General features: G+C 56.5%; 53 protein-coding genes and 2 tRNA genes (2 of these 55 running past the window's edge). 25 read left to right on the top strand and 30 right to left on the bottom strand.

Annotated elements, in window-relative coordinates:
* Nucleotides 1-834, bottom strand: partial view of an alpha/beta hydrolase family protein gene (locus BQ8290_RS03460; RefSeq protein WP_337660964.1) — the beginning only. It extends 1134 nt beyond the left edge of the window; only the first 834 of its 1968 coding nucleotides appear in the window; the start codon lies at nt 832-834; its stop codon lies off the left edge, out of view.
* Between the two features lie 151 nt (nt 835-985).
* Between BQ8290_RS03460 and smpB the strand changes: the two genes are divergently transcribed.
* From smpB to alaS, 5 genes are all read left to right on the top strand, one after another.
* The gene (gene smpB / locus BQ8290_RS03455) at nt 986-1468 is read left to right on the top strand and encodes an SsrA-binding protein SmpB (protein ID WP_108787655.1); all 483 of its coding nucleotides are present in this window, start codon (nt 986-988) and stop codon (nt 1466-1468) included.
* Nucleotides 1469-1727: 259 nt separating this feature from the next.
* Nucleotides 1728-2261 (top strand): DUF2062 domain-containing protein, encoded by a 534-nt coding sequence (locus tag BQ8290_RS03450; protein ID WP_108787653.1) that lies wholly within the window; start codon nt 1728-1730, stop codon nt 2259-2261.
* Between the two features lie 164 nt (nt 2262-2425).
* The gene (locus BQ8290_RS03445; protein ID WP_108791837.1) at nt 2426-4894 is read left to right on the top strand and encodes a response regulator; all 2469 of its coding nucleotides are present in this window, start codon (nt 2426-2428) and stop codon (nt 4892-4894) included.
* Nucleotides 4895-5044: 150 nt separating this feature from the next.
* On the top strand, nt 5045-6109 hold the full coding sequence (gene recA / locus BQ8290_RS03440) for a recombinase RecA (RefSeq protein ID WP_108787651.1): 1065 nt from the start codon (nt 5045-5047) through the stop codon (nt 6107-6109).
* 251 nt (nt 6110-6360) lie between these two features.
* On the top strand, nt 6361-9021 hold the full coding sequence (alaS, locus tag BQ8290_RS03435) for an alanine--tRNA ligase (RefSeq protein ID WP_108787649.1): 2661 nt from the start codon (nt 6361-6363) through the stop codon (nt 9019-9021).
* Between the two features lie 8 nt (nt 9022-9029).
* Here the strand turns inward: alaS and BQ8290_RS03430 are convergent, their stop codons facing one another.
* The 4 genes from BQ8290_RS03430 to cpdR all read right to left on the bottom strand — a co-directional run bounded on the left by BQ8290_RS03430 (nt 9030) and on the right by cpdR (nt 13150).
* The gene (locus BQ8290_RS03430) at nt 9030-10802 is read right to left on the bottom strand and encodes a cation:proton antiporter domain-containing protein (RefSeq protein ID WP_108787647.1); all 1773 of its coding nucleotides are present in this window, start codon (nt 10800-10802) and stop codon (nt 9030-9032) included.
* A 194-nt stretch (nt 10803-10996) separates the two neighbouring features.
* Nucleotides 10997-12217: an NADP-dependent isocitrate dehydrogenase gene (locus BQ8290_RS03425; RefSeq protein ID WP_108787645.1), complete on the bottom strand. Its 1221-nt coding sequence runs from the start codon at nt 12215-12217 to the stop codon at nt 10997-10999.
* 304 nt (nt 12218-12521) lie between these two features.
* A tRNA-Val gene (locus BQ8290_RS03420) sits at nt 12522-12596 on the bottom strand.
* 155 nt (nt 12597-12751) lie between these two features.
* Nucleotides 12752-13150: a cell cycle two-component system response regulator CpdR gene (gene cpdR / locus BQ8290_RS03415; protein WP_108787643.1), complete on the bottom strand. Its 399-nt coding sequence runs from the start codon at nt 13148-13150 to the stop codon at nt 12752-12754.
* 291 nt (nt 13151-13441) lie between these two features.
* On the opposite strand from cpdR, the gene BQ8290_RS03410 reads away from it, so the two are divergent.
* On the top strand, nt 13442-14470 hold the full coding sequence (locus BQ8290_RS03410) for an N-formylglutamate amidohydrolase (protein ID WP_337660963.1): 1029 nt from the start codon (nt 13442-13444) through the stop codon (nt 14468-14470).
* A gap of 269 nt (nt 14471-14739) precedes the next feature.
* Here the strand turns inward: BQ8290_RS03410 and BQ8290_RS03405 are convergent, their stop codons facing one another.
* Both BQ8290_RS03405 and BQ8290_RS03400 read right to left on the bottom strand, forming a co-directional pair.
* A complete protein-coding gene (locus tag BQ8290_RS03405; RefSeq protein ID WP_108787639.1) occupies nt 14740-15519 on the bottom strand; it encodes a SapC family protein in 780 nt (259 codons plus the stop codon).
* Nucleotides 15520-15674: 155 nt separating this feature from the next.
* Nucleotides 15675-17123 carry an FAD-linked oxidase C-terminal domain-containing protein gene (locus BQ8290_RS03400; protein WP_108787637.1) on the bottom strand — a complete coding sequence of 483 codons (1449 nt, stop codon included), beginning with the start codon at nt 17121-17123 and terminating at the stop codon, nt 15675-15677.
* A 175-nt stretch (nt 17124-17298) separates the two neighbouring features.
* Between BQ8290_RS03400 and BQ8290_RS03395 the strand changes: the two genes are divergently transcribed.
* On the top strand, nt 17299-17904 hold the full coding sequence (locus BQ8290_RS03395) for a hypothetical protein (RefSeq protein WP_108787635.1): 606 nt from the start codon (nt 17299-17301) through the stop codon (nt 17902-17904).
* Nucleotides 17905-18087: 183 nt separating this feature from the next.
* Nucleotides 18088-19575 (top strand): DEAD/DEAH box helicase, encoded by a 1488-nt coding sequence (locus tag BQ8290_RS03390; RefSeq protein ID WP_108787633.1) that lies wholly within the window; start codon nt 18088-18090, stop codon nt 19573-19575.
* 16 nt (nt 19576-19591) lie between these two features.
* Here BQ8290_RS03390 and BQ8290_RS03385 read toward each other — a convergent pair whose 3' ends face one another.
* The 3 genes from BQ8290_RS03385 to BQ8290_RS03375 are packed head-to-tail and all read right to left on the bottom strand — an operon-like array spanning nt 19592 to nt 23461.
* Complete coding sequence (locus tag BQ8290_RS03385) at nt 19592-20134, bottom strand: DUF7282 domain-containing protein (protein WP_337660962.1); 543 nt, start codon at nt 20132-20134, stop codon at nt 19592-19594.
* 59 nt (nt 20135-20193) lie between these two features.
* Nucleotides 20194-21141 (bottom strand): hypothetical protein, encoded by a 948-nt coding sequence (locus BQ8290_RS03380; RefSeq protein WP_108787629.1) that lies wholly within the window; start codon nt 21139-21141, stop codon nt 20194-20196.
* Nucleotides 21142-21145: 4 nt separating this feature from the next.
* A complete protein-coding gene (locus BQ8290_RS03375) occupies nt 21146-23461 on the bottom strand; it encodes a UvrD-helicase domain-containing protein (protein ID WP_108787627.1) in 2316 nt (771 codons plus the stop codon).
* A gap of 36 nt (nt 23462-23497) precedes the next feature.
* Here BQ8290_RS03375 and BQ8290_RS03370 point away from each other — a divergent pair, with 36 nt between their 5' ends.
* A complete protein-coding gene (locus BQ8290_RS03370) occupies nt 23498-23728 on the top strand; it encodes a hypothetical protein (protein WP_108787625.1) in 231 nt (76 codons plus the stop codon).
* A 33-nt stretch (nt 23729-23761) separates the two neighbouring features.
* Nucleotides 23762-24148, top strand: coding sequence for a hypothetical protein (locus BQ8290_RS03365; RefSeq protein WP_108787623.1), 387 nt, complete (start codon nt 23762-23764; stop codon nt 24146-24148).
* 55 nt (nt 24149-24203) lie between these two features.
* Here BQ8290_RS03365 and rsmD read toward each other — a convergent pair whose 3' ends face one another.
* From rsmD to BQ8290_RS03350, 3 genes are all read right to left on the bottom strand, one after another.
* Nucleotides 24204-24821, bottom strand: a complete 618-nt coding sequence (gene rsmD, locus BQ8290_RS03360) for a 16S rRNA (guanine(966)-N(2))-methyltransferase RsmD (protein ID WP_108787621.1) — start codon at nt 24819-24821, stop codon at nt 24204-24206.
* A complete protein-coding gene (locus tag BQ8290_RS03355) occupies nt 24818-25594 on the bottom strand; it encodes a pseudouridine synthase (protein WP_108787619.1) in 777 nt (258 codons plus the stop codon). The genes rsmD and BQ8290_RS03355 overlap by 4 nt, the downstream gene beginning before the upstream one ends.
* 73 nt (nt 25595-25667) lie before the next feature.
* A complete protein-coding gene (locus tag BQ8290_RS03350; RefSeq protein WP_108787617.1) occupies nt 25668-26858 on the bottom strand; it encodes an SRPBCC family protein in 1191 nt (396 codons plus the stop codon).
* 85 nt (nt 26859-26943) lie between these two features.
* Between BQ8290_RS03350 and BQ8290_RS03345 the strand changes: the two genes are divergently transcribed.
* The gene (locus tag BQ8290_RS03345; RefSeq protein WP_337660961.1) at nt 26944-28656 is read left to right on the top strand and encodes an AmpG family muropeptide MFS transporter; all 1713 of its coding nucleotides are present in this window, start codon (nt 26944-26946) and stop codon (nt 28654-28656) included.
* Here the strand turns inward: BQ8290_RS03345 and BQ8290_RS03340 are convergent.
* From BQ8290_RS03340 to BQ8290_RS03310, 7 genes are all read right to left on the bottom strand, one after another.
* Complete coding sequence (locus tag BQ8290_RS03340; protein ID WP_108787615.1) at nt 28653-29942, bottom strand: folylpolyglutamate synthase/dihydrofolate synthase family protein; 1290 nt, start codon at nt 29940-29942, stop codon at nt 28653-28655. The two genes, BQ8290_RS03345 and BQ8290_RS03340, sit on opposite strands and share 4 nt — an antisense overlap.
* Nucleotides 29943-29948: 6 nt before the next feature.
* Entirely contained in the window at nt 29949-30812 is an 864-nt protein-coding gene (accD, locus tag BQ8290_RS03335; RefSeq protein WP_108787613.1) for an acetyl-CoA carboxylase, carboxyltransferase subunit beta, read from the bottom strand.
* A gap of 12 nt (nt 30813-30824) precedes the next feature.
* The gene (gene trpA, locus BQ8290_RS03330) at nt 30825-31607 is read right to left on the bottom strand and encodes a tryptophan synthase subunit alpha (protein ID WP_108787611.1); all 783 of its coding nucleotides are present in this window, start codon (nt 31605-31607) and stop codon (nt 30825-30827) included.
* Nucleotides 31604-31960, bottom strand: a complete 357-nt coding sequence (locus BQ8290_RS03325) for a hypothetical protein (protein WP_108787609.1) — start codon at nt 31958-31960, stop codon at nt 31604-31606. Before BQ8290_RS03325 ends, trpA begins: the two co-directional genes overlap by 4 nt.
* Before the next feature lie 235 nt (nt 31961-32195).
* On the bottom strand, nt 32196-33434 hold the full coding sequence (gene trpB, locus BQ8290_RS03320) for a tryptophan synthase subunit beta (RefSeq protein ID WP_108787607.1): 1239 nt from the start codon (nt 33432-33434) through the stop codon (nt 32196-32198).
* 9 nt (nt 33435-33443) lie between these two features.
* On the bottom strand, nt 33444-34082 hold the full coding sequence (locus BQ8290_RS03315) for a phosphoribosylanthranilate isomerase (protein ID WP_108787605.1): 639 nt from the start codon (nt 34080-34082) through the stop codon (nt 33444-33446).
* Nucleotides 34083-34091: 9 nt separating this feature from the next.
* Nucleotides 34092-34466, bottom strand: coding sequence for a bleomycin resistance protein (locus tag BQ8290_RS03310; RefSeq protein ID WP_108787603.1), 375 nt, complete (start codon nt 34464-34466; stop codon nt 34092-34094).
* A gap of 80 nt (nt 34467-34546) precedes the next feature.
* Between BQ8290_RS03310 and BQ8290_RS03305 the strand changes: the two genes are divergently transcribed.
* Nucleotides 34547-35002 (top strand): DUF3887 domain-containing protein, encoded by a 456-nt coding sequence (locus tag BQ8290_RS03305; RefSeq protein ID WP_108787601.1) that lies wholly within the window; start codon nt 34547-34549, stop codon nt 35000-35002.
* 186 nt (nt 35003-35188) lie between these two features.
* Here the strand turns inward: BQ8290_RS03305 and pyrF are convergent, their stop codons facing one another.
* From pyrF to purB, 3 genes are all read right to left on the bottom strand, one after another.
* Nucleotides 35189-35863, bottom strand: coding sequence for an orotidine-5'-phosphate decarboxylase (gene pyrF, locus BQ8290_RS03300; RefSeq protein ID WP_108787598.1), 675 nt, complete (start codon nt 35861-35863; stop codon nt 35189-35191).
* Nucleotides 35860-36249 carry a DUF1049 domain-containing protein gene (locus BQ8290_RS03295; protein WP_108787596.1) on the bottom strand — a complete coding sequence of 130 codons (390 nt, stop codon included), beginning with the start codon at nt 36247-36249 and terminating at the stop codon, nt 35860-35862. The genes pyrF and BQ8290_RS03295 overlap by 4 nt, the downstream gene beginning before the upstream one ends.
* 82 nt (nt 36250-36331) lie before the next feature.
* Nucleotides 36332-37657, bottom strand: coding sequence for an adenylosuccinate lyase (gene purB / locus BQ8290_RS03290; RefSeq protein WP_108787594.1), 1326 nt, complete (start codon nt 37655-37657; stop codon nt 36332-36334).
* Nucleotides 37658-37926: 269 nt separating this feature from the next.
* Between purB and BQ8290_RS03285 the strand changes: the two genes are divergently transcribed.
* Nucleotides 37927-40143, top strand: coding sequence for an FAD-dependent oxidoreductase (locus tag BQ8290_RS03285; protein WP_108787592.1), 2217 nt, complete (start codon nt 37927-37929; stop codon nt 40141-40143).
* Between the two features lie 54 nt (nt 40144-40197).
* On the opposite strand, the gene radC is transcribed toward BQ8290_RS03285, so the two are convergent.
* Nucleotides 40198-40974, bottom strand: a complete 777-nt coding sequence (gene radC, locus BQ8290_RS03280) for a RadC family protein (protein WP_108787590.1) — start codon at nt 40972-40974, stop codon at nt 40198-40200.
* A gap of 86 nt (nt 40975-41060) precedes the next feature.
* On the opposite strand from radC, the gene BQ8290_RS03275 reads away from it, so the two are divergent.
* The 8 genes from BQ8290_RS03275 (at nt 41061) to BQ8290_RS03240 (ending at nt 47796) form a co-directional block, all read left to right on the top strand.
* Nucleotides 41061-44444 (top strand): intermembrane phospholipid transport protein YdbH family protein, encoded by a 3384-nt coding sequence (locus BQ8290_RS03275; RefSeq protein ID WP_337660960.1) that lies wholly within the window; start codon nt 41061-41063, stop codon nt 44442-44444.
* Nucleotides 44441-44713 carry a YnbE family lipoprotein gene (locus BQ8290_RS15065; RefSeq protein ID WP_337660959.1) on the top strand — a complete coding sequence of 91 codons (273 nt, stop codon included), beginning with the start codon at nt 44441-44443 and terminating at the stop codon, nt 44711-44713. The genes BQ8290_RS03275 and BQ8290_RS15065 overlap by 4 nt, the downstream gene beginning before the upstream one ends.
* A 44-nt stretch (nt 44714-44757) precedes the next feature.
* Entirely contained in the window at nt 44758-45147 is a 390-nt protein-coding gene (locus BQ8290_RS03265; RefSeq protein WP_443112305.1) for a YdbL family protein, read from the top strand.
* 115 nt (nt 45148-45262) lie between these two features.
* A complete protein-coding gene (locus BQ8290_RS03260) occupies nt 45263-45589 on the top strand; it encodes an AtpZ/AtpI family protein (protein ID WP_108787584.1) in 327 nt (108 codons plus the stop codon).
* A 74-nt stretch (nt 45590-45663) separates the two neighbouring features.
* Nucleotides 45664-46425 carry a F0F1 ATP synthase subunit A gene (locus BQ8290_RS03255; RefSeq protein ID WP_108791831.1) on the top strand — a complete coding sequence of 254 codons (762 nt, stop codon included), beginning with the start codon at nt 45664-45666 and terminating at the stop codon, nt 46423-46425.
* 50 nt (nt 46426-46475) lie between these two features.
* A complete protein-coding gene (locus BQ8290_RS03250; protein ID WP_027442220.1) occupies nt 46476-46703 on the top strand; it encodes a F0F1 ATP synthase subunit C in 228 nt (75 codons plus the stop codon).
* Nucleotides 46704-46793: 90 nt separating this feature from the next.
* Nucleotides 46794-47288: a F0F1 ATP synthase subunit B family protein gene (locus BQ8290_RS03245; protein ID WP_108787582.1), complete on the top strand. Its 495-nt coding sequence runs from the start codon at nt 46794-46796 to the stop codon at nt 47286-47288.
* The gene (locus tag BQ8290_RS03240) at nt 47281-47796 is read left to right on the top strand and encodes a F0F1 ATP synthase subunit B family protein (protein WP_108787580.1); all 516 of its coding nucleotides are present in this window, start codon (nt 47281-47283) and stop codon (nt 47794-47796) included. The genes BQ8290_RS03245 and BQ8290_RS03240 overlap by 8 nt, the downstream gene beginning before the upstream one ends.
* A gap of 63 nt (nt 47797-47859) precedes the next feature.
* Here the strand turns inward: BQ8290_RS03240 and BQ8290_RS03235 are convergent, their stop codons facing one another.
* The 3 genes from BQ8290_RS03235 to rpsA form a co-directional block, all read right to left on the bottom strand.
* Nucleotides 47860-48840: a zinc-binding dehydrogenase gene (locus BQ8290_RS03235; RefSeq protein WP_108791829.1), complete on the bottom strand. Its 981-nt coding sequence runs from the start codon at nt 48838-48840 to the stop codon at nt 47860-47862.
* A gap of 18 nt (nt 48841-48858) precedes the next feature.
* Nucleotides 48859-49614 carry a hydroxyacylglutathione hydrolase gene (gene gloB / locus BQ8290_RS03230; RefSeq protein WP_108787578.1) on the bottom strand — a complete coding sequence of 252 codons (756 nt, stop codon included), beginning with the start codon at nt 49612-49614 and terminating at the stop codon, nt 48859-48861.
* Between the two features lie 90 nt (nt 49615-49704).
* Nucleotides 49705-51414, bottom strand: coding sequence for a 30S ribosomal protein S1 (gene rpsA, locus BQ8290_RS03225; RefSeq protein ID WP_108787576.1), 1710 nt, complete (start codon nt 51412-51414; stop codon nt 49705-49707).
* Between the two features lie 322 nt (nt 51415-51736).
* Here rpsA and BQ8290_RS03220 point away from each other — a divergent pair, with 322 nt between their 5' ends.
* Nucleotides 51737-52324: a hypothetical protein gene (locus BQ8290_RS03220; protein WP_337660958.1), complete on the top strand. Its 588-nt coding sequence runs from the start codon at nt 51737-51739 to the stop codon at nt 52322-52324.
* A gap of 68 nt (nt 52325-52392) precedes the next feature.
* On the opposite strand, the gene cmk is transcribed toward BQ8290_RS03220, so the two are convergent.
* Genes cmk through aroA form a run of 3 tightly spaced genes read right to left on the bottom strand, consistent with a single transcriptional unit; the run spans nt 52393 to nt 54634 of the window.
* Nucleotides 52393-53025, bottom strand: coding sequence for a (d)CMP kinase (cmk, locus tag BQ8290_RS03215; protein ID WP_108787572.1), 633 nt, complete (start codon nt 53023-53025; stop codon nt 52393-52395).
* Nucleotides 53022-53306 carry a CBU_0592 family membrane protein gene (locus BQ8290_RS03210; protein ID WP_108787570.1) on the bottom strand — a complete coding sequence of 95 codons (285 nt, stop codon included), beginning with the start codon at nt 53304-53306 and terminating at the stop codon, nt 53022-53024. Before BQ8290_RS03210 ends, cmk begins: the two co-directional genes overlap by 4 nt.
* Entirely contained in the window at nt 53303-54634 is a 1332-nt protein-coding gene (gene aroA / locus BQ8290_RS03205; protein ID WP_108787568.1) for a 3-phosphoshikimate 1-carboxyvinyltransferase, read from the bottom strand. Before aroA ends, BQ8290_RS03210 begins: the two co-directional genes overlap by 4 nt.
* A gap of 151 nt (nt 54635-54785) precedes the next feature.
* Here aroA and BQ8290_RS03200 point away from each other — a divergent pair, with 151 nt between their 5' ends.
* The 3 genes from BQ8290_RS03200 to ffh all read left to right on the top strand — a co-directional run.
* Nucleotides 54786-55130 (top strand): TIGR02300 family protein, encoded by a 345-nt coding sequence (locus BQ8290_RS03200; protein WP_108791827.1) that lies wholly within the window; start codon nt 54786-54788, stop codon nt 55128-55130.
* Between the two features lie 100 nt (nt 55131-55230).
* Nucleotides 55231-55306 (top strand) — tRNA-Ala (locus BQ8290_RS03195).
* Between the two features lie 131 nt (nt 55307-55437).
* On the top strand, nt 55438-56694 hold the 5' portion of the coding sequence (gene ffh / locus BQ8290_RS03190; RefSeq protein WP_108791825.1) for a signal recognition particle protein. Its footprint extends 231 nt past the window's final position; only the first 1257 of its 1488 coding nucleotides appear in the window; it begins with the start codon at nt 55438-55440; its stop codon lies beyond the right edge, outside the window.

Below are 56694 nucleotides of genomic sequence, written 5' to 3'. Positions count from 1 at the left end.
GCGCGAACGGTTGTTCTCATCAACGTTGTAATAAATCACAGACTGACCGCCATAACCCAAGCCGATCAAACCACTGCGACCGCTTACGGACTGACCTTCAGCGATGATTTGCCGGTTCCCATTGCGGATGTCCCATCGTCCGTTCTCACGATGGATGTCATAGGTTGCGGCAACGTCTCCATTGGCGTCGATCAACCAATCATTGTCGTGGTTGTCGCTGGCCGCGGTGGCGACGCGTTCGGTCGAATTGTCGACCATGTCGACGCGGTAAAGATACGGGCGGCCGTGGCGAAATTCATACTCGCCAGCGCGGATGCCTCTTGCCAATTCGATGGCACCAAAAAATCCGTACCAGCGGCCGCCGATCTGGCGAATGCCGTAATTGCCAAAGATTGAATTCACCAAGGTGCGCCGGTTGCTAAAAACGACGTTGCCTTGTTCTGCAACATTGATCGGAATGGTGACCGCGAACGAAAATTCGTGCTTGTCGGTGGTGAAATTTGCGCCCAGATCCTCGGTCGTGCTGTACGTCAACAACAACCGGTCCTCGCCAACCCAATCGAAACGGCGCACCTTATAGGCATCGACATTGGTGCGAGAGATAATGGCGTTGTTCTCATCAAAAGCAACAAGGACGCGCGTACCGCGAACGCTCAACAATGCGGCAAGACGCTTGCCCGACGGGGACAAGGCGGCGTCTTCGATCTCTGGCAATTCGCCATAGGCACTTAAAGCGGGAGCATCGTTTGCAGATGCGGCTATCGGTTGAACTGTTGAATAGAATGCCAAGCCGATTGTTGTTGCAACGACCATCGCTTTACGTAGAATTTTCATGACAACCTTGCCCCTTTAGGTGTTCGCCATTGAGTAATCGTCGCGAGTTTGACTGTTTGATTTTAAAAAAACAACTGTTTTACGATGGTTTATGGGACAAGGCAGAGGTGACTTTTCAATTCATGGCGGAGCGCGTAAAGGCCCACCCACTATGGCACGCCCCAAACCCGAAACCTTTGATAAATTGCACACGGTTGCGCAAAATCGGCGCGCGCGTTTCGATTACCACATCGAAGATAAGTTTGAGGCGGGTTTGGCGTTGCAAGGCACGGAAGTGAAAGCGCTGCGTGCAGGCGAGGCAACCATCGCGGAAAGCTACGCAGAATTGCGCGATGGGGAAGTGTGGTTGGTCAACGCCAACATCCCCGAATACAGCCACGGCAACCGGTTAAATCATGAACCACGTCGCCCACGCAAATTGTTGTTGAACACGAGAGAAATCAACAAGTTGTTCGGTGCAGTTGAAAAGAAGGGGATGACGCTTGTGCCCTTGTCCATCTATTTCAACAAGACCGGTCGCGCCAAGGTTGAACTGGCTTTGGCCAAGGGTAAACAAGCGCATGACAAACGCGCCAGCGTAAAAGACCGCGATTGGAAGCGTGACAAAGCGCGCTTGATGCGAGAGCGAGGATAGAATCGGAGCTTTCGATATAATGCGCGTGGGTCAGTTAACCCACTGGTCAGACGCGTTTCGGTACCCATATGCATAATCATGGTGGTCAGGCCTTCATATACCCGCATCGTGCGCGGCACGGTGTCATTGACCGCGCGTCGCGTGGCACGGAGCGTTGCTGTGCACAGCGCCCCACTGGATGAGGCGGCCTGACATGGGAACGCAAGGTTCATCGAAATCGGGTGGTAAGACTTGGGCTGCGGATATGTTTCGTAAATATATGCCCAAACGCGAAGAAATGGCCCGCAACAAATATCTGCGGCCGATCGCGCATCGTTTTCTAACGCCGGAATTGTGGCGGTTTACCCGCCGTTCGGTCCCGCGGGGCGTGGCGCTTGGTCTTTTCAGTGCGTTCATCATTCCAGTCGGTCAGATTTTTCTCGCGGCATTTTTGGCTTTGCCTGCGCGTGCGAACGTGCCGCTCGCGGCGCTTGTCACATTTGTCACCAACCCGTTCACGATCGCGTTTTGGGCGGTGATCGCGAACCGAGTCGGCCAATTTATCCTGCGCGTGGATGCCGCGACTTCGGGCGTTGCCAATGAGCAATTGCAAAGCGGCGATTGGCAATGGGTGATCGACGCGTTTGAATTTGCAGGTGTGACTGTCGTTGGCTTCTTTGTCCTTGCCATCATCTCGTCGGCGGTGGGTTATCTGCTTTCGAGCGCAATTTGGCGCGTTATGGTTGCACGCAGGCGGGCAAAACGTTTGAAACGTATGGAAGAGCGGCTCGACCAAAGGCTCAACGCCAATTAGAGTTGCCTATTGCGGCTATCAGTGTCGCGTTCCGTCGCAATTCCTCAGTGGTGAAAATCATGACAAACACCGCGGCTTCAGAATTGGCCAATCCCGGACCGGTCTTAGGGTTGGCAAATGAATCGGCAATAGCCGAACGCGGCGCGGTTTCGACCAACGTGCCAATGCTTTTGGGCATCACCTCCGCATTGGCGCTGAGCGCGGCTGTCATATTCTTCGTCACCTCCAATGTTGTTTTGACAGGCGCGTATGCGGCTGGATTGATCGTGCTCTTGATTGGCGTGGTTTTGGTTGAGCGAATGGGCGCAGAGACCGCGGGCACAGAATTGGCGGTGCCTGATTGGTCGGTCACTGTGGCGGCGATCGAAAAACAGGGTGAGGCAATTGCGATCACGGACAGGGCCAACCGTCTGGTTTGCGCGAACACCGGGTTCGTAAGCGCGTTCGGTGCGACAAGCTCTCCTCCTGCGATGCCATTTGAACGGCCTGCGCTTGAACAATTGAGCAAATTGACGCGAGAAGCATGGCGTGATGGCGCCGCGTCGTCGGGCGCAGTCTATGCTGGCAAAGGCGTGCAATGGGCGATTTCGGCAGAGCGAGCAGGGCGCGGCGACGATCATTTGATCTGGCGATTTGTGCGCGAAAACACTGATCACCGCGATTTATTGAGCGAATTGGATTTGACCGGACCGCTTGGCGAAGTGTTGAGCCGGGCCGGAATCGAGGCGGCGATCACCGCCGCCGATGGCGTCGTGCGCAGCGTCAGCGCCGGTTTTGCCGAACGGGCGTCAGGTGATCCAGCAGCGACCTTGGCTGGACAGAATTTCGCGAGCCTTTTGCGCGCGGATGATCGTGATCGAATATTCTTCGCGCGCGAAGGGCGGGGCGGTACGCCGCAAACTTTGATCGACGTGCCGCTTTCTGAACCATCGCAAGCAGGCACGACACCCGGCCCCGATGACGGCGCCTCTTTGATGTTGTTGGTCGATAGCGGCGTCGGCATTGGCAGCGTCTGGGGCAGCGGTCCCGATGGCGCTGGACAGGCGGGCGTCGCCCAGCTTGAGGCGTTGTTGGCGCAATTGCCGTTGGGGCTCGCCATGACCGACCGCGATGGTCGTTTTCTGTTCGGCAACGACGCGTTCCTAAGATCGGTCGAACGCGCCGATCACGGACTGCCCGCATTCCCAACCGATTTGGTAACCCGCGAAGACAAAGCGGCGCTTTCCGATGCTGTGCGCAGGCACGGGCGCGGACCCGCGACCAGCGGGGACATGGCTGTTCGCCTGACCGGAAGTCCCGACGAACCGGTTTCCCTTGGGCTTGCGGGCGTGCGCGGTTTGGGAGAGGCGGCGGTGTTGCTATCTCTGGCTGATTCCAGCGAGGAAACGCAGCTTAAACGTCAGGTTGCGCAGGCGACCAAGATGCAGGCTGTTGGTCAGCTTGCAGGGGGCGTCGCGCATGATTTCAACAACGTGCTCACCGCCGTTATTGGCACATGCGACTTGATGCTGCTGCGCCACACGCCGGGCGACAGCGATTATGATGACATTCAACAGATTCGCGCCAATTCAAACCGGGCCGCGTCGTTAACCCGGCAATTGCTGGCGTTCTCACGGCAACAGACCTTGCGGCCAGAAATTCTGCAACTCCCCGATGTGATCAGCGAAGTGGGACCCTTGATCAAACGATTGCTGGGCGAGAAAATTGGATATTATGTCCAACATGACCGCAATTTGGGCGCGGTGCGGGCCGATCCGCAACAACTTGAACAAGTGATCATGAACCTTGCCGTGAACGCGCGCGACGCCATCAATACCAAAGGTGCGCATGGCAAGATACAAGGTAAAGTCCCTGGAAAAGCGCCAGTTGAAGGCCGGATTTCATTGTTGACGCGCAGCCTTCAATCGAAAGAAACGATCAAACTGGGTACAGAGGTGTTGCCCGCTGCCGATTACACTGTGCTGATTGTTCAGGATAATGGCGGCGGCATCCCGGCTCAGGTTCTGCCCAAATTGTTCGAACCGTTCTTCACCACGAAAGAACAGGGGAAGGGCACCGGCCTTGGTCTGTCGACCGTGTACGGGATTATCAAACAGTCGGGCGGGTTTATCTTTGCCGACAACGTCACCACGCCCAGCGGCCGGGTTATCGGCGCGCGCTTCACGATCTATTTCCCGGTCCATCACGGCGAAGCGCCGCGCCGCGTTGAGGTGGTTGACCCGGTCGGATCGTCCGAATGGTCAAAAGGCGGGCGTATCTTGTTGGTCGAAGACGAAGATATGGTCCGCATCGTGGCCGAACGCGCCCTTTCGCGCGCGGGGTATCAGATCACGGCATGCCCGGGAGGCGAAGAAGGTTTGGCGGCGATCGCAACCGGTGACGACTTTGATCTGATTCTAAGCGATGTGGTCATGCCGGGAATGGACGGCCCAGCAATGGTTCGCGAAATTCGCGAACAACGCCCCGATGTTCCGGTCCTATTTATGTCGGGATACGCCGAAGAGGCACTGCGATCTGAAATCGATATCCCTGATATGCATTTCATCGCCAAACCATTCAGCGTGGCCGCCATCAGCGACAAAGTAGGCGCGGTCATGCGCGCTGCAAAGTCCGCCGAAAAGCTTGCCGATTAGCGCAATCCAAAATAATTTTTGTTCCACACTTGTTCTTTTGGAACAAACTGGGTACATGTGATTCCAACAGGGGGCGCCAAAGGGGCTTTCCCAACCCAAAGGTCGGTTAAAACTCAATAACCAACCTAGGAAAGTGAAGGAGCGCGTGCGATGCCTACTCAATTGAAATTAGTAGAGAAGGAAAAAGGCGTGGATCGTCAAAAAGCACTCGATGCTGCACTCGCTCAGATTGATCGGGCGTTCGGCAAAGGCTCCGCCATGAAGCTGGGTTCGAAAGAGGCGATGGAGGTTGAAGCTATTTCGACCGGCTCGCTGGGATTGGACATTGCTCTTGGTATTGGCGGCCTGCCCAAAGGACGCGTCATCGAAGTGTACGGCCCTGAAAGCTCGGGCAAGACTACATTGGCGTTGCATGTGATCGCAGAGGCGCAAAAGGCCGGCGGTACGGCTGCATTTGTCGATGCGGAACACGCGCTCGATCCCGTCTATGCAAAAAAGCTTGGTGTCGACATTGATGAATTGATTGTCTCGCAACCCGATACAGGGGAGCAAGCGTTGGAAATCACCGACACTTTGGTTCGCTCGAACGCGGTGGATGTGTTGGTCGTCGATTCGGTTGCGGCGCTTGTCCCACGGGCCGAAATCGAAGGCGAAATGGGCGACTCGCATGTCGGGCTTCAGGCGCGATTGATGTCACAATCTTTGCGTAAACTGACAGGTTCGATCAACCGTTCGAAATGTATGGTGATCTTCATCAACCAACTTCGCATGAAAATTGGCGTGATGTACGGTAACCCTGAAACGACGACGGGCGGCAACGCTTTGAAATTTTACGCCTCTGTTCGTCTCGACATTCGCCGCACCGGTCAAATCAAAGATCGCGACGAGGTGATTGGCAACTCGACCCGTGTGAAAGTGGTCAAGAACAAGGTCGCTCCGCCGTTTAAACAGGTCGAATTTGACATCATGTATGGTCAAGGGATCTCAAAACGTGGCGAGATTCTCGATCTTGGTGTGAAAGCAGGCATCGTGGAAAAATCAGGTAGCTGGTATTCCTATGACAGCGTGCGTATCGGGCAAGGCCGTGAAAATTCCAAGACTTACCTCATGGAAAACCCAGAAGTTTGCGACAAATTGGAAGCCGCCATTCGCGGTAAAACCGATGAGGTCGCCGAGGAAATGATGACAGGGCCGGACGCGGACCCCGAAGGCTGATCCTCAAGCGGGCAATTCGCGGTCACGCTTTGACCGCGCGCTCGAACAACCGGAATACCGGCGTGGACTGTCTCTCCCCCGAGAGGCGCGGTTCACGTCGGTTTTTCGTTTGTGTTCGGGAGTGTTTTGGGCGGCGACCCTCGCGGCAGCGTGCTTCTGCCGAAACGGTCCACAATTGCTTTGGCCAGAATGGTTCATTTGGCTCACGCTTTGGCTTGTCGAGACCTCATGCATTGCTTAACTGACATTGCATGACTTCGACTAATGACATTCGCCGCTCCTTTCTGGATTTCTTCTCAGGAAAGGATCACGCGCCGGTGCCAAGCGCACCGTTGGTTCCGTACAACGATCCCACATTGATGTTCGTCAATGCGGGTATGGTTCCGTTCAAGAATGTCTTCACCGGTCTGGAAACACCGCCCGCACCGCGTGCGACGTCTTCGCAAAAATGTGTTCGTGCCGGTGGTAAGCACAACGACTTGGACAATGTTGGCTACACCGCGCGTCATCACACCTTTTTTGAGATGCTTGGAAATTTCTCCTTTGGGGATTATTTCAAAGAACAGGCGATTGAAAATGCGTGGACGCTTCTCACACGCGAATGGGGCCTGCCTGCCGACAAATTGCTGGTAACGGTTTACCACACTGACGATGAAGCCTTCGATATGTGGCGCAAGATTGCAGGATTGCCCGATGATCGTATCATCCGCATCGCCACCAACGACAATTTTTGGTCGATGGGCGAAACCGGACCGTGCGGGCCAAGCTCAGAGATCTTCTTCGATCACGGCGAACACATCGCCGGCGGCCCTCCGGGCAGTCCAGACGAAGACGGCGATCGGTTCATCGAAATCTGGAACCTGGTCTTCATGCAATTCGACCAAGCGGCCGACGGCGTCCGCCGCGACTTGCCCAGCCCTTCAATCGATACCGGAATGGGTCTGGAACGGATCGCAGCCGTTATGCAGGGCGTGCATGACAACTACGATATCGACACGTTCAAGGCCTTGATCGCTGCATCGGAGAACCATACAAACGTCGCCGCCGCAGGGGCCAATGCTGGTTCTCACCGGATTATAGCCGACCACCTGCGTTCCACATCATTTCTGATGGCGGATGGTGTGCTGCCTTCCAATGAGGGGCGCGGATATGTTTTGCGGCGGATTATGCGCCGCGCCATGCGACACGCGCACCTTTTGGGAGCGGGTGAACCGTTGATGCATCGGCTTGTTCCTTCGCTCGTGACCGAAATGGGACAGGCTTACCCGGAGCTTGTGCGCGGTCAGGCGTTGATCGAAGAAGTGCTGTTGAGAGAGGAAACACAATTCCGCAAAACTCTCGATAAGGGACTCAAGCTGTTGGATGAGGCAACGGGCGATATGTCGTCTGGCGGAGAACTTAACGGCGAAACCGCGTTCAAACTCTACGACACGTACGGTTTTCCATACGACCTAACCGAAGATGCGCTTCGTGCGCGCGGGATCAGCGTTGATCGAACTGGATTTGATGGCGCAATGGAGCGTCAAAAGGCGTCGGCCCGTGCGGCTTGGAAAGGGTCAGGCGAGGCGGCTTCGGGAGAGGTCTGGTTTGACATCGCAGAGCGTGAAGGCGCCAGTGAATTCACAGGTTATTCGTCCACTTCGGGCGAGGGGACAGTCGTTGCCATTGTCAAAGATGGCGACGAAGTTGCATCGGCCAAAGCAGGCGAAGACGTTGTAATCCTGACCAATCAAACGCCGTTCTACGGTGAAAGCGGTGGGCAAACGGGCGACACCGGCACGATCAGCATGCCCGGCGGGTTGGCCGCAACTGTTACGGATACAAGCAAGCCGCTTGGCCGACTGCACGCGCATCATTGTGCCATATCGGCCGGCACGGTGTCGGTCGGCGACAACGTACAATTGGAAGTTGATAGTGAACGTCGATCACAGATTCGCGCAAACCACTCCGCCACCCATCTGGTGCATGCGGCATTGCGCAATCAATTGGGCAATCACGTAACGCAGAAAGGGTCGATGGTTGCACAGGATCGTCTGCGCTTCGATTTCTCCCATCCCAAAGCGCTCGACCTTGATGAAGTCACCGCGATCGAGGCGCAAGTGAACGCGGAAATCCTCGCCAATGAGCCGGTTGCGACGCGATTGATGAGCCCCGATGACGCCGTTGAGGCGGGCGCGCTTGCCCTATTTGGAGAGAAGTATGGCGATGAAGTCCGCGTCCTTTCCATGGGCCGCGCCAATGATGGTGGACTAAGTTATTCGGTTGAATTGTGCGGCGGAACTCATGTGAATGCGACGGGCGACATTGGGGTGTTTCGGATCATCTCTGAAAGCGCGGTTTCGTCTGGTGTCCGCCGAATTGAGGCTCTCACAGGTGATGCCGCGCGCAATTGGCTGGTTGGGCGCGAAGAGGCGTTGAAGTCTGCCGCAGGCGTAATTCGTGCCACGCCGGAAGAAGTCCCTGCTCGGATCACTGCTTTGCTTGAAGAGCGTAAGCGGCTTGAAAAGGAATTGGCCGAAGCGAAGAAGGCGCTTGCCCTTGGTGGTGGCGGAGCTGCGACCGGGGCTGAAGGCGGCGGTGACGAAGAGGTGGCCGGGATCGCATTCAGCGGGCAAGTGCTCGAGGGGTTGAGCCCTAAGGAGCTGCGCCCATTGCTGGACGAAACGAAGGCACGACTTGGATCTGGTGTTGCAACGATTGTCGCTGTGAATGACGGAAAGGCCAGCATTGCTGCGGCTGTTACCGATGACCTAACCGACCGTTTCAGCGCGGTTGATCTTGTGCGCAAAGGCGTTGAGGCTCTTGGAGGGAAGGGTGGCGGCGGTCGCCCTGACATGGCGCAAGGCGGTGGACCAGATGGCTCAAAAGGTGCCGATGCGATCGCAGCGGTAAAGCAAGTTTTGGCCGGGTAGCTGTTCGGCTACGCCGGGTCGGGATCGGCTGCTGACGTCCTTAACTTTGGTTTTTGATTGAGGCCCCCATCCACCTCCAACCGTTCGCGATATTCGTCCCGTTTCGCGTGGATTGATGCGATAACGGGTCCCATCGCCACGCCAATATCGACCAACACCGCTTCGGATAGCTGCAAGGAGCTTTCCAGGTTCTCTGGCACCGAATGGCTTGCGCCAGCCCGGTAGAGAGACGCAGCGTGATCGGTGTCGCGGGCGCGGGCCACGATAAGCAAATCGGGATATTCGCCGCGCAATTTGGCCACAAGACGCTGGGCCAAGACGGGTTCGTCCATCGACAGGACCAAAGCCGGTGCCTTTTCAATGCCAAGACGGGACAACGCATCGCCGCGCGCGGCATCACCAAAGGCTGCGCGATATCCGTCGCGCTTGGCGTTGTCGATCATATCGGGATCGGAATCGAGAATGACATAGGGTTGATCGTGCGTGACCAGCATATCGGCAATCAGTCGACCGACCCGGCCGCCGCCAATGATGATCGTGCGCGCCTCGCTTTCATCGCCATCGGGCAATTCGGGCACAGCTTCGACGCGCCGCGCAATGACCCGGCCCAGTTTGGCCAGAACCGGCGTAATCGTAAGCCCGATGGCGGTCACAATCTGCCAGAACTGGGCCGTTTCTACGTCGATGACCAAAGCGCTGGTCGCGGCGGCCAGCACGATCAATGATGTTTCGCTGGGGCTGGCCATTAAGACCCCAGTTTCAGTCGCTGTGCTGCGGCGGGCACCCATCAATTTGAGCAAACAGCCCGTGATGATTGCCTTGAACACCAAGACTCCGACCACGGCGGCGAAAATCTCACCCAGGTTGCGCCAGATCTCCATCACATCGATACTCATCCCGATTGTGATGAGGAAGACACCCAAAGCGAGCCCCTTAAACGGCTGCATGATCGATTCGACTTCGCCGTGATATTCCGTTTCCGCGATCAACAATCCGGCAATCAACGCGCCCACAATCGGGGAAAGGCCGGTCGCTGCGGTGGCCAAACTGGCGCCGATCACAACCAGCAAAGACGCCGCCAAAAACAGCTCGGGGCTCTTGGTGCGTGCGGCTTGGCTAAACAGGCGGGGAAGGGCGAATCGGCCGATCACCAATAGGGCGATGATGACAATGCCCCCTTGCACCAATGTCGTCGTCAACCCGCTCATGCCGTCCGTGGCTGCGTTGGGGGCGAGCGCGCCGAGGATGAAGATGATCGGCACGATCATGATGTCTTCGAACAACAACATCGACAATGCGGCGCGTCCAACCGGCGAACGGGTCCCCGATATTGGCAGCACAATCGCGGTCGAAGAGAACGCCAAGGCAAAGCCCAAGGCGAGCGCCGCTGTCGTGTTCATCCCGCTGTAATAGCCAAAGAAGGCGGCCGACACGCTGCCGATGATCAGCAGTTCCAAACTGCCCAAACCAAATACGAGGCGGCGCAATTGCCATAGGCGGTTGAATGACAATTCCAGCCCGATCGCAAACAGCAACAAGATGATCCCAAAATCGGCGAACGGCGTTAATCGGTCCGGATCAGAAATCGTAATATGGCTAAGCCAGGGGACGCGATTGACCAGAGTCCCCAATCCATAGGGACCAATCAGAATTCCGATTAGGATAAAACCGATGATTGGCGTGATGCGAAAACGCGCAAACACGGGGATCACAATGCCCGCCGACCCCAAAATCACGAGCGCATCGGACATTACCGGAGAAAGGGTCAGTTCGCCTGCCATAGGATGCGATTAGCCTTCCTTGTCGATTGTGTCACGGATTGCGGCGATTGTTGATCAACGAGGGTTTGCACATTGAACGGGTCAGGGCGATCCAATCGTCCAACAAATAGGGCGGCCATTCGGATCGAACAGCCGCCCCATGAATTCTATGTTGAAAATGTGGACGGGCGGCGGAACCACCCATCCAGGCCAATTTACGACCAGCTTTTCATTTCGGTTTCGAGGTTTTGAACGATCGCTTCAAAGAATTGCTCAGTCGTCAGCCAGTTTTGGCTTGGGCCGATGAGCAAGGCGAGATCCTTGGTCATTTGACCTTTTTCGACGGTTTCGATGCAAACACGTTCAAGCGTTTCGGCGAATTTCACCACATCGGGTGTTTCATCGAACTTGCCGCGATACATCAGGCCGCGCGTCCACGCGAAGATTGATGCAATCGGGTTGGTCGACGTTGCCTTGCCCTGCTCATGCTGACGGAAGTGGCGTGTAACGGTGCCGTGTGCTGCTTCGGCTTCGATGGTCTTGCCATCAGGTGTCATCAAAACAGATGTCATCAGGCCGAGTGAGCCGAAACCTTGAGCGACCGTGTCCGATTGAACGTCGCCGTCATAGTTTTTACATGCCCAAACGAACTTACCGCTCCATTTGAGAGCCGCCGCGACCATGTCATCGATCAAGCGGTGTTCATAAGTGATGCCTGCTTCTTCAAACTTGTCTTTGAATTCTGCTTCGAACACTTCTTCGAACAGATCTTTGAACCGGCCATCATAGGCTTTCATGATCGTGTTCTTGGTCGACAGATAAACAGGCCATTTGCGATCAAGGCCGTAATTCATCGATGCGCGGGCAAAGGCGCGGATAGAATCGTCGAGGTTGTACATCGCCATCGCGATGCCCGATGATTCGAATTCAAACACATCAAGATCAAGCTTGGTGCCGTCGGTGCCTTCATACACCAAACGCAGCTTACCCGGGCCCGGGATCAATGTGTCGGTTGCGCGATATTGGTCACCAAATGCGTGGCGACCAACAACAATCGGATGGGTCCAACCCGGCACAAGGCGCGGCACATTGTCGATGACGATTGGTTCACGGAAAACAACACCACCAAGGATGTTGCGGATCGTGCCATTTGGCGAACGCCACATCTTCTTAAGGTCGAATTCCTCGACGCGTTCTTCATCCGGCGTGATGGTTGCGCATTTCACGCCAACGCCATGTTCTTGAATCGCGTTGGCCGCATCGATCGTGATTTGATCGTCGGTCTCGTCGCGTTTTTCGATTGAGAGGTCGTAATATTTAAGGTCAACGTCGAGATATGGGAGGATCAGCCGCTCGCGGATCCATTGCCAGATGATCTTCGTCATCTCATCGCCATCGAGTTCGACGACTGGGTTTTTGACCTGAATTTTTTGCATGGCTGGCGCCTCATCCCTTTCGAGTGACTGTACACAACATCAATGTCTGATGTGATCCCTGCTGCGCGCTCTAGCAGAGGTGGGAGCGGGCGCAAGACCGGGGGAGCGGCTAATGTCGAATCTGGCGCTTTGACACTCTGATTGATTGGTTTTTGCGGCATTTTGGGGCCGTTTTGACCGTTTGCAGCCACGGAAGCCGCGGCGCACAGTGTAATGTCGAGCGAAAGACGGTCACGCAGGTCGCCGTACGACCGGCTGATGCCTTACGTCAGTGATTATCGATGCAAAAAGGGAAAGGGACGAATGGTGGGCGTAGAGAGAGTTGAACTCCCGACCCCTACGATGTCAACATAGTGCTCTACCACTGAGCTATACGCCCACGCGTTCGTCCTGTTGCTTCGCAGCCCTAGGGCTTCAAAGCGAAGCGGGCAACTAGCGAAGGGTTTATCAGTGTGCAAGCGATTCGTGCATGAAATTGCACCGCGTTTTCTTGGGGTGAACCCAGAATCACCTGCGCGCCCGCTATTTAGCCGATTAGACGCTGGCTTGTTGCTGGTCTTCAAACACGCGTTCCACTTCCAACACCAAATCGCGCAGGTGGAACGGTTTCGACAAGACTTTTGCATGGGGTTGCTCTCGGCTCGCCCGCAAAGACACCGCCGCAAAACCCGTGATAAACATGACTTTGGTGCGCGGGCTGACTTCGGCGCATCGTTGCGCCAACTCAATCCCGTCCATTTCTGGCATCACAATGTCGGACAGCAACAGATCAAATTCCTGAGTCTCCAGCAATGGCACCGCATCGGTGCCGCGATCGACGCTGCTGACTTCATAGCCCGCTTTGTGAAGGGCGCGTTCAAGATAGCTGCGCATCGCGTCTTCATCCTCGGCCAAGAGGATGCGGGGGGCAGAATTGGTAGGAATCGATGTCATGCAGGCTCCCTACAGTCGTTCACTTAAGAAATCTTTCCCAGATCACTGCAGTGACCTGTTTCGAGACGGGTAAACGCGATTGCTTACCGATTTCACCACTTTCCTTCGCCGTTCGTCGAAAAGCCACGCCCTCGGACTGATACGCAGTGTTTTTGTCGAAACGTTTGGTTCACAGATGTTTTGACACTCACGTCCAAAGCAGGCAGCAAATTGACCATGCGGTTAACGCCACCACATTTCGGCTCATCCGGCTCCGGCGCTCCCTCACGCCCCGGAGGTAACGCCAAGGATTTGATCACGACGCGCGGTGGTTCGGTTGGGCCCTTAGTCGCTCGACCGCCATTTGGCTCTGTTTCTGGTAAAAACGGACGTGATCCGGACTCTGGAGAAGGGGCAGGCGTTACCCCAGCTTTTGTCCATATTGCGCCACGATCTATGCCGTTGCCCGTTTTGATCGCGATCCCGCATGCCGGGCGGGTGTATCCGGGCGAAACTCTCGCGCAAATGCGCGACCCCGATTTGAGTCAATTGCGTCTCGAAGATCGCCATATCGATGATGTCGGAGTGGAGATCGCGCGGGCCACAGGGACCGGATTTTTGGTTGCACAGGCGCCGCGCGCCATGCTCGATTTGAACCGAGCCCACGATGATGTTGATTGGGATATGATCGCAGGACCGCGTCGCCGCGGTACAAGGCCGCAGACACGGCCTGCTGGATCCAACGCACGAGCGCGCAGCGGTTTGGGCTTGGTCCCACGCCGTTTGCCGGGATTTGGCGAGATTTGGCGTTCCAAATTGCCACGAGAGGAGTTGGACCAGCGGATCGACACAATCCATCGGCCGTATCATGAATTCTTGTCGCAGGAACTGGAGCGGATCCGTGACGCTTGGGGCGCGGCATTGTTGGTGGATTTGCACTCCATGCCCCCTTTGCGCTCGTCCCACTCATCGATTGCTGGTGTGAACGGCGATGGCAATGCGCCTGCGCCTCAAATCGTCTTAGGCGATAGGTTTGGCGCGTCGTGCCATTCTTCACTCCTATCGCGCGCGTTTCGCTATCTTGGAAGGCAAGGGTGCGTTGCGGCGCATAATCGACCGTATGCAGGGGGATATGTGTTGGATCGTCACGCCTCTCCGTCGCGCAATATTCACGCGATACAAATCGAAGTGTGCCGATCGACCTATCTCGATGATGCATTGTCGATGCCCACCGCTGCGGTGAAGCCCTTGGCCACTATGTTGGCCGGGCTGGTGCGCGAATTGGGTGCGGAAACGGCCGGACTGGGCGTAGGTGGCGGAACGGCGCAAGCCGCAGAATAGTAGGCACCCGGCGCAACGACGAGCGCAACATGCGTCAATCGCATTGTATGACGATGTTTGAGACCAAAAAAGCCACCCCGCGCTCTTGAATAGGGATGCACGAGGTGGCCAGGTTCAGGGAGGGAACGCCCGAAAGCGTCTCCAATATAGGCGGCTCATGAGGGGAAAACCGCCTATGGCTAATAGATAAGAAAAGAGCGGGGCGCGTTCAAGACGCACCCCGCTCTTTCTGTATCCAATATGGCGGTTTGTGCCGCCTTAAACCGTTCTTAAACGGCAGGCGTCGCGTTTGGCGTTGGCACTTTGCCTTGCGCGGATTGACGCTCAAAGATCGAACGCATCAAGTTCATTGAGAACAATTGAGCGTGGATCAGCATCATCATGCCGTTTTTGTTCAATGAGTGGACGGTTTCTGCGGGAAGTTCGCGCAGCTTGTTTTCGTCGACCATTTGGAACCCGCGATAAACAAAAGGTGTGTCCGGCATGTCGTTGCGCGTGATCGAAATTTCGCCGTCCATAAGAATGTCGAGCTTTTTCAATTCTTCGAGGAACGCCTTGGTGCGTTGGCCCGATTCTTCGAAACGCTTACAAAATTCAAGAACGCCTTGGGTGTATTCGGTTGGGTTTTCACCGTCGAACAATCCTTGACCATCATCGGTTTTACCCACGACGCCCGATTGCGGATCAAAGCAAAGTGACATGTCGTCGCTGTCTTTGTTCAGCTTGGCGAGGATGAATGGATAACGACGGATATAGGCTGGGACATACACGCCCGCTTCAAGCTTGCCGTCTTCGGCGATGAAGGTGTTAACCCCTTCATTGAGGCCCATCAAAGCGATCGGCAACGGGTTGTCGCCGGCTGTGAAAACAACAGGATAGCTGCGTTGCGCGTCAACAAATTCGTCAACGGTCAATGGGATGGCGTGCGTGTTCGCAAGGAACCCTGCATCGTCGAAACTGCTGACTTTCCAGTCGCCGTGATCGCGGCTGTTGAGTGGGAGCAGGTCTTTGTAGAACAACGGAAGTTGCGGCTGCGGCGCGGTGGCCATGGGAATATCTCCGAATATTAGCGGATGAAAACTGTGATACCGGCGGATAAACGGATGTCGCTTGCGCTTTCCCCAGACGCCGAATGCGGCGCTTTAGTCGGTGATTGCGCAAGGCGCAAGGCTGGGCTCGATTGACGCGCTTCGAAGCCCGCGAACTAATCGGTCGACTGGGGGACAAGTTTGCCCGGATTGAGCAGATTTTGCGGGTCCAGCGCCTGTTTGACCGCTCGCATCATCGATAACGCAGCGGGGTCGGCCAAGCGCCCCAATTCATCGACCTTCATTTGTCCGATGCCGTGTTCTGCGCTGATGGAACCGCCCCATTGGGTGACAAGGTCATAGACTCGCGCGCTGACCGTTTTGCCGGGGCCTTCTTCCCATTCCCCCGCGACGGCACCGTCTGGGGCGAGCACGTGGAAATGAACGTTTCCATCTCCCAAATGGCCAAAGGCGGCGACCGTGGTGCCCGCGAATTCCTCTTCGATTAGGGGTAAGGTTGCCATGATGAATTCGGGCATCTTTTCCACCGGAACGGAGATATCGTGCTGCATCGCGGGACCCAGGGCTCGCTCCGCTGCGGATATTGAATCGCGCAATGTCCACAAATCCTCAGCCTGTTTTTCGTTGGCCGCGATCATTGCATCCTCAACCAAATCGTCTTCAACGGCCTGAGCCAATACGTTTTCCAATGCTTCGCGCAGGGAATCATCATCATCATCATGGCCCACACATTCAATCAAGGCGTTCCATTCGTGGCGCCCCGCTAACGGTGAACGAGCATCGGGAAGCAGCGCCAAGACGCTGTCGAGGCAATGGGCTGGCACAACCTCAAACCCTTCCAAGGGTTCGCCAATTGCGCGATCAACCTTTTGCAACAACGCGCGCGCTTTTGTGATGGACGGCAATCCAACCCATGCGGTCACGCGGCTGCGTGGGGCTGGCTGCAATTTTAGCGTTGCCGCCGTCACAATGCCCAACGTGCCCTCTGACCCGATTAAAAGCTGTTTGAGGTCGAAGCCGCGATTGTCCTTTTTCAAGGCGGTTAACCCGTCAAAGATCTGGCCATCGGCCAACACCGCCTCAATCCCCAAGACCTGTGCGCGCATCGTGCCGTGGCGCAAAACCTGAGTGCCGCCGGCATTGGTGGAGACCAACCCTCCAATGGTCGCTGATCCTTTGCCGCCAAGCGTAAGAGGGAAGCGCATGCCTGCCGCGTCGGCCGCATCGTGAAAGTTTTGCAAGATGACGCCAGCGTCGCAAATGGCCATTTGCGAAATCGCATCCAACGAACGAACCGCGTTCATGCGTCGCAAGGATAGGATAACGGCGGTGCCGCTCTCGTCCGGCGTTGCTCCACCGGCCATGCCGCTATTGCCGCCTTGAGGGACGATTGGGACACCATATTGAGCGCACAGCTGGACCAATCCGGCCACTTCGTTGGTTGAAGCGGGGGATGCCAATGCGCGCGCCTTACCCGAATATCGCCCGCGCCAATCGGTGAGCCACACGTCAAAGTCGGCCGGGTCGGTTGAAAACCCTTTCTCGCCCAACAGATTGGCGGCTTTGGATAGGAACGAGTCGATTGTCTCTGGATGCTTCGTCATTGTGGCGGCTATGCCACACTTGAGTCCGATTCCAACAGCGCTTTGCCAGCAACTGGCCCTTTCTGAGCAGTCAGTTAAGCCAGCGTTCAATCAAAAAGCGTAGCTCTTCGGACCAATCTTGAGGGCGCTTTCCCGCCTGATAGCCGTCTGACCTTCGGAGGAACTTAGCCAGACAATGCCAAGTTTGCTTGCCCTGACTGCGCCATTTGCGCTGCTTTTGCCGTTGCTTGGGCAAAGCACGGTTCAGTTGCAGGCCGATGCCGAGACACAGGCGGATGGTAAGACGGCGACGGCACCGATTTCTGCTCGCGATTACGACACCCCGCCCGAAGGCCCGTATTCTCCGGCACGACCGGTTGCCAGTCCGCTGGACGCGTTTCGGGGAGGGCAAATCACACGTCAGGCGCGCATTGAACAACGCGTGATTATCCGCATTACCCCGCGGCGATCCGGCGTTCGCAACGATTTGCTTGCGCGATTGCCGCGACGCGGCCTGACTACACAATACGAAGAGCGCGAGATGGATCGCTGCCTTCCGGTCAACACGATTGCGGGTGTTCAAACCGGGAATGGTAACCGCTTGTTGTTGTTTTTGGAGGACCAGCGGATGATCAGCGTCAACCTCGAACGCGCATGCCGGGCCAGCCAATTTTACTCCGGCTTTTACGTCGAGCGCAACGAAGATGGGCGATTGTGCGTCGGCCGCGACGCCCTGCAATCGCGCAGCGGCGCCAAATGCGAAGTTGAAGGGATGCGGCAGCTCGTCGCTGTCACTCAATAACACCCCAATACCCTGTCTGATGCCTTGATGGTGTCGCGCGGTGTTATCCTGCTCTGAATTTGGCCCAAATCTTGACTTTTAGCCCTTTTTTGGCCAATCGCAGCGGCGTCTGTTGAGGATTAATCTCAACCGCAACCCAATTCGGCGGCTCACGCTGCCCATTATCCGGACATTTTGAAACGCATGACTTTCGCCGATCTCGGCCTCTCACCTGAATTGCTCAACGCTGTGGCGGACGCTGGCTATACAGAGCCGACCGCAATCCAGGCAGAAGCCATACCCGCCGTCCTCATGATGAAGGATCTGATTGGGATCGCGCAAACCGGCACCGGCAAAACTGCCAGTTTCGTGCTGCCGATGATCGATGTGATGGCTTCGGGCCGGCGCCGGGCGTTGATGCCGCGCTCTTTGATCCTTGAACCGACCCGCGAACTGGCGGCTCAGGTGGCTGAGAACTTCGAAAAATACGGCAAAAACCATGACCTCAAAATGGCGTTGCTTATCGGCGGCGTCCAAATGGGTGATCAGGTTAAGGCGTTGAATGAAGGCGTCGATGTTTTGATTGCGACACCGGGCCGCTTGATGGACCTTTTTGAGCGCGGCAAGATTCTACTGAATGGCTGCGAATTGTTGGTCATCGATGAAGCAGATCGGATGCTCGATATGGGCTTCATTCCCGATATTGAGTTTATTTGCTCCAAGCTGCCCGAGACCCGTCAGACGATGTTGTTCTCGGCGACTATGCCGCCGCCTATTGCGAAATTGGCAAAGACATTCTTGAACAATCCCAAACGGATTGAAACGGCACGCGCGGCGACCACGAACAAGGATATCACCGCGTTCAAGATCAATGTTGAACAGCGCGCCAAATTGTCGACGTTAGAATGGTTGTTGAAGAACGATCACGTCGAAACCGCGATTGTGTTTTCCAACAAGAAAACGACCGTTCGCGAATTGAACAAGAAACTGCAGAATAACGGTTTCCGTAGCGGTGAAATCCACGGCGATATTGATCAGAACACGCGTCAGAAAGAACTGGAGCGGTTTAAATCGGGCGACATCAATATCTTGGTTGCATCCGATGTTGCCGCGCGCGGGTTGGATATCAAAGGTGTCAGCCACGTTTTCAACTATGACACGCCTTGGCATCCCGATGATTATGTTCACCGCATTGGCCGCACCGGTCGCGCGGGCGCAAAAGGGCGGGCCTTTACATTGGTGACGAAATCCGATGCCGAAGCGATTGAGAACGTTGAGAAGCTGACGAAAAATGTGATCCCCGTCTTTGGTAAAGGTGACGTTCGCGTCGAATTGGCTGATCCGGGTGCGAACGCGAAGTCTGGCGGTGATGCCGGCACAGACAGCTCCGACGAAGCGCGTGAAGAGAAACCAAAACGTTCGCGCAGCCGCAATCGCAAACGCGATGACGCCGATCCGCGGGCTGAGAAAGAAATCAACAAGGCGGAAGAACAGGCATCAAGCGATGCCGAGCAAGCTCCTCGGGAGCGCAAACCGCGCCGTTCCAAAGAGGAATCGCGCGAAGAGCGCGGCGAACGCAAACCGCGCTCGCGTTCCAGCAACAAACGCTACGATCAGGACGATGAACCTGTGCCTGCCGGCGAATGGAACGGCCCAAAGCCGGGCTTTTTGGACGCCGGCTTCAAGGGCTAGCCCGCTGTTTTAGGTCTTAGGGAACGGCGATGACGTGGGCGATCATTTGGTTGCCTTCGAAAACCGCTCGGTCCTCTACATTGGTGTCGTCCACGAAAACGAAATCGAACACACCGTCGGCGTTGCTGTCGCTGTGCAGCATGACGATGTACATATCGCCACTATCAGGGGCGGGGTTCAATGTGATCGAAACGTCTTTGTTCGTCCCACCTTCAACGAAGCTGTAGCCGGCGACGTAATCGCCGTTGGGTGCGCCATCGATGAACGGATGCATGACGAGCCATCCGTCGCCCTCAATATGAACCTCTGAGAATGTCAGCGTCGTGCCATCGCCGCGGCGCACATAGGCCCGGTCTTGGGTGATGCGTTGTTCGGTGTAAGTGCGAGAGTTGTCGGCGCGGGTGAGATCGTCAACCTTGATCCAGTTTGATTCGCCATTGCCAAGGGTTATGCCCGAAGGATTGCTCTCTTCCTGTGCGTTTGCCACGGCCCCGATCACCATTGCCGCAGTCAACACTGCGCCCCCAAACGCTGCTCTGAAACCCATCAACGCTTTCATTTGCCATCCCCTTTTGTCGTTTGTTGAAAGGTTGGCACATTCTGCGCCGCGGCGGAAGATCATTCGGTTGCGTTGGTAAATGCTGGCGGCGATGCCGAGATCTGACCCAACCAGAAATATCCATCAAACAGGGGTTTGGTTTCACCGCGCGCATCAAGCGCGATGAAGGTGGGCAAGTTTAGGTCCGGCCATCCGCTTGCGGGAAAGGCGCGACATTGCATGGCATCGCTTGGAATCGGTGCACCGTGGACAAACTCAAAATCGTCGCGCAATTGACAATTCCAAGACGTTCCGCCCGCGCTGGCGTTGTTCAAACTAATTACAGAGCCATATTGCTCAAGTCTGGCCGCCATAGTTTCAAACGTTGCATCACCTGTCGTGACGCGGTCTTTCTTTGCATGGAAATTGCCGACGAGAACGATGACAATATCATAGTCGGCGGCGTCGGCGGCCATCGCTATATTCTCTGCTTGGGCAGCCTCATGCGGGCCTTGTCCTTCCAGATGGGCGAAGCGATCGCGTTGCTCACCGTCGCGGGCCCCGTTGAAGGCCACAATATCAATGGCCGATCCTTGCGATTTGATCCGATGCGCCCGTTCCACCAACTCAAGCATAGCGACACTTCCAACACCATCCTCGCGGCGTTCCCATCCCCCTTGACGCAGCGCCTCTCGAAAGTCGCTTTCCTCCGCCTGCCATGCGGTTTGCAAAGCTGCATTGTGGTTTGAGGAAAATTCAATTGCGAGCAGAACGCGTTTTCCGCGCATGGCCAGACCGCAAAGAACCTCGCCAATTAGACGCGGAGATTCCGCGGTTCCGTGGACTTCCCCAAAGACCACAAATCGGGGATCGCGCGCTTCAACTGCAAACCATCCGTCGGGTTGAGCGCAAGCGATTTGGTCTTCAGGTGCTGGCTCTTCATGCGCTGAGGCAACCGACGGCAAACTTCCCCCAAGCAATCCAGCCAAAATCAGGCGTGAGATCGATATCCAAATTGTGCGCACCATTTCTTCACCCCGCCAAGGTCACAAAGCTATCGATAACGCGCTTTTCGCCGACATCTTCGAACTGGATTGTCAATTTGTTGCCTTCTTGATCGATGACGCAACCCGTTCCAAACTTAGCGTGTTCGACCATCGCGCCGATGCTGATATCGCTGCGCGGTTTTGCCGCGAAGCTGGCGGCGCTGCGGCCTGGCTCAGATAGGCGTTTTTGCTGCGTTTCATATCCGCTGGACACGGCGCGTTGCCATCCCGGGCCGCGCGTTTGGGCGCGGGAAGGGCGGTCACGGGCGACATGAGCGAAGGGGTCTTCATTCTCAGACCAATTGGCCCGCCAAAGCGAAGCGCCCCCGCTCATCGTGCTTTCTTGATCGATATGATCTTCGGGCAATTCATCGATAAATCGCGAGGGGATTGAGCTTGTCCATTGGCCGTAAATTCGCCGGTTTGCGGCATGCAAGATAATGCATTTGCGCCGGGCGCGGGTGATCGCGACATAGGCGAGCCGCCGCTCTTCCTCGAGACTGGCCAAGCCGCCTTCGTCGATGGCTCGCTGGCTCGGAAAGACGCCTTCTTCCCATCCAACGCAAAACACATTGTCGAATTCCAGCCCTTTGGCCGCGTGCATCGTCATTATGGTTACGGTTTCTTCGGAATCGCCACGATCATTGTCCATCACCAAGGATACGTGTTCGAGGAAATCGCCGAGCGTTTCGTATTCCTCCATCGCACGGGCCAACTCGGAAAGGTTTTCCGCGCGGCCTGCGCTTTCTGGACTGCGATCATTCGCCAACATGTCGTTGTAACCGCTTTCATCCAAGACCAGTCGCAGCAGGTCGGCAGGGGTCATGACTTCGGCCGCTTCGCGCCAGCTTAGGAAAAAGCGGAGCAATCCGCCGATTGTGTTGGCGGCGCGCTTGGGCAATTCGTCGCTATCGGCCAATTGGAGCGACGCGGCGGCCAATGGCTGCTGTGTCGCGCGAGCGTGCTGGTGCATCTTTTCCAGCGTTTTTGAACCCAAACCGCGCTTGGGCTGATTGTAGATCCTCTCAAACGCCAGATCGTCCTGAGGTTGTGCAATCACCCGCAGATAGGCAAGAGCGTCGCGAATTTCGGCGCGCTCATAGAACCGGAAACCGCCGATAATCCGATAATTGACCCCGATCTGAATGAAGCGATCTTCGAATTCGCGGGTTTGATATTGGGCGCGCACAAGGATCGCGACACGATCCAACGGCGCGCCTTCGCGTTCCAAACGCTCAATTTCCTCACCAACGCGCCGCGCCTCTTCGGGTGCATCCCACACGCCGATCACCTGCACTTTGTCGCCGCCATCGACTTGGGTCCAAAGCGTCTTTTCGTGCCGTTCGCTGTTCGCTTGGATCAATCCCGATGCCGCGCCCAAAATATGCGGCGTTGATCGGTAATTTTGTTCCAACCGGACCACATGGGCGCCGGGAAAATCCTTTTCAAACCGCAGGATATTGGCGACCTCTGCGCCGCGCCATGAGTAAATCGATTGGTCATCATCACCCACAACACAGATGTTCTTGTGGCTTTGAGCGAGCAGTCTGAGCCAAAGATACTGAACCGCGTTGGTGTCCTGATACTCGTCGACAAGGATGTATTTAAACCGGCTCTGATACTCGGCCAGAACATCGTTGTGCGCGCGAAAAATGTTGAGCACATGCAGCATCAAGTCGCCGAAATCGCACGTGTTAAGCGCCTTCATTCGCTCTTGATATTGTTTGTACATTTCCGCCCCGCGACCATTGGCATAGGCTTCGTTGTCGTTCGCATCGAGATCACCGGGATTGAGCCCCCGGTTCTTCCAATTGTCGATCAATCCGGCCAATTGCCGGGCCGGCCACCGTTTGTCGTCCAATTCGTTGGTGGCGATCAATTGTTTCAAAAGCCGTAATTGATCGTCGGTGTCGATGATCGTGTAATTGGATTTAAGACCCACCAGTTCGGCGTGGCGGCGCAGCATTTTGGCGCAGATGGAATGAAACGTCCCCAACCATTGGATGCCTTCGCTGCCCGGCCCAAGGTGATGCCCAACACGCTCGCGCATTTCACGCGCAGCTTTGTTGGTGAACGTCACGCACAAAATCTGGCTTGGCCATGCGCGCCGCATTGCGACCAGATGCGCAAGACGCGCGGTCAATGCAGCGGTTTTACCTGTTCCTGCACCGGCCAACATCAAGACCGGACCTTCCGTAGTCAATACGGCGTCGCGTTGGGGCGCGTTCAATTGCGCCGCATAAGCGGGCACCGTTTCATCAACCGGGGCCGATGATGGGGGAAGGGGGGAATTCTGAGTCATAACAGCACGCGAACAATTAGAGAACAAAGCTTGTGAGTGCAAGATCGCATATCGAGCGCCCCGTTGCACCGTGCCTTTGGCGGCATTCCCCCGAATTCGATGTTCCAATCGTCCCGGCGTGTTTTTGGACCGCTTTCCGCCAAAGCGTTGTGCGAACACGGCGCAGATCGCGTCACGCGGTTTCAGTGGGACCGGATTGATGGCATTCCAGTGTTGTCTGAGGCAGGGGAATTGCAAAGAGCAGGCAAGGGTTCGTCACGCGGATGAATGGCCAATAGGAGAACCCCAATGCGCCCCTCTATGAAGACGTCCCATATCTATCTTTTTGGTGTAGCGATCGCCACTGTCGCCCTGATCGCCACCGCGCCGGTTGCAGCGGCACGGAGCACCAGCGTCGCGACCGCCGAAACGCCGCTTCAACTTGATGGCTCCGCTGGCGGCAAAACGGACGAAGAGCAAACAGCGGAATATGAAAGCTGGTCAAGCGAGAAACAGGCGCAATACGATTTGTGGCCCGCCGAAACTCAGCAGTATTTCTGGACGTTATCGCCCCGGCGGCAAATGTTGTTTTGGCAGCTCACCGACCAAGATAAAATTGCGCTAACCGCTATGACGGGCCCCGAACGCGACACGGCATGGGGGCGGATCGAAGCGCGCGCCGTTCGGCCGCAGTCTTCCGATGGTTGATCATTGCTATACCGCACCCGGCCCTGTTTTGGACTGTGGTGGTCAGGCCAACCGGTTAACTGGGTGCCGCATCGGATTCAGAGGGATCGCTAGGATAGGTGTCCCCATTGTCCGGTGCATCGGCGGGGGCGGGTTCGCGCCTCAAAAGCGTGAGCCTGCCCTTACCAATCTTGCGCGATGTATCGATTGTAAAGCCTTTGATTTCGGGCTCTTCGTTGAACGCCGTTTCCAGCGCTATCCATGTCGCGTCGTTGATCCAGTCCAGTCGCCGCAATCGATCCAAAGCAACTTCGCCCGCGCCGGTGTGATAGGGTGGGTCCAGCAAAATCAGGTCATACGATTGCCGCGCAGCGCGCAGTTGCATCACCGATGCTGTTTCAACACTTGTTTGCGCACGCGCGCCAAATGCATCGATATTGGCGCGGATCGCGTCCACCGCGGCTCGGTCTTGTTCCACGAAAAGGCAATGCGCCGCGCCGCGTGAAAGCGCCTCCAGCCCGAGTGCGCCCGAACCAGCGAACAAATCTGCGATCCGCAAATCTTCAAAACTGCCCAACCGACTGGTCAACATAGAAAACAGGGTCTCGCGCGTGCGATCCGATGTTGGACGGGTCGCATCCCCTTTGGGCGCGATCAATTTCCGGCCCCGCCACTCGCCAGCGATCACTCTCATGATTTTGCTCGTTTTAACGTGCTGACAAACCGATCGAGATCACCCTTTCGAATGCGCACGGCCTGACCACGGCCCAAATCGGCCAGTTCAAAGGGACCATAGGCAGTGCGGATCAATCGGTTCACCTCCAATCCTAGATATTCAAGGACGCGGCGAACTTCACGGTTTTTGCCTTCGGTGATCGTCATTTCGATCCATTGGTTGCGCCCAGATGCGCGTTCTTTGTTGGCGTCGATCGAACCATAGCGAACGCCATCGATTTCGACGCCATCGGCCAATTCTTCAAGCTGTTCTTGAGAAACATCACCGAACGCGCGGGCCCGATATGTACGGGGGATGCCGCTGGCGGGCAGTTCCATTTGACGTTTCAACCCACCGTCATTGGTGAGCAACAACAAACCCTCTGTGTTGAGGTCAAGCCTGCCGATTGGCATCATGCGCGGTGTACCTTTGGGCAGCGCGTTGACCAAAGCATCGTAAATGGTCGCGCGGCCCGAAAAATCTCGTTCTGCGGTCAAAAGGCCGGTCGGCTTGTGAAATGCGAAAAGCATTGATGGCTCTGCTGGACCAACGGCTTTTCCATCGACGCTGACGCCGCTCAAAGATGTGAGGAACGTCGCGGGCGTTTCGACCGTTTGCCCGTTCAATGTGATGCGGCCATCTGCGATCATGCGTTCAATTTCGCGCCGGCTGGCAATACCGGCTCTGGCCAGCAATTTGGCGATGCGGTCGCCCTCGGGGCGGTCGTCGGATTTTTTGGGGTTGGTGGGCATGGCGCGCGCCTACGCCTTCGCCTCAACACCTGCAAGTTTCATGATCCTATCTCGGCGCCGGTGGCGCAGAGTTCTAGGATGTGGAACGATGAGCCGCGATCGAGTCTTGAACGTTGGCATCAAAGCGCGCGATGCCTCCTTCTAACGTTCCCAACGTCAATTGCGTTACCGCGCCGCTCTCCAATCCTTGCTGACCCAATTCGGCAGCACGGAAATCTTCGCTTGCGAAAACGCCGCCATCGAGCAGGTCCCAGCTCCGCTCCCAATGCGCCTGTGCCTTTTCGGTGGTGGGCACCTCTGGGATTAGCATAAAGTCCTCAACCAAGGTGTGATTGTGGGATTGGGGCATCAAAACCATGACGTTCACGTAATCGGGGCTGGGCACGATGATGGTGCCGGGCAGCAATTGGTATGCAAAGGTCACGACGCGCCGCATTGCCGCCATATCGGACAGGTCAATCGCGTCCATTTCCTCTAATCGACCCACAGCAGAGCGCAAATGCGGGCCCACCGAATCGCCGGCGGTCACACCGTCTTTGAAAAACGGGCCGATTGTGTCCGCATGCAACCGGGTGACATGATAGCTTTCAAGAAAAGCATCCATGATCAGCTTCCAATTGCCGTTCACACTGTGCGTTTTACGCCGGAAAAGGTGCGATTCGGGCATGCCAAAGGCGGTGAAATCGTCGCTGATCAAACGCGCATCAGTGAAGTCGGCCGAAGCATTAGGAGAGAACCAAATCAAACCCCCGGCTTCCATGCTGGGCAACTCCTTGAGGCCATATGCACCCTTTTCCAGATCGGGGAACGTTTCAGGCCGTGGTAGGGCAAGCAGGTCCCCGTCCAATTTGTATGTCCACGCGTGGTAGGGACAAACCAACCGTTTGGTGCATTGAATATCGGACCCTTCGACCAAGCGCGTGCCGCGATGTTGGCAAACGTTTAGGAAAACATGCGCTTTCCCGGATGTATCGCGCGTGATTAGTAACGGGCGACCGGTCGCGTCATGCGGGACTACCATGCCCGGTTCGGGCAATAGCGCGCTGGGCGCGATGACTTGGGGGAGGCGATCGAACAATCCCGCCTTTTCCAAAGTGAAATGAGCCGGGTCTATATAACGGCTGGATGGAATGGTGACGATCGCATCCGGGGTGCGGGGATCGACATGTGCTTGGTCCGTTTCTCTATCACGGATCGCTTTCGCCAATGCCAATTGGCCCGGCGTTGTGCACAATGTGGGTACATTTGTTGCTGGCGCGTTCATAACGGCTTTTCTATCCCCTCTATCCAAGCGTAGTGTTGCACAGCTTGGCGGGAACGCAAATGGATCGCTCGCCTGCGGAGGAAAAATGTCTGAAACCGCGTTGAATGACGAAAACCGGCTGTCGCGCTGGATGGTGCTTTTAGGATCGCTGCGTCAGCCAAAGACCGGATATATGCTGATCTTCGGTTTTGCATCCGGGCTGCCTTACGCTTTGTTGTTGGGCACTTTGTATGCGTGGCTGACGGATGCAGAGGTTGATGTTGAAACGATGGGCGTATTCTCGCTGATTGGATTGGCATACGCGTTCAAATTCTTGTGGTCTCCGGCGCTTGACCGGGTCGATGTGCCGTTTTTGCGGCGATTGGGTAAGCGCAAGCAGTGGATCGTCACTGCGCAGTTGATGCTTGGCCTAATCCTGGTCGTCCTATCGTTTTTGAACCCGCTCACTTCGCTTGGGCTGTTTTCATTGTTGGCGGGGATTGGCGCCTTTGCCAGCGCGACCCAAGACGTTGTGGTCGATGCGTGGCGGGTTGATGTTGCCGATGAAAAGGCGACGATCGATATCCTCTCTACGGTTTATCAAATGGGGTATCGCACGGCCGCGTTGGTCGGCGGCGCTTTGGCTTTGTTCATGGCAGAGCGGATGGGATGGCCCGCGGTGTATATGTCGATGGGCGGCATATTGTTGTTGGTCGGGATCGCCGGCTTGTTTGCGCCCGATGCAGAACGCAGCGCGCAAGCGATGGAGGATGAACGCAGCAACCTTCTCACGCTGCGCGAACCAGGACAACTCACGCCAAAAGTTCGCGCATTGGCGTTAGGCGGGGTGGGCGCCTTGTGGTTGTGGGCGTTGGTTACCGTCTTGGTGTTTATGGTCCGTTCGTTGAATTCGGATCCGGATGCGCGCCCCGACAGCACGGCTTTCGTGAGCACAATGGGGCCGTTGATTGTGATCGCGACGGTCGTCATCCCAAGCATCATTGCAGGCTCTCTGGAATTTCTGCGCAAGAAAGGCCGATACGTGTTGAGCGTCGCTGAACCGGCGACCCGCGCATCGGACACGGCGCTTGATCATGGATACCGCGCTCTGATTTTGCCTTTGGCTGAGATTATTGGTCGGCTGCGTTGGGCGGCGATATTGGTGATCGCGCTAGTCCTGACTTACCGCATTACCGATGCGATTTGGGGCAGCTTTGCCTATCCGTTTTATCTGGGTGAACTTGAATACACCAAGGATGAGGTCGCGATAGCATCCAAATTCTTTGGCGTCGGCGCGCTGCTTCTTGGACTTGCATTGGGGGGATTGCTGCTGACCGTGATCGGGCGGATGACAACGTTGACGTTGGGGGCGTTGATCGCTGCGTTGACCAACCTGTTATACGCCGATCTCGCAATTGGCGGAGAACGAATGCAGGCGGCCAGCGATGCGATAGGCTTTACATGGCTAACCGGATTGTTCGGTGCGGATGAACGCCTGTCGAAACTCATGCTGACCATTGGGATGGAAAACATCGCGGTCGGCATCGCAGGCGCGGCCTTTGTCGCCTACCTGTCCAGCATCGTCGCCAAAGGGTACAGCGCGGTGCAATATGCGCTGCTATCATCGCTGACCTTGTTGGTAGGCACGCTCGGGCGCCCGGCTTTGGGTCAGATGATCGAAGAGCGCGGGTATTACGACGTGTTTATCCTGACGACGTTGATCGGTCTGTTCGCGGTTGTGCTGTGCTTGATCGAATGGGTCCGCATTGCGCGCTCTGGCCGCGCTGAGAACGCGCCACCGCCAGAGCCCGAAACCTAAGTCGGTATCTCGTCGTTGAGTTTTAGCGCCTCGCCCGCGAGGTAGAGCGATCCAGCGATGAGGACAGGGTAGTCATCGCAGGGAATATTGAGCAGCGCGTCTTGTAGATCGGTGGCGGCGCGGGCGTCTTGGCCAAATGCCTCGGCCGGATGACTGTCATGACCGGGTACGGGGACCACCGTCAGGCTCTCAACACGGTCGCCAAGAGGTTCTGTAATGGCATTTGCATCTTTGTTGGCAATCATGCCGATGATCAGGTGAAGCGGTCCTTTAAAGAACTCTGCGATTGCCGATCCAGCGCTGGGATTGTGCCCGCCATCCAGCCAGACTGCACCTGATGAGGCAAATGCCGTCAACGGGCCTTCAGATAAACGTTGTAGCCGCGCTGGCCATTTTGCTTCGGCTACGCCTGCTATGATCGCCTCGTCCGTTACCGACAGCTTGGATTGATGGCGCAACATCGCCGCCGCAAGTGCAGCATTCTGGGCCTGATGTGCGCCTGGGATTGAGGCCGGCAATAGGGTTAGATCCCCGTCGCCATCGACATAGGTTTTGCCCGATGCGCTCAAATAGGCATTGCAATGCTTGGCCCCAAGACGGTCTGCCACACCTTCGATCACTGCCTCCGCCTCGAGCGGATAGGCATTTGCGATTGTTACCAACGGCACACCCGGTTTCGCTATGCCCGCTTTCTCAAATGCAATCCGCGCGATAGGCTCTGTTGGCACACCGTCCTCGGGTGCGAGAAGGAATCGTTCATGATCGATGCCCAGCGCCGCAATCCCGCAGGCAGCAACCGCATCCGGCTCCAGAACATTGGTCGCATCAAACCTGCCGCCAAGGCCAACCTCGACCACGCAGGCATTTGCTGGGGTGCGTGAAAATGCGAGGAATGCGGCGGCGATTGTCACTTCGAAAAAGCTGGGCGCGAGGTCTTCGCCTTTATCCAGCACTTCCTTGAGAGTTTCGGCCAATTCCTCGTCGGAGATTAAGTCCCCTGCGATCCGTATCCGTTCATTGTAACGCACCAAATGCGGGGACGTTGTGACGTGCACCCGCTTGCCATCCGCCTCCAACATCGTGCGCAGGAACGCGCAGACGGACCCTTTGCCGTTGGTCCCCGCGACGTGGAACACGGGCGGTAATTTGCGATGGGGGTTGTCCAGACGCTCCATCAAAGCGCGGATCGTTTCCAACCCCAACCGCCCCTGCGGGACGCTGAGTGCGGACAGTCGGTCCAATTGCGCCTGAACGCGGGCATCATCTGATCGCCCGAAATCGAGCATGGAGCTTTAGGCCGCTTCGTTGGTTTCAGGGGAAGGCTGTAGGTAATCGAGCACGCTTGCGAGCGTCTCTTTCAATTCATGGCGGCGGACCACCATGTCGACCATACCATGCTTGTGCAGATATTCGGCACGCTGGAACCCTTCGGGCAATTTTTCGCGGATCGTGTCCTGAATAACGCGCTGTCCGGCGAAACCGATTAGGCAGCCGGGTTCTGCAATATGGACATCGCCCAACATCGCATAGCTGGCCGTGACGCCGCCCGTGGTTGGATCGGTCAAGACGACGATATAGGGCAGGCCAGCTGCCTTCAAACGGCGCGTCATCACAGTCGCGCGCGGCATTTGCATCAGCGAGAGAATGCCCTCCTGCATCCGCGCACCGCCCGCTGCGGTAACGACGACATAGGGGCATTTGCGGGTCAGCGCGCGCTCTGCACCGGCGCAAAAGGCCATGCCGACTGCCATACCCATGGATCCGCCCATGAACGAGAAGTCTTGGACACCCACGACCGCAGGACTGCCGTTGATTTCGCCCGAACCCACCACGAAAGCATCATTGTGCGGGTTGGCCGCGCGTGCCGCTTTCAATCGGTCGGTGTATTTCTTGCTGTCTTTGAATTTCAATGGATCTTCGGTGACCACCGGTTGATCGAGCAATTGATATCCATCATCCAACAACAAATGCAGGCGAGCATCCGCGCCGATCCGCCCATGGTGATCGCACCGTGGGCACACGCATAGGTTTTCCTCATATTCGGCAACAAACAGCATTTCCTGACAGGATTTGCATTTGATCCATAGGTCCTTTTCGGTGCTCTTCTTATCGGCGCTAAAGCCCAAGGAATTGCGGACGCGGTTAAACCAGTTCATTTCAATTGTCCCTTAAGATCGCGCGTTTGCAATCGCGTTGACCATGGATGATGTGAGCTCTTGTAGCTTGGCAGGCGCGTCGTTGCCAAATTCGCCGCACAAATCAACCAGTGCAGAGCCGACGACGACCCCGTCTGAGTGCCGTGCAATAGCGGCGGCTTGTTCCGGTGTGCGCACGCCAAAACCAACCGCGACGGGCAGGTCGGTTGCGGCTTTCAACTTGCCCACGGCCTCTTCGATAGCGGCGGTGGCGGCTTGTTGTTTGCCCGTGATCCCTGCGACGGAAACGTAATAGAGAAACCCGCCAGAGCCATCGAGCACCTGCGGCAAACGCGCGGCATCTGTGGTCGGTGTGGCAAGGCCGATGGGGGCAATGCCCTTTGCCCGCAGAGCCGGGCCGAGCGCTTGATCTTCCTCCGGCGGAATATCGACACAGATGACGCCATCAACACCCGCAGCGGAGGCAGAGTCGGCAAACCATTCCGGCCCGCGCCGCACCATCGGGTTGGCATATCCCATAAGGACCAGCGGTACATCGGGGTGCCTCTTGCGGAATTCATAGGCGTATTGCAGCACATCGGCGGTGGTGGTGCCTTTGCCAAGCGAGCGCAAATTTGCCGCCTGAATAGCAGGCCCATCGGCCATCGGATCGGTGAACGGCATCCCCAGCTCGATAACATCCGCGCCGCCTTCGACGAGGGCATCGAGGTTTGCGGCTGTGTCTCCATCGCCAGCGGTGATGAAGGCGACGAAAGCGGCATGGGGTTTGGCGAAAGCGTTTTGGAGGCGGGTCATATACCTGGAATATCCGTGAATGTGCCGATCGCACCGATCAGTACCGATGCGAATGCAGTGAATATGATCGCAGATTGGATTGAAAAATCTGCGCCGAAGGCAGCCTTAACTCCGAGTGAAACAGGAAAGGCGAAAAAGCCCAAGAGGAAATACATCGCACCTCGCTTCGGGCTAAATCCGACCTCAAGCTCCTCGTAATTCTCTTTGTCATAGAAGGTTGCGAACATCGCGAGCAGGATCGCTAAAGTGTAAGCGATTTTTACTCCGATCGATTCAAATTCTAGATCGAAGACAAAGGACAAAAGGGCCAAGACAGCAAGGGCTATACCGCCAGCAAGTTTGCGCGGCTTCACATCTCCGCTCCCACTTCACTTAACTCGTCACCCTGAACTTGTTTCAGGGTCCATCCAGCCACTAGCACCGCTGGTGAGTGCCTAGACATGGATACTGAAACAAGTTCAGCATGACGGGGGTGGTTTCTTGCTTCGTCATTGCGAGGAGCGGAGCGACGTGGCAATCCAGAGCGGTGTGTACAATAGCTCTGGATTGCTTCGCTTGGCCCGCAATCACGGAAAAGTGCAGGCTCCATCACATCTCGACCCCAAGCTTTTCAGCGACCGTGAAAATGTCCTTATCGCCGCGCCCGCATAGGTTCATGCAGATAATCTCGTCCTCGCGCATTTGCGGAGCGCGCTTGGCGACCGCCGCCAAGGCATGTGAAGGCTCCAACGCTGGAATAATCCCTTCAGTGCGACAGAGTAGCTGGAAGCCCTCTAGCGCCTCATCATCGGTAACGGCGGTGTATTCGACGCGACCGGAGTCTTTGAGCCATGCGTGCTCGGGGCCAATGCCGGGATAGTCTAGACCTGCGGAAATCGAATGGCCTTCAGTGATCTGGCCGTCTTCGTCTTGCAGCAGATAAGTCTTGTTGCCGTGGAGCACGCCGGGCGCGCCGCCGAGCAGGCTGGCCGCGTGTTCATCGCCGTCCAACCCGTGGCCCGCCGCCTCGACGCCAAGCATTTTCACATCCGCGTCGTCAAGGAAGGGGTGGAACAGGCCCAGCGCGTTTGATCCGCCGCCAATACACGCGATCAGCAGGTCGGGCAGGCGTCCGGTGCGCGACAGCAATTGCGCGCGCGCTTCGGTGCCGATCACGCTTTGGAAATTGCGGACCATTTCCGGGTAGGGATGCGGGCCAGCTGCGGTGCCGATGATGTAGAATGTGTCGTGCACATTCGCGACCCAATCGCGCAGCCCTTCGTTCATGGCGTCTTTCAACGTCGCGCCGCCGCTGGTGACGGGCACGACTTCTGCGCCGAGAAGCTTCATGCGGAACACATTGGGCGATTGCCGGGCAACGTCCTCTGCCCCCATGTAAATCACGCAAGGTAGGCCGAACCGCGCGCAAACGGTGGCGGTGGCCACGCCGTGCTGGCCCGCGCCGGTTTCTGCAATAATGCGCGTTTTTCCCATGCGGATGGCGAGCAAGATTTGCCCGATGCAATTGTTGATCTTGTGCGCGCCAGTGTGGTTCAATTCATCCCGTTTGAACCAAACTTGCGCGCCGCGGCCTTTCGGGGCCGTTTCGCGCAGGTTTTCGGTCAACCGTTCTGCAAAATAAAGCGGGGAAGGGCGGCCCACATAATGTTCGAGCAGATCGTCAAATTCTGCGACGAAGGCTGGATCGTTTTGGGCCGCGCGATATTCGCGTTCCAAGTCCAGGATAAGTGGCATCAATGTTTCGGCAACATAACGCCCGCCAAAATCACCGAAGTGACCACGATCGTCGGGCTGATTACGGAAAGAGTTAGGCGGGGTGTCGTTCATAGGGATTCTCTAAGCATTTAGCGCCGCTTTGCAGAACGCGGCGATCCTGTCCACGTCCTTCACGCCCGGCGCGCTTTCAACACCGGATGAGACATCGACCAAAGGGGCATTTGTGGCGCGGATTGCGCCCGCGACATTATCGGGATTGAGCCCACCGGCGAGGCCCCACGGCACGCGGTGTTCGTGACCTTTGAGCAAGCTCCAATCAAACTTGGCGCCGGTGCCTCCGGGTACATCGGGGCGGGCATCCAATGGAGGGGCATCGTAAAGGAGTCGATCGGCTTTGCCTTTGAATTGAGCAGCGTCGTTGAGTGTTTCGATGCTGCGCACGCCCATGGCCCGCCACACTTCGATGTCGAATTTTGCGCGGATTGATGCGGTGTATTCCGGCGTTTCTGCGCCGTGAAACTGCACAATGTCGGGCTGCACCGCCTTGATCGCGCGCTCGGCGGCGTCGGGGGCTGCGTTCACCAGCAATAGGACCGATTTCACACCGCTCGGGACGCTGGCCCGCAATTCGGTCGCTGTTTCCAAACCGATATGCCGAACGCTCTTTTCGAAATGCATCAATCCAATATGACTCGCCCCCGCATCGGCCGCGGCGGCGATTGTGTCGGGTGATGTTAGGCCGCAGATCTTGATGAGCATAGTGAAGGTTCAGGTGTTCTGGATGAGACGGATGAGAGAGCCGTCAATATCGTTCAAATAACCAATAGTCAGCCCGCTGTGTTCCAATTTCGCGGCGTGAAAGCGCGGAATGCCTGTGTTCGCCATTGGAACGTCGCTGGCCTCCAATTGCTCCATAAATGCGCGCAGATTGTCCAAACGGATGCAGCAGCTGAACGAGCTTTGTGCCGGATCAAGGTCGGGATAGGGGAAGAATTCAAGCGTAACCCGGTTGTTGGGCGGACCGCGATGAAGTATCATCCATCCGCCATCCTGATACGCGCATTCAAACCCGAATTGGGCATAAAAGTCCCGCGTCATATCAAAATTTCGCGAGGGTAGGTTTGGGGTGGCAATGTCCGGCATAGCGCCATGTGTAGCGCGAAGGCTTGCGCTTTCACAGAAATTCTAAGACCAATGGCGAGAAATCAAATTTTGAGGTGCCCATGCCGATTAAAATCATCGCCGCCGCCTGTTTCGCTTTGCTCTTGTCCGCGTGCAACCCGATGGCGCAATTGGAAAGCTCCGAACAACAGGTCACCCAATTCCACGCGGTCTATAACGACGGGGATGCGCGCACCCTATACGGCATGACGGCTCCGGAATTTCGCGACGTTACATCCATCGAACAAATGAACGAATTGGTCGCTTATGTGACGGAAAAGATGGGCAAGGTTGAAAGCGCGGAACGCGCCGGTTTCAACATCGATTCACAAAACGGCGAGACACAGACAATTGTCACTATGACCACCCAATTTGAAAAGGGTGAGGCAACCGAGACTTTCACCTTCAAGGGCACCGGTGACGACCTTGGATTGACCGGTTGGAACGTCGATTCCCCGAATTTTCAAGATGATGCAGAACCTGAACCCGTTCAAGAGGATGGTGCGCCAGCGGAGTAAGTGATGCGCTAGAATTCTATCCCAAGATCAACGCCTTGCAACACTTAGCGCATGAGGGTCAGAAAAGCTCCAACGACAAGGCATCTCGCCGCCCGAATTTGTTGAAAAGCACAGCGGCAATTGCACCGGCAATCGCGCCGAAAAAGGCAAACGCGATCAATTGGAATACAATCTCTGGGATTAGGCTCAAAGCGTTGCTTCGATTGCCCTAGCCGCCGCTGCAGGATCGTCGGCTCGGCTAATTGGCCGGCCAATTACAAGAATACTGGCGCCGTCATCGCGGGCACTGCGCGGCGTAACGGTGCGTTTTTGATCGCCAGTCTGGCTGCCTGCAGGTCTTAGGCCGGGGACGACAAAGAATCCGTCTTTCCATTGTTTGCGCACGTCGCCGACCTCTTGGCCCGAACACACGATTCCGTCCAAACCCGATGTGTGCGCCAATTCGGCCAGCCGCATAACATGATCATGCGGTGTTCCGCCGACGCCGGTGTTTTTGAGATCGCGATCATCAAGACTGGTCAACATGGTGACCGCGACAACTTTGCAGCCTTCCGCCGCTGCCGCTTTTGCGTCTTCCATCATCGCCCGCCCGCCGCTGGCATGAACGGTGACGATTTTCGGTTCGTAGACATGCACCGCCTGCATCGCACCGGCCACAGTGTTGGGGATGTCATGAAATTTCAGATCGAGGAAAATCGGCAAACCCATATGCGCGATTTCATGCACGCCGTGCGGTCCATGCGCGCAATAGAATTCCAACCCCAATTTTACCCCGCCAATATGCGCCTTAACTTTGTTGATTAAAACCTTCGCAGGCTCAATCTGGGGCACATCCAGCGCGAGGTAGATGGGGTTGCTCATGCACTGCCGCTTTCTGTGGAAGGTGGTGCCGGGGTTAAACTGTCGGTGGGCTTGGCTTCCGGGGCGGGGACTGGTGTGTTTTCGGTGGCCGCCGAAGATCCGGTGCCGGGATCAGGGCGGTGGGCCAATGCGTTGGATTTGATCGATGCCTCAAGGCTTCGAATCCGCCGATTGAGGCTCCACTTCACCCCGCGGTGATACAGCCATGTCGGTATGACCCCGACCAGCCAAAACACCAAAGCGATCACGCCCACGGGCCAATCAAAGCCAATGGGATTTTCCGACGGCCAAATTTTGACGCGTTGCGGTTCACCGAAATTGGTGAGCACAAACATTACAACAAATGCGGCCAACACGACCCAGATTATGGTGCGTACAATCTGCAAGTGGCTATCCCTTATGTGTCTTACGCCATGGTTCGAATTCTAAGGTTTTTGCCTAAGGAGTCTAGCACAGGGCCCAAACCGTCTAACCAAACACGCGCGCAAAGATCGTTTCGACATGTTTGAAGTGATATTCGAGATCGAATTTCTCCTCCAATTGTTCGTGCGATAGCGCCGCTGTGACTTCATCGTCGCCTTTCAACAGGTCGAGCAATGACAACGCTCCGTTTGATTCCCAAACCTTCATCGCGTTGCGTTGTACGAGACGATAGGCGTCTTCGCGGCTCACCCCGGCTTGGGTCAATGCGAGCAACACCCGTTGCGAATGAACAAGCCCACCCATCGCATCAAGATTGCTTTGCATGCGCTCAGGATAAACCAGCAATTTTTCAACAACACCGGTCAAACGTGCGAGCGCGAAATCCAATGTGATCGTCGCATCAGGGCCGATGAATCGTTCGACGGATGAATGCGATATATCCCGTTCATGCCACAAGGCGACATTTTCAAGAGCGGGAAGGGCATAAGCGCGGATCATCCGTGCCTGCCCGGTAAGGTTTTCGGTTAGGATCGGATTGCGTTTGTGCGGCATTGCCGACGAACCTTTTTGACCCGGCGAGAAGTATTCTTCTGCTTCCAAAACTTCGGTGCGCTGCAAATGGCGAACTTCCACCGCCAGCCGCTCAATCGATCCCGCGATAACCGCTAGGGTCGAGAAATACATAGCGTGCCGATCGCGCGGGATGACTTGTGTGCTGACCGGTTCTGGCGTCAAACCCAATTGGTCGGCGACATAGGCTTCCACTTCGGGATCGATATTCGCAAAAGTGCCAACAGCGCCGGAAACGGCGCAGGTTGCGATTTCTTTGCGGGCGGCCACGAGGCGATCGCGACACCGATCAAACTCAGCATAGGCCTGTGCCAGTTTCAATCCGAAGGTAACCGGTTCGGCATGAATGCCGTGGCTGCGACCGATTGTTGGCGTAAATTTGTGTTCCTCCGCGCGCGTTTTGATGGCGTCGCACAAAGCGTCAAGGTCATCGAGCAGAATGTCAGTCGCGCGCGCCAATTGCACCGCCAAGGTGGTGTCCAACACGTCGGAACTGGTCATCCCTTGGTGCATGAAGCGCGCTTCGCCGGTATACCCTGCGGCGTCCACTTGTTCCGCAACCCATGTCAGAAACGCGATAACGTCGTGCTTGGTCACCGCTTCGATTGCGTCAATTGCTTCGACGTCGATCTTTGGGTTCGTCGCCCACCAATCCCACAGCGCCTTTCCAGCCGAAGCGGGAACAACTCCCATCTCGCCCAATTTCTGCGTCGCATGCGCCTCTATCTCGAACCATATGCGGAATTTGGCTTCGGGTTCCCATAAGGCTGACATTGTGGGGCGGGCATAACGCGGGACCATGATGGGCGTTCCTTTTGGATGCTAACTTTGGGCAAAGGCATCGGGATTGGTCGAACCGAGCGCCTTTTTCATGTGCGCGGCTATTCGCGCGCGCGCCGCTTGGCAAGGGTGTGCGCATCGCGGGCGGCGCGCTGTCCACTGGTCTTACCACAAATTCGGCGGGCATTCATGGTTTACACCTTCAACGAAGCAGTGTTTGTTCATTTCAGAGGGGGCCGTTGTAACCGAAACCGCACATCGCGCGAACGGGACGGCAGGAGGAACATTTTATGTCAAGCGCGAGCCAAACCGGCGAGCAGGCTATGCCTGTGCCCGCCGTGGAACCGGAAAAGCTGCAAGAGGAACGCTATTCGCCCTTCATTCGGGTGACATTGCGGCGCTGGTCAAAATGGTACCTCGATGGGACGGAGACGTTCTGGCCGTTCACCGACGTAGTGATTCGGTTTTTTATCGCGATGTGGTTCCTGCGGTCCGGTTTGGTGAAAGCAGCCGATTGGGAAACGACGGTCTATCTCGCGACGTTTGAATATCCGGTCACGTGGATGGATCCGGTAACCGCTGCGACCGTCGGATTGGCAATCGAATTGATTGGTCCCATTGCGTTGATCGCCGGTTTCTTTACGCGACCGGCCGCTTTGGCGATGGCCGCGCTGACGATCGTATCACAGGCAGTTTATGTCCCAACCACGACCAACCTTTTCGTTAGCGCGATGTTGGTCTGGTACGTTTTTCATGGACCGGGCGCATTGTCCCTCGACCGGGTTCTGGCATCGGGGTTGAAAGCAAGCGCCTTTCCACTTGCCCGTCCAACAATTCAGTTTTGGGATTGGTTGCGCGCCAACATTGCGCCCATTGTCATGGCGGCGATCCGCATTTGGATGGGTCTGAGCTTGCTGCAATATGCCGGAGTGATCGACATGCCGATTGCGGTACAACGATGGCTTCCGACCACCGTGTTTGGCGGTTTTCCGGATTGGTTGGCGATCGTGTCGTCGGTGTTCTTTTTCACCGGTTTTGGCGCGGTTGTGGTGTCTTATGGCCTGTTTATCCTGATCGCGCTTTTCATGATCTCGGGCGCGCATCCCAACGTCACTTTGTTCCCATTCCTTTTCCTTTCGCTTTACGAAGCGCGCGGGGCAGGGGTGCTGTCGGTTGATCGGTGGATCCTTGCCTGGATGGAGAAGAACATCCTGTTTGATCGTGAATATTCCGAGATTCCGGATCGCTGGCCGCATGTCGTGGTTGTTGGTGCCGGGTTTGGCGGATTGGCAGCCGTGGCAAAGATGAAGCGTTTGCCCGTTCGCATCACGGTGATCGACAAACGCAATTATCACCTGTTCCAACCGCTGCTGTATCAAATTGCGACCGCAACGTTGAACCCTTCCGACATCGCGACACCTATCCGCAGCTTGTTTAAAGGCGATGGCAATGTGCGGGTCTTGAAAGGCGCAGTGGATGGCATCGACGCGGATGGAAAAACCGTTCGGTACAACGGCGATCAAACATTGACCTATGATCGCCTGATCTTGGCCACCGGTGCAACGCACAGCTATTTTGGCCGCGATGAATGGGGACCCTACGCGCCCGGTTTGAAGACGGTTGAAGATGGTGTGGCGGTGCGCGCATCGATCCTTAACGCGTTTGAAGAGGCTGAGGCGTCTGATGATGAAGAACGGATCAAACGCCTTTTGACGTTTGTGATTGTTGGCGCTGGCCCCACCGGGGTTGAGCTTGCCGGGGCGATTGCCGAACTGTCCCGCGTAAGTGTCGAACGAGAGTTTCGCACCGTCGATCCTTCGACCGCGCGGGTCATTCTTGTCCAATCGGGTCCGCGAATATTGCCAGCATTCCCTGAGGAATTGTCAAAGAAGGCGGCGCAATCTCTCGAAGAGTTGGGCGTTGAAATCCGCACCGGTGGACGCGTTACTGAAATCGCTGAGGCGCATGTGCGCATTGGCGATGACACCCTGATTGAAACCGAAACCGTGCTTTGGGCGGCTGGCGTTGCGGCATCACCAGCGGCGCAATGGTTGGGTGCTCAAGCCGATCGTTCGGGTCGTGTCCAAGTGAACGATCGGATGCGTGTGTTGGGCCCATCAGGCGATCCATTGCCCGATATTTTTGCGATCGGTGACACCGCCGACAGCAAGGCATGGGATGGAAATTCGGTGCCAGGACTGGCCCCCGCTGCGAAACAAGCCGGTGCCTATGTCTCGACAGTGTTGGAGGCGGAATTGCTGGGTAAGAAATGCCCCGGCGCGTTTGCTTACAAACATCAAGGCAGCCTTGCGACGATTGGCCGCAAATCGGCGGTTGCAGATTTCGGCTTTTTAAAATTGTCGGGCGCTTTGGCGTGGTGGCTTTGGGGGGTTGTCCATGTCGGATTTCTCACCGGCACGCGCAATCGGGTTACCGTGATGGTCAATTGGGCATGGAATTTCTTTGCTCAACATTCAGGCGTTCGATTGATCACGGAGAAACAGTGACCGTCGTCTGAAATCAGGCAGCAAGCGCTGCAAATTACGCCTGATTGTTCGGCGTCAGATCAACCCTTTGGCGCGGAGGCTAATGTGGCCTTCGCGCCCGATGATCACATGGTCATGCAGGGTGACGCCCAACAAACGGCCCGCCTCGGAGATTTTCTGAGTGATCTGAATGTCTGCCCGGCTCGGCTCTGGATTGCCGCTTGGATGATTGTGGACAAGGATAAGGGCTGACGCACCCACATCCATCGCCCGACGGATCACCTCGCGCGGGTGGATCGCCGCCTCGTCGATTGATCCTTCTGCGGCGTGATGGTCATCGATAAGGCGGTTTTTTCCATCAAGGTACAGAACGCGCACGCGTTCGACCGTTAAGTGGGCCATATCGATAGACAGGTAATCGATCAGCGATTGCCAAGAACCAAGGACCGGTTTCGCTGCAATCTCGCTGCGGGCCATTCGGCGCGATGCAATCGCAACGCTTTTGAGCGCGGCCGCGCTGGTTTGACCTACGCCTTTTACGTGTTGCAGCGCAGACGGATCGGCATTGAGAACCCCGGCCAGCGATCCAAAGCGTGCCAGCAACGCCTTTGCCACGGGTTTCGTGTCCCCTTGCTTTATCGCCGCAAATAGAAGGTATTCTAAAACTTCGTAGTCGGCCAAAGCCTCTGCCCCGCCTTTCAAAAGGCGCTGCCTCAATCTTTCGCGGTGGCCTTTGCCGGCGGCTTTGCTGGAATCGGATTGCAGCACCGATTTGGCCGACACGCCCGTGTCGTCCGCGGAATCTGATCCCGAACCGTGTGAAAAATCGAAACTGTCTTCAGACTGTGGCAATCTGCGCCTCACCAACCTCGTTGTCCGTTCAGTTTATTTAGTCGTTTATTGCCTTTGGACAACGATCCGCGCAAGTGATGTCGAACATGGCACAGGCCAAACCGCCCTCTCTAGACACCCAAGACCTTGCCTCGCAGGAGCGCCTGGACGCGCTTGCCAGTGTCAGGGAAAACAAAAGGGGCGTTTGGCCGCAAAAATGGCGCTGGCGCATTAGCCTCGTATTGTTTGTCATTTTGTCGATCGTCACCGCGATTGTGTGGTTCAATCGCGAAGAAATTGCTGGAAGCCTGATCGACGACGCCATCGCGGATGCGGGTGTAGAGGTTACCTATGACATCACCGCAATCGGACCGCAGCAACAGATCTTGAGCAATGTGGTTGTAGGCGATGCTGAATCGCCCGATCTAACCGCGGAAACGATCATCGTGGATATCGGATATTCGCTCCGTGTTCCCGAAATCACTCGGATCGAAGTGGTGAATCCGCGTCTTTACGGAAGCTATCGCGACGGTGTCTTTAGCCTTGGATCACTCGACAGCGTCCTTTTTGCGCAAAGCGACGAACCGCCTGCATTGCCTGCATTGGATGTCGCAATTGTGGATGGCCGGGCGTCATTCATCAGCGATTTTGGAACCGTCGGCGTGAAAATGGACGGGGCTGGCCGGATTGATGACGGTTTTGTCGGCACAATCGCCGCGACCGCGCCGGGATTGGGGTTCGATGATTGCCGCGCTCAAACTGTCACGATCTATGGCGAACTGACAACTTCAAACGGACGCCCGCGTTTCGACGGCCCGATTCGCTTGGGCGATGCCGTATGCGCCGGGACAAGTTTGAAAGCTGCAAATATCGCCGCCCAGATCGAATTGGCCCCTGATCTCGCATCAATGGACGGTGGCTTCGATTTTGAAGCGGACAGATTGGCATACTCACAGGCATCACTGGAAGCACTGGCGGGCAATGCAGAATTAACGTGGAGCTTTGACGCGGGAGAGAGCGGCCAAACTGACGGTTCCCTAGTCGTTCGCCACGAATTCGCGGGTACACAATTGGCGATACCCGAATTGCAGGTCGACACGGTGAAGCTCGATGGGACCATGCGCGCTTCGTCGGGGATGGATCGTGCCGATTGGGACGGTAGTTTCCGCGGTGATGGCGCGCGGGTCGCGCTTGGCGATGAAGGTGTTCTGGTCGATGCACGCGATGCGTCGGAGGGGACATTGTTGGCCCCGCTATTGGCGAAGTTTGAACGCGGGCTTAGCCGATCGGTGCGCAACGGCAATTTAGCCGGTGATGTCACTGTCCGGGCGAACGAAAACGGTTTGGCGGTCATCATTCCTGAGGCCCGCTTGCGCAGCGTCAGCGGCGAAACCGTGCTGGCGGTTTCCCGTATAAGCTATTCAGATGGCGGGGAATTGGGAGCGGGCTCGCGATTGACGGGCAATGTTCTAACCGGCGGCGTCGATTTGCCACGGATCAATGGGCGGATGGAACAGATCGATGGCGGAGAGCTCGCCTTGCGATTGACCATGGCAAATTACAGCGCCGGGCCGGATGCGATCGCAATCCCGCGGCTGTTGGTGCGCCAAGATAGCAGCGGCCGGGTTCGTTTTGAGGGAATGCTCAGGGCGGATGGCGCCATACCGGGGGGCTCAGTACAGGGTTTGGCGCTGCCCTTGGAGGGCGCTTGGTCCGGTGCGAGTGGCCTCGAAATCGGGAAAGAATGCGCATCGGTTCGGTTCGACGCCTTGGCCTATGCCGCGCTTGCCTTGCAGCAACAGGCGATTTCCGTGTGCCCCACCGATGGCGCGGCTATGGTTCGGTATGGCGATGCGTTGAACATTGCGATGGAAACACGCGATTTGGATCTGGCCGGATCGCTTTCCGATACGCCCACCACGATCACGGCTCAGCGCGCTTTGGTGCAATATCCCGGGCCGTTTGTCTTAGAAGGAGTGGGCGCAAAAATCGGCCCTGACGACAGCGCAGTCCGCCTTTCGGTGGCCACCCTAGAAGGATCCATCGGCGTGCCGATTGGCGTCCAAGTCGGAGGCGAAGGCGCCACATCGGACGAAGCGATTGGCGGCGTGTTCGCCGGGGCGACGGCGGCAATGGATGTGGTGCCCTTGGACATTTCAGGCCTTGGCGGGACATGGGATTACACTGATGGGATACTAAGCCTCAACCAAGGCGCATTTATCTTGACCGAAAGAACCGGCCCAGGGCTGGCCGAACGGGAACGTTTTGAACCCTTGATCGCGCAGGGGGCGAACTTGACTTTGGCGGACAATCGCATCCGCGCAAATGCCGATTTACGCCATCCGTTGAGCGGCGCGCTTGTTGCGGCGTTGGACCTATCTCACGATTTGAACGACAGCACGGGCCGAGCTGATTTGAATGTGCCGGGCATTCGGTTTGGCGATGGATTGCAACCGGCCGACCTTAGCTATCTGGCCAGAGGCGTCATAGCCTTGGCGCGGGGCGATGTGCGGGGCGAGGGCGTCATTGAATGGACCGCCGACGATATCGAAAGTTCGGGGGTCTTTCGGACCGATAGCTTTGATTTCGCCGCGGCCTTTGGCCCCGTTAACGATGTTAGCGGTGCAGTTGTTTTCACCGACCTGATCAACCTGACGACGGCTCCATCGCAGATCATCAATATTGGGTCGGTTAATCCGGGGGTTGAGGCGTTGGGCGGCCGGGTCGTCTTTTCACTCACCGATGGTCAGATTGTGACGCTGGAGGATGGGCGTTGGCCATTTATGGGCGGCGAATTGATCCTGAGGCCCGCAACGTTGATTTACGGCGGCAAAGGAGGCCAACGCTACGTCTTTGAACTCGTCGGATTGGATGCGGCGGTTTTTGTGGCTCAGATGGAATTGACCAATCTGGGTGCGACCGGGGTGTTTGATGGGACCATCCCCATTTATTTCGACGCCCTTGGCAATGGCTCTATCGAGGGCGGATTGCTGATATCACGCCAACCGGGGGGCAATATCGCTTATGTGGGGGAACTCACATACGAAGACATGGGGGCGGTCGCGAATTATGCGTTCCAAACGCTGCGATCGCTCGATTACCGGCAAATGAGCATTGAACTGAACGGTAGTCTCGCCGGGGAAATTCTGACCAATTTCAACATTGATGGCATTCAACAAGGCGATGGCGCGAGTCGCAATTTCATCACGCGGGAAATCGCCAAATTGCCCATCCGATTTAAGATCAATGTGCGATCGGACAATTTCTATTTGTTGGCGACGATAGTGCGCGGATTGTTTGACCCCACCGCTTTTGGCGATCCGATCGATCAAGGGTTGTTGAATTTCGAAGGTGGGCAAATTGTCACCCGCCAATCCTCACCTCAACCGATCCCGCCCGATCCGCTGCCGGAAAACAGCCCACAAACCGACAATGTCCAAAGGCGCGATGAACCCGCCGTTCAACCTCCAGAAAGCGATGACCTGTCATGAGAGAGATGAAATTGACCCCATTACGCGCCGCTGCCACATGGTATGAAACACACAAAGAGGGGCGCACAATGGACACAAATTGGGCGAAAGCCGGACCGATGATGGTCGCCGCGTTCATGGGAACAAGCGCGATCAGCGGATGCATCAATGTTGCTGCACCCGAAGAGCCGATTGTGATTCAGCTCGACATCAACATCCGCGCAGAGGTTCTGTATCGGCTGGCTGAAGATGCCAGCAACACGATTGATGAAAACGCGGATATCTTTTGATCCCGCGTCAGGTGGCTCCCAAAGGGGCTAGAGGAACGAAGAATATGACTATGATCCGCAATTCAATGCTTGTTGCCGCTGCTGGCGTTGCCGCGTTGACCGCGATGGCCGCACCGGCATTCGCACAACGCGATCCCGCATACGCAGCCGCGCGTGCCAATGGGACTGTGGGCGAACAAACCGACGGCTATATCGGTATTGTCGGCGCAGCCACCCCAGCGTTGCAGTCGTTGGTGAACGATATCAACATTCGTCGACGCGCAGTTTATGCCCGAAAAGCGCAGGAAAACAGCGCTACATTGGAGCAATACGCAACGACCGCCGGGTGTCAGGCGATCTTGCGAACATCGCCAGGGGAAAAGTACCAAGCCCCCAATGGATCGTGGCAAACGCGCACTTCTGCACCTCCAGAACGTCTACCGATCTGTCCATAACGAAAACTTGGGCCCTTGTGACCATTGACTTGGGTTTTGCTCTCTCCTAGGGGGCAGGCGCCCTCGGCGGGCACCTTTATGCTGCGTGCCTCGCTTACCCAATTAGGAAGCAAGCATGAGCGACGAGAAACCCGCACGAGAACCTATCGTTGAAGATGCGCGTATCGACGCGCTCGAAGCGCGGTTAAAAGCCGCACGCGAGCGTGAAGAGAAACGCAACGAACCGACAGTGCAAGGCGTCGATGCGAATTATCGCAGCGGCAACCGAGTGCTAGCGGATTTGGTCGGCGGTATTCTTGGTGGCGCGGTTATTGGCTATGCGTTTGATGCGTTGGTCGGGACCGTTCCTTGGGGTCTGTTGGTTGGTCTTTTCCTCGGAATCGGTTTGGCTTTCAGGAACATTATTCGCGGCGCAAACACACGTCCCGACGATCCTTCGTAAAGGTTTGTTTGGGCGTGTTTATTTAGGTTTTAGGGATACAGATCGTGGCAGCCGAAGAAGGCAAAGTCGATCCGATGAAGCAGTTCCAGGTTGAACCGATGTTCGGTTCTGACCTCTGGGAAATTGCTGGCTTCAACATCGCATTCACCAATTCCGCATTGTGGATGGCCATCGCAGTCTTCCTGCTTTGGGCGTTTGTATATAGCGGCATGAGACGCGATTTGGTGCCCGGTCGTTGGCAAATGGCGGTGGAAACGTTCACCGGCTTTATCGATGACATGTTAGAAGCGAATATCGGCAAAGAGGGGCGCAAATATGTGCCTTATGTCTTCAGCTTGTTTATGTTCATCTTGTTCGCCAACTTGCTTGGCCTGATGCCGGTCGGAATCATTCCCGGTGTCCACGCCTTTACATTCACCAGCCACTTTACCGTGACCGGTGTGCTTGCTGTGCTCAGCTTCTCGATCGTGTTGATCGTGGGCTTTTGGAAGCACGGCATCAAATTCTTCACTCTGTTTATCCCGCACGGAACCCCGATGCCGATGATCCCTGCGATCTTCCTCATCGAATTGTTCTCGTTCTTGATCCGCCCATTCAGCCTCGCATTGCGGTTGTTCGTGGCGATGATGGCGGGCCACGTCTTGCTCAAAGTTCTGTCGAGCTTTGTGATCGATGGGGCGAACTACAGCATCGGTACTACGTTGATCGTGGCGCTCCCAAGCTTTGCCTTGATGGTGGCGATTAGCGCTCTCGAAATTCTGGTCGCAGGCATCCAAGCCTACGTCTTTGCACTGCTTACGTCGCTGTACATCAACGACGCTGAGCATCTTCACTAAGTTTCACATTTACCTTTCCAACTGATTTGATTTTTTAAGGAGTTTTTACAATGGAAGCAGAAGCAGCCAAGCTCGTCGGCGCAGGCCTCGCAGCAATCGGTGCCGGTATGGCAGCCATCGGCGTGGGTAACGTCTTTGGTTCGTTCCTCGAAAGCGCACTGCGCAATCCTGGTGCGGCTGATGGTCAACAAGGTCGTCTCTTCATCGGCTTCGCCGCTGCTGAGCTTCTCGGCCTGTTGGCGTTTGTTGTTGCGATGATCTTGATCTTCGTCGCCTAATCGACGTCTTGACATTGTGTGGGCTGGACGGGATCTGTTCCGTTCGGCCCCACGCACCCCTTTTAATTTGAACGCTCAGGCCCTTCAAATATGCCTCAGATAGCCCAGCTTCCCGAAATTTACGCCAGCCAGATTTTCTGGGTTCTGGTGTTCTTTGGAATCACATTCTTCGTCATCGGTCGCGGTATGGTTCCCAAAGTGATGAGCACTGTGGCACTTCGCGATCAGCAAATCGCCGATGACCTTGCCGCTGCGCAAGGCGCGCGTGATGCCGCTGATCAACAAGAAGAAGCATGGCGTGAGCGTGAGAACGAAAACCGCGCGAAAGCGCAAGGTTTGATCGGCGAGGCGAAGGCGAAAGCTGCTGCAGCGTCCGAGAAGAAACTTGCCGCTGCGCAAAAGCGCCTCGACACCAAACTCGACAAAGCGGAGGCCGCCATTGAAGAGGCACGCGTCGCCGCAATGACCGAAGTCGAAGGCGTTGCCGCAGAAGCGACCCAAGACATTGTTGCCCGGCTTGCTGGGGCGAAAGTTGACAAGCGGACCGCCCGGTCTGCTGTGAAGAAAGCACTCGCACATGGTTGAAGTCATCACGCTTACAGTCGCTGATGGACCGGCTGCCTTTGGTTTGGACAGCTACCAATGGGTGTCGATTGCGATGCTCGTATTGATCGGCGTGTTCGTTTGGAAAAAAGTTCCCGGCATGATTGTCGGTGGCCTCGACACCAAGATCGCCGAGATCAAGCAACAGCTTGACGAAGCCAAGGCGTTGCGCGCCGAAGCAGAAGGTCTGCGCGACGAATACGCCGCAAAGATCGCAGGCGCCGAAAAGGACGCCGAAGCGATGATGGAAGGCGCTCAACGCGAAGCGGATGCCATTTTGACCAAAGCCGAGGCCGATAGCGAAGCGATGGTTGCGCGCCGCAAACGCATGGCAGAAGACAAAATCGCTGCTGCTGAACGCGAAGCTGTTGATGGTGTGCGCGAAGCCGCTGCAAACGCTGCCGCTACCGCATCACGCAGCTTGATCGCCGATCGTCACGATGGCGAAGCGGACAAAGTTTTGGCGGACGAAGTGATCGCCTCTTTGTAACGCGGAAACAATCGGAATTATGGGGAAGGGCGGTCCATGGGGCCGCCCTTTTTCGTGCGCGGCCTATCCGCCGGGTTCAAACACGACTTTGCCAACAAGCTTTCGCTCCTGCATCGCCTCGAACCCTTCGCGCCAACGCGACAAAGGGAGTGTGCGGTCGATTGCTGGCGTGATTTGACCGGCGCTGGCCAGTTCGGCGATTGCGGCGTTGATCGCGCGCCCACGCTCTGGGAATCGGCGCGCATATTCGCCCGCGCGCAGTCCAACGATGGAGAACCCTTTGATCAAGGGGATGTTGGTGGCCACTTCGGCGATCCTGCCGCTGGTAAAGCCGACCACCACCAGTTTACCGGCAAAGGCGACGCAGCGCGTTGATTCGTCGAACACATCGCCGCCAACCGGATCGAAGACCACATCGCACAAAGCGCCGTTCGTAATGTCGGCGATCTTCTCGCGAAAGCGGGCTTCGGCGTGGATTGTCGCGTCAGGATTGGCGATTTTCTGGATCGCGTCCATTTTCTCCGCAACTCCAGTTGCGGCAATCACCCGCGCGCCCAAGGATTTCGCTAGGTCGCATGCGGCAAGCCCAACTCCGCCGCTGGCTCCATGGACTAAGATCCATTGACCTGGCCTAATACCGCATATTTCGACGAGGCCGGTATAGGCTGTGCTGTAGGCGGCGCCCATCGCAGCCGCTGCGCCAAAATCGACGCCGTCGGGCATTTTCGAAACGCCCCGTATCGGAAGAGAGGCTATCTCAGCGAATGCGCCAACTTTGTTGCCACCCATCACACGATCGCCGGGCGCGAAACCGCTGTCAGGATCCGCATCAATCACCAATCCCGCGCATTCAAGGCCGCTGGTGAACGGTGGATCGGGTTTGAATTGATACGCGCCCTGAGTCATCAACAAATCGGGGAAATTTAGTGAGGCCGCGCGCACTTCTATGAGCACCTCGCCGGGTGCACGGGCCGGTTGCGGCATTGTGATCAGCGATACGCCAGACAGGTCGTCGGTCAGCGTCTCAACGCAAAGGGCCTGCATCGTTGATAGCATTGGCGCTTAGAAATTGTCCTTGGCCGCTCGCAATGCGGCGAATGTTTCGTGCGGGGCGGCGCCACCCCATTTTGCCATCAAAGCCGGATCATCGGCCCTCAGGAAGGGATTGGTTTCCAATTCGCGTTTGAGGACGGTTGGCACAGTCCATTCACCGCGCGCGCGCTTGGCATCGATTTCCGCCACATATTCCTGCAACGCAGTGTTTCCCGGATCGGCGTGGAGCGCGAACTTTGCGTTCCCCTGCGTGTATTCGTGCGCGCAATAGAGCACAGTGGCGGTCGAGAGGCGCTTAATCCGCTCTAGACTGTTCCAGAACTGCTCCGGCTCCCCTTCGAACATGCGGCCGCATCCCAAGGCAAAGACGCTGTCTCCAACAAATGCGATGCCTTCTTCGACGATATGAAAAGCGATGTGACCATTGGTGTGGCCAGAGACATCAATCACATCGGCGCGATGTTCGCCCAAATTCACGCTGTCGCCATGGCCAACCACGCGATCAATGGGGGAGAGTTTCTCCACCTCTTTGGGCGCCAGGATGCGTGCTCCGGTCGCTTCGACAATTTCAGCGTTTCCGCCGGCGTGATCGGGATGCCAATGCGTGTTCCAAATATGGGTGATATTCCACCCTTTGGATTCCGCCTGTTTGAGATATTCCCCTGCATCCGGAGTGTCGATTGCGGCGGTCTCGCCGCTGACCGAATTGTGGAGCAGGAATCCGTAATTGTCGGACAGGCACGGGAATTGATGAACTGTAAGCATGCGTCGGTTGTAGCACTTTGCGCTTAAGTGAAAAGGCCCGCCTGCATCGCTGCAGACGGGCCTTTTTCGATTGCCATAAAGGCGGTGTGCTTAGTCGTCTGATTTCTTGAGCGCTTCGCCCAAGATATCGCCGAGCGATGCACCGCTGTCGGACGAGCCGAACTGTTGCACTGCTTCTTTCTCTTCGGCGATTTGACGCGCCTTGATCGAGAAGTTTGGTTTCTTCGAACGATCGAAACCAGTGACCATCGCGTCGAGCTTGCTGCCGACTTGGAAACGGTCTGGACGTTGCTCGTCGCGGTCGCGTCCGAGGTCCGAACGTTTGATGAAGCCCGTTGCGCCGTCGTCGCCGACTTGCACTTCGAGGCCGCCGTCGCGCACTTCGAGAACCGTAACCGTAACGGTTTGGTTCTTGCGGAGCGAGCCAGCTGCGGCTGCGCCAGCTTCGGTAGGAGCACCTTTTTCAAGTTGCTTCATGCCAAGGCTGATGCGTTCTTTTTCAACATCAACGTCAAGGACGACTGCTTTGACTTCTTCACCCTTGCGGTGGAGAGCCAAGGCGTCTTCGCCCGAAATGCCCCATGCGATGTCTGACATGTGGACCATGCCATCGACATCCCCGTCGAGGCCGATGAACAGACCGAATTCGGTCGCGTTCTTGACTTCGCCGTTGACTTCCGCGCCCACTGGGAATTTCTCAGCGAACTCATCCCATGGATTGCGTTGAGCTTGTTTGAGGCCAAGCGAAATACGACGCTTTTCGCTGTCGACTTCGAGGACGATGACGTCGACTTCTTGCGAAGTGGAAACGATCTTGCCTGGGTGGACGTTTTTCTTAGTCCAGCTCATTTCGGAAACGTGGACGAGGCCTTCAATGCCTGCTTCCAGTTCAACAAACGCACCATATTCGGTGATGTTTGTGACGTTGCCGGTCAACTTCATGTCGACAGGGTATTTCGCAGCAACACCATCCCATGGATCGCTTTCAAGCTGCTTCATACCAAGCGAGATACGCTGAGTTTCGGCGTTGATGCGAACGATCTGAACTTTGACAGTCTGACCGATTTCGATGATCTCGCTGGGGTGGTTGACCCGCTTGTAGCTCATGTCGGTGACGTGCAGCAGGCCATCGATACCGCCGAGGTCGACGAACGCACCGTAATCGGTGATGTTCTTGACGACGCCTTCGATGACTTGGCCTTCGGCCAAGTCGTTGATCAGCTCGCTGCGCTGTTCTGCGCGGGTTTCTTCAAGAACGGCACGACGCGAAACAACGATGTTGCCGCGGCGACGGTCCATTTTGAGGATTTGGAAAGGCTGAGGCACTTCCATAAGCGGCGTGACGTCGCGCACAGGGCGGATGTCGACTTGGCTGCCAGGAAGGAACGCAACGGCGCCGTCGAGGTCGACGGTGAAACCGCCTTTGACGCGGCCAAAGATGCGGCCTTCAACGCGTGCGCTTTCACCAAACTCGCTTTCGAGCTTGTCCCAAGCGGCTTCGCGGCGGGCGCGATCGCGGCTGAGCATGGCTTCGCCGTCTGCGTTTTCAACGCGATCGACATAGACTTCGACTTCGTCACCAACGGTGAGGCCGTGGTCTTCTTCGCCGCGTGCAAATTCTTTGAGGTTGACGCGGCCTTCGCTTTTGAGGCCCACATCGATGATGGCGCTACCGGCTTCAATCGCGGTAACAGTGCCTTTTACAACGCGGCCTTCAAAGCCTCCGTCGCCGGCGCCGCCGAGTTGTTCGTTAAGAAGCGCTTCGAAATCGTCGCGCGTTGGGTTTGGTGCAGTTGCCATAAGTGTGGCGTTTCCTGTTTCGTTTGCTACCGGCCACCGGTTTTACCGGGGTCTTAAACTGCCTCCCTCACACGATTGCGGGGGCTAGCAGGGCAAGAGGCCGTCGTCTCCGCAATGCCGAATGCGATTGCGTAGGTCCTTTCAACCAGAAATGATTGTGAGAACGGTCGCGCGCCTAGGCGAAGACAGGGGCAAAAGCAAGGGAAATACCAGAGAGCGCTGGCTTGTGACTGGCTTTTTGAAGGGGCGTCAAAACGGTTTTAACCTTATCGCGCTATGCCACCGGCTGATGAAACACATCCGCAGGACTAGGGGCAGTGACATGAATCGTAAAAGGCGCAACACAGGAGCTTGGGCAGTGCTCGCGATTGCCGGTCTTGCGCTTTCGGCTTGCGGAGGCGGCGGCGGTGACCGCGTCTATGATCTGGCGGCAAACGATGCGCGCTCCAAGATTTCGGGCAAGCAATCCTCCTACAAAGTTGGCGATGACACCCGTACGATGCGGGTCGCGTCCTCTGGCGCGAATGGCTTGCGCGTGACGCTTCCCCATGCGGGCAGCTTCGCGAGCGCTTGTTTGATCACATTCGAGGAAGTCAGCGAAAGCCAGACCCGCATTACGCCGGATTGCGGCGGCGCCAGCAGCACGACGGGCGACACTCTGATGGCCTTTTTCGAGATGGAGATTGACGCACATGTCCGCAAAATGCTGACCGGTGCGCCGATTGATGGTGAGAAAATGGCGCGTCAGCAAGTCTTGATGATCGCCCAAAACGCCAGCTCTATCATCAGGGAGGGCGGCGAGGACTCCGAGCTTAAAGAGCGCGCCCAAGACGCAGCGATCCGCAGAGTTGAAAATCAACAAGAGGGCTGGGGCGATGACGCCGCTGCCGCGGATGGCTGGGCGAATTAGAGCTTTGACTTGAGATAGAGCTTAGCCCCCGGCTCGCTCAGCCCATAAAAGCTCGAGCGCGAGCAAGCTCACCCGAGCACCCGCTCAACCGCCTCACGAACGGCGTCAAACGCGGCATCACGGTCAAAGCTTGTGGTGTCGATGATCACCGCGTCTGGTGCGGCCTTTAGTGGCGCGTCCTTGCGGTTAATGTCGCGCGAATCGCGGTTTACGACGTCGCGCTCAATTTCGGAGAGAGGGATTTCCTCTTCGTGGTCGATGTGTTTGTCGACCATCTCCAGCCATCGTCTGCGCGCCCGTTCTTGAACACTGGCAGTGATGAACAGTTTTACATCAGCATCGGGCGCTATGACGGTGCCGATGTCGCGTCCGTCGAGGACCGCTCCGCCGGGCTGTTCGGCAAAGGCACGCTGGCGTTTAAACAAAGCCTTCCGCACACCGGGGTGGACCGAAACCCGGCTTGCCAACCCGCCCGTTTCTTCGCTTCGCAAAATATCGTCCTGCATCAATTCATCGGGAAATGAACACGCGACGATGGCGTCATCGGCGTTGTCAGGATCGCCGCCGTTGATCGCAACCTGTCGCCCCACGGCGCGGTAAAGCAATCCGGTGTCGAGATAAGGCACGCCAAAATGGGCCGCGATCTGCTTTGCCAAAGTGCCTTTGCCCGATGCGGTCGGTCCATCAACGGCGATAATCATGGCGCTGTATCCCCATTCTTGGTGTCAGGTTTTTGACCACGCAAAGCCTTCACCAATCCATAGATCGCGATGGCTGCCCAAAACCCTTCGAGCACAAGACTCGGCCAATTGGTATGCACGACCAAGCTGATCGTTAACAGCGCCGCGCCGGTTAGATTGGTCCCATGCAAGATATAAGGATTGGGCGTGTCGACATAAGTCAAATAGGCATAGGCTCCGATGATGCAGGCCGTGCCGAAAAATCCGATGATCGAATAGATGTCGAGGGGGATGCTGGTCATGCGCTTGCCCCTGACAGCAGATCCATGAAGGTCGGGAAGCTTGTTGCGATCGGTGCCGTGTCATCGACGCATACACCATTTCGGCTCACCAATCCGGCGATGGCCATTGCCATGGCGATGCGGTGGTCCAACCTTGTTTCCACACTGGCTTCGTTTGGCGTGCCGGGAATTGGATCGCCGCCTGTGCCCTGAATAATTAAGCCGTCCTCGTTTTCTTCCAACGACACACCGGCCAATGTTAGCGCGTTGGCCATCGTGGATAAACGATCGCTTTCTTTGACCCGCAACTCTTCGAGGCCGGTCGTCCGGGTCGTTCCCTTTGCGAGAGCGGCCGCAACGAACATAACGGGGAATTCATCGACCATGCTGGGCACAATCGCGGGATCCACATCAATGCCGGTTAGGGCGGAATGACGCACGCACAGATCGGCAACCGGTTCACCGCCGACTTCGCGTGGGTTCACTTCCTCAATCTGGCCGCCCATTTGACGCAAAACCGTGACGATCCCGGCGCGGGTCGTGTTCAACCCGACATTCTCGATGAGTAAGTCGCTGCCCGGTACAATCAACGCCGCCACGATAAAGAACGCGGCCGATGATGGATCTCCTGGCACGACTACATTCTGCGGCTTCAGGTCCGCTTCACCGTGTATTGCGATAATGCGTTCGGGGCCGTTGGCGCCGGTTTCCTCACCAATCTCCAAAGTCGCCCCAAATCCGGTGAGCATGCGTTCGGTGTGATCGCGAGTTGCGATCGGTTCTATCACCCGGGTGATGCCCGGCGTATTGAGCCCAGCCAACAATACCGCGCTTTTCACCTGCGCGCTGGCCACGGGCAGTCGATATGTGATCGGAACCGCCGGTGATGCCCCGCGAACCATAAGGGGCAGTGTGCCGCCCTTCGAAGCTTCAAAACTCGCGCCCATTTGGCTCAAAGGAGTGATCACCCGATTCATTGGGCGTCCTGAAAGGCTGGCATCGCCGGTAAAGGTGGCGGCGATGGGGTGACTGGCCAACAGCCCCATCATCAACCGGGTCGATGTGCCGGAATTTCCCATTTCAAGCGCCTGATGCGGCTCGAGCAAACTGCCCAATCCTGCGCCGTGCACGCGCCATTCGCCGTCGTCGTTGCGCGTTATATCGGCGCCCAACTGGCGCATTGCCGCGGCCGTGGCCAAGACATCCTCCCCCTCGAGCAAGCCGGTGATGCGGCTTTCCCCCACGGCAAGGCCGGCGAACATCAACGATCGGTGGCTGATCGATTTGTCGCCGGGGACGCGAATTTTGCCAGAAAGGGCGGCGGAGGAGGTAAAGGTTTGGTTGGGCATTTCAGCGCCGGTCTTTGACAGCGCCGTGACCCTATGGCAAGGCGCGCTCCAATTCAGATCAGCCCTTGATTCAGGGACGGTCCGTTCCAATACATGCTTTCTTAATTTTGTGCGTTCGCACCAACGCGAACCAACCCAAGGATTACTGACCATGGCGAAGCCAGAATGGGGCACCAAACGTTCCTGCCCCAAATGCGGGGAACGCTTTTACGATCTCGGCAAGGACGATCCCGTAACGTGCATTGAATGCGGCGAAACATGGGATCCAGAGCCCGTGTTGAAATCGAAACAACCGATTCCGTTTGAATCGGACAAGAAGAAAGACGGCGAGGCGGACACCGATCTCGGCGGCGACGACACAGATGATGAATTGAAAGACATCGAAAATATCGATGACGAAGAAGATTCACCTGACAACGACGTTGATCTCGGCGGCGACGATGACCTTGGCGTTGCCAAGGGCAAGGGCGACGACGACGGAAACGACGACACCTAAATAGGACTTGCGTTTCGCGAGGGACGGCCATAGAGCGCGCGTCTCTTGCGAATGCAGGATGATGATCCCATGTGACATGGGGCCATCGAAACGATGAGATGGGGCCTTAGCTCAGCTGGGAGAGCGCAACACTGGCAGTGTTGAGGTCAGCGGTTCGATCCCGCTAGGCTCCACCATCGAAACATATTGAAATGGGCTTTTTTTCAGAAAAGCTCAGCACGCTGGCCAACGAGGTTTCGTTCGCCGGCGTTTTTCGCGTTTATCGAGCGGTCCTCTGATGGGATCGTTTGAGAGGAGTTTGAAGACGATGTTTGACAATCTGTCCGACCGCCTAGGCGGAGTCTTCGACCGGCTGAAGGGACGCGGCGCTTTAAAAGAGCAAGATGTACGCGATGCAATGCGCGAAGTTCGCGTTGCTTTGTTGGAAGCCGATGTGGCGCTTCCGGTTGCGCGGCGGTTTATCGACGCGGTTACCGAAAAGGCCGTGGGCCAAGACGTCTTGCGGTCGGTCACGCCGGGCCAACAAGTGGTCAAAATCGTCCATGACGAATTGGTCTCCATGCTGTCGGGTGATGGTGAGGACGGCGCGGTTGAGGGGCTAAACCTCGAAGCGAAGCCGCCCGTTGTGGTGATGGTCGTCGGCCTTCAAGGCTCTGGTAAAACCACGACCACCGCCAAGCTTGGCAAATTGATCCGTGAAAAGCACGGCAAGAAGGCCATGATGGCCTCTTTGGACGTCAACAGGCCGGCTGCGCAGGAACAACTTGCGGTATTGGGCGATCAAGTCGACATCGCGACATTGCCGATTGTGGCAGGCCAACAACCGGTGGACATCGCGCGGCGCGCAATGGAATCGGCGCGGCTTCAGAACTTCGACGTTCTGTTGCTCGATACTGCGGGCCGTCTGCACGTCGACGAAGCGTTGATGGCCGAGATGAAGGCCGTGTCGAGCGTTTCGGCACCGACCGAAGTGCTATTGGTCGTCGACAGCCTCACAGGCCAAGACGCCGTGAACGTCGCGCAAAGCTTTTCCGGGGAGGTCCCGCTAACCGGTGTGGTCCTGACTCGAATGGACGGCGATGCACGCGGCGGTGCTGCGTTGTCGATGCGGGCGGTTACCGGCAAACCGATCAAATTTGCCGGCACCGGCGAAAAACTCGATGCAATTGAGGTATTTCGCCCCGGATCGGTTGCGGACCGTATTCTTGGCATGGGCGACGTTGTCAGCCTTGTCGAAAAGGCGGCGGCAACGATCAAAGAGGACGAAGCGGCCAAGCTCGCTGAGAATTTCGAAAAGGGCAAATTCGACCTTGATGATCTGCGTATGCAGTTGAAGCAGATGCAGAATATGGGCGGCCTAGGCATGTTGGCCGGGATGATGCCGGGCATGAAAAAGGCGAAAGCCGCCATGGCCGCGTCGAGCATGGATGATAAGGTGTTGGTCCATATGGACGCGATTATCGGTTCGATGACGGCTAAGGAACGGTCCAACCCCAATTTGATGAACGCCAAGCGCAAGAAACGCGTAGCGGCCGGCAGCGGAACCGATGTGCAATCGGTGAAC

Source organism: Erythrobacter sp. Alg231-14 (assembly GCF_900149685.1).
Taxonomy (GTDB): domain Bacteria; phylum Pseudomonadota; class Alphaproteobacteria; order Sphingomonadales; family Sphingomonadaceae; genus Erythrobacter.
This window is presented reverse-complemented; position numbering and strand designations above follow the sequence as displayed.

What these genes read in the sequence shown, in the direction of transcription:
- BQ8290_RS03430 (WP_108787647.1), bottom strand. Translation starts at nt 10,802, where the DNA reads ATGGCAGGCGAACTGACCCTTTCTCCGGTAATGTCCGATGCGCTCGTG.
- BQ8290_RS03265 (WP_443112305.1), top strand. Translation starts at nt 44,758, where the DNA reads ATGACTATGATCCGCAATTCAATGCTTGTTGCCGCTGCTGGCGTTGCC.
- BQ8290_RS03365 (WP_108787623.1), top strand. Translation starts at nt 23,762, where the DNA reads ATGAAGACGTCCCATATCTATCTTTTTGGTGTAGCGATCGCCACTGTC.
- smpB (WP_108787655.1), top strand. Translation starts at nt 986, where the DNA reads ATGGCACGCCCCAAACCCGAAACCTTTGATAAATTGCACACGGTTGCG.
- BQ8290_RS03275 (WP_337660960.1), top strand. Translation starts at nt 41,061, where the DNA reads ATGGCACAGGCCAAACCGCCCTCTCTAGACACCCAAGACCTTGCCTCG.
- cmk (WP_108787572.1), bottom strand. Translation starts at nt 53,025, where the DNA reads ATGATTATCGCCGTTGATGGACCGACCGCATCGGGCAAAGGCACTTTG.
- gloB (WP_108787578.1), bottom strand. Translation starts at nt 49,614, where the DNA reads ATGCTTACAGTTCATCAATTCCCGTGCCTGTCCGACAATTACGGATTC.
- BQ8290_RS03245 (WP_108787582.1), top strand. Translation starts at nt 46,794, where the DNA reads ATGCCTCAGATAGCCCAGCTTCCCGAAATTTACGCCAGCCAGATTTTC.
- BQ8290_RS03345 (WP_337660961.1), top strand. Translation starts at nt 26,944, where the DNA reads ATGTCTGAAACCGCGTTGAATGACGAAAACCGGCTGTCGCGCTGGATG.
- rpsA (WP_108787576.1), bottom strand. Translation starts at nt 51,414, where the DNA reads ATGGCAACTGCACCAAACCCAACGCGCGACGATTTCGAAGCGCTTCTT.
- BQ8290_RS03355 (WP_108787619.1), bottom strand. Translation starts at nt 25,594, where the DNA reads ATGCCCACCAACCCCAAAAAATCCGACGACCGCCCCGAGGGCGACCGC.
- recA (WP_108787651.1), top strand. Translation starts at nt 5,045, where the DNA reads ATGCCTACTCAATTGAAATTAGTAGAGAAGGAAAAAGGCGTGGATCGT.
- BQ8290_RS03450 (WP_108787653.1), top strand. Translation starts at nt 1,728, where the DNA reads ATGCCCAAACGCGAAGAAATGGCCCGCAACAAATATCTGCGGCCGATC.
- BQ8290_RS03315 (WP_108787605.1), bottom strand. Translation starts at nt 34,082, where the DNA reads ATGCTCATCAAGATCTGCGGCCTAACATCACCCGACACAATCGCCGCC.
- BQ8290_RS03350 (WP_108787617.1), bottom strand. Translation starts at nt 26,858, where the DNA reads ATGAACGCGCCAGCAACAAATGTACCCACATTGTGCACAACGCCGGGC.
- BQ8290_RS03340 (WP_108787615.1), bottom strand. Translation starts at nt 29,942, where the DNA reads ATGCTCGATTTCGGGCGATCAGATGATGCCCGCGTTCAGGCGCAATTG.
- BQ8290_RS15065 (WP_337660959.1), top strand. Translation starts at nt 44,441, where the DNA reads ATGAGAGAGATGAAATTGACCCCATTACGCGCCGCTGCCACATGGTAT.
- BQ8290_RS03235 (WP_108791829.1), bottom strand. Translation starts at nt 48,840, where the DNA reads ATGCAGGCCCTTTGCGTTGAGACGCTGACCGACGACCTGTCTGGCGTA.
- pyrF (WP_108787598.1), bottom strand. Translation starts at nt 35,863, where the DNA reads ATGAGCAACCCCATCTACCTCGCGCTGGATGTGCCCCAGATTGAGCCT.
- BQ8290_RS03220 (WP_337660958.1), top strand. Translation starts at nt 51,737, where the DNA reads ATGAATCGTAAAAGGCGCAACACAGGAGCTTGGGCAGTGCTCGCGATT.
- BQ8290_RS03445 (WP_108791837.1), top strand. Translation starts at nt 2,426, where the DNA reads ATGCTTTTGGGCATCACCTCCGCATTGGCGCTGAGCGCGGCTGTCATA.
- BQ8290_RS03425 (WP_108787645.1), bottom strand. Translation starts at nt 12,217, where the DNA reads ATGCAAAAAATTCAGGTCAAAAACCCAGTCGTCGAACTCGATGGCGAT.
- BQ8290_RS03405 (WP_108787639.1), bottom strand. Translation starts at nt 15,519, where the DNA reads ATGGCCACCGCGCCGCAGCCGCAACTTCCGTTGTTCTACAAAGACCTG.
- BQ8290_RS03240 (WP_108787580.1), top strand. Translation starts at nt 47,281, where the DNA reads ATGGTTGAAGTCATCACGCTTACAGTCGCTGATGGACCGGCTGCCTTT.
- BQ8290_RS03250 (WP_027442220.1), top strand. Translation starts at nt 46,476, where the DNA reads ATGGAAGCAGAAGCAGCCAAGCTCGTCGGCGCAGGCCTCGCAGCAATC.
- BQ8290_RS03210 (WP_108787570.1), bottom strand. Translation starts at nt 53,306, where the DNA reads ATGACCAGCATCCCCCTCGACATCTATTCGATCATCGGATTTTTCGGC.
- accD (WP_108787613.1), bottom strand. Translation starts at nt 30,812, where the DNA reads ATGAACTGGTTTAACCGCGTCCGCAATTCCTTGGGCTTTAGCGCCGAT.
- purB (WP_108787594.1), bottom strand. Translation starts at nt 37,657, where the DNA reads ATGGTCCCGCGTTATGCCCGCCCCACAATGTCAGCCTTATGGGAACCC.
- BQ8290_RS03305 (WP_108787601.1), top strand. Translation starts at nt 34,547, where the DNA reads ATGCCGATTAAAATCATCGCCGCCGCCTGTTTCGCTTTGCTCTTGTCC.
- aroA (WP_108787568.1), bottom strand. Translation starts at nt 54,634, where the DNA reads ATGCCCAACCAAACCTTTACCTCCTCCGCCGCCCTTTCTGGCAAAATT.
- BQ8290_RS03390 (WP_108787633.1), top strand. Translation starts at nt 18,088, where the DNA reads ATGACTTTCGCCGATCTCGGCCTCTCACCTGAATTGCTCAACGCTGTG.
- alaS (WP_108787649.1), top strand. Translation starts at nt 6,361, where the DNA reads ATGACTTCGACTAATGACATTCGCCGCTCCTTTCTGGATTTCTTCTCA.
- BQ8290_RS03380 (WP_108787629.1), bottom strand. Translation starts at nt 21,141, where the DNA reads ATGGTGCGCACAATTTGGATATCGATCTCACGCCTGATTTTGGCTGGA.
- BQ8290_RS03395 (WP_108787635.1), top strand. Translation starts at nt 17,299, where the DNA reads ATGCCAAGTTTGCTTGCCCTGACTGCGCCATTTGCGCTGCTTTTGCCG.
- BQ8290_RS03400 (WP_108787637.1), bottom strand. Translation starts at nt 17,123, where the DNA reads ATGACGAAGCATCCAGAGACAATCGACTCGTTCCTATCCAAAGCCGCC.
- BQ8290_RS03285 (WP_108787592.1), top strand. Translation starts at nt 37,927, where the DNA reads ATGTCAAGCGCGAGCCAAACCGGCGAGCAGGCTATGCCTGTGCCCGCC.
- BQ8290_RS03255 (WP_108791831.1), top strand. Translation starts at nt 45,664, where the DNA reads ATGAAGCAGTTCCAGGTTGAACCGATGTTCGGTTCTGACCTCTGGGAA.
- BQ8290_RS03310 (WP_108787603.1), bottom strand. Translation starts at nt 34,466, where the DNA reads ATGCCGGACATTGCCACCCCAAACCTACCCTCGCGAAATTTTGATATG.
- rsmD (WP_108787621.1), bottom strand. Translation starts at nt 24,821, where the DNA reads ATGAGAGTGATCGCTGGCGAGTGGCGGGGCCGGAAATTGATCGCGCCC.
- trpA (WP_108787611.1), bottom strand. Translation starts at nt 31,607, where the DNA reads ATGACCCGCCTCCAAAACGCTTTCGCCAAACCCCATGCCGCTTTCGTC.
- BQ8290_RS03375 (WP_108787627.1), bottom strand. Translation starts at nt 23,461, where the DNA reads ATGACTCAGAATTCCCCCCTTCCCCCATCATCGGCCCCGGTTGATGAA.
- trpB (WP_108787607.1), bottom strand. Translation starts at nt 33,434, where the DNA reads ATGAACGACACCCCGCCTAACTCTTTCCGTAATCAGCCCGACGATCGT.
- BQ8290_RS03200 (WP_108791827.1), top strand. Translation starts at nt 54,786, where the DNA reads ATGGCGAAGCCAGAATGGGGCACCAAACGTTCCTGCCCCAAATGCGGG.
- BQ8290_RS03385 (WP_337660962.1), bottom strand. Translation starts at nt 20,134, where the DNA reads ATGAAAGCGTTGATGGGTTTCAGAGCAGCGTTTGGGGGCGCAGTGTTG.
- cpdR (WP_108787643.1), bottom strand. Translation starts at nt 13,150, where the DNA reads ATGACATCGATTCCTACCAATTCTGCCCCCCGCATCCTCTTGGCCGAG.
- BQ8290_RS03260 (WP_108787584.1), top strand. Translation starts at nt 45,263, where the DNA reads ATGAGCGACGAGAAACCCGCACGAGAACCTATCGTTGAAGATGCGCGT.